This is a genomic window from Acidobacteriota bacterium, from assembly GCA_016208495.1.
Lineage (GTDB): Bacteria > Acidobacteriota > Blastocatellia > Chloracidobacteriales > Chloracidobacteriaceae > JACQXX01.
In genome coordinates this window covers 1-57,671 of sequence record JACQXX010000040.1, presented here as the reverse complement: position 1 = coordinate 57,671, position 57,671 = coordinate 1, and the positions used below count along the sequence as shown (strand labels likewise).

Below are 57,671 nucleotides of genomic sequence, written 5' to 3'. Positions count from 1 at the left end.
GACCAGCATCCTGGAGCTGGAGATTGCCATTGTCGGTTTCGTCCAAATGCCAGAGCAGCCGGGTAGTGGCGTCAACTTCAAACGGACGATGCTCGACGATGAAGACCGGCACCAGGCTGTCAATTTGCCCGGCCTTGCTCAACACCAGATTGGCCGGTCCCAGGGTGGTATTTGGCGGAATGGACAGCGTGACCTGCGCCTGGTTGTAGGTGGCACTATCAACCGTGGCGGTTCCAATCGAGGTGCTATTTCGCACGATGTCGGCGGTGATGCCATCCAGATTGGTCCCAACCAGGGTTACCTGAGTGCTGGCCGTGGTCTGACCGGTCTTGTCGCGGTTGATTTCACGGGCGGAAATCGTCACGACCCGGAGTGGTGACGTTCCATCAAAGAGTTCCTGAATGCTTTCTGCCGAACGGGCCGTTGATGACACCCGAATGGCATCCAGCGTACCTGGAAACTCAGTTGGGCCGTCATCCAACGGGTCATACACCGAACTTGACACACCCGCCAAAAACTGGCCGGTTTGAAACAGTTGTCCAAACCCAACCGGTTTTGTCGCGGAGGCTCGCACCATACCATCTATATATAAGGAGAGCTGCCCGGTCGTCTGATTGACCGTCATCAGGACCTGATGCCACTGGTTGTCGGTGATGTGATAGACCGACGGCGACACCTGGGCTTTCCAAATCAAACCGACGGAATCGGTCAGTTCTGCCCGGACGGCACCCGACCGCAACACATTGAGCGCATAACCGCTTTGATACTGAGAACTTCCAGCCAGTACAAACCGGCGTCCAACTGGACCGGTTTTCACCCAGCATTCAACCGTGAAATCCGAAGCTGGAAACTGAACTGGCCCGGCGGAACCGGAAGTAATGTCCGCCATTGCCCGGCCCCCTTCAAACCGTCCGGGTTGGGCCGTGGACGCAAACCCACTTTGACCTGTGATGCCAAACGATCCGGCGTCAAGGATGTCAAGCTGTCCGTCGCCGGATTCATCCAGATTCCACAGGAGTGCAGTATCGGATTCAACCAGCGGGCGACTGCGGTTTGGATCAAGCACGAGGAGCGGAACTGTGGAGGTGCCTTGTCCGGAAGTAACTGTCACCTGAGCGGTTCCGAGCGGTGCGCCGGAATCAATTGTGAATTGGAATGTGGCTTCGGTGGCGGAGGTCAGGCTCGATGACACTTGAACGGCCGTTCCGGCTGGATCCAGCACCGTCACCGTGGCCCCAGCCAGGTTGTACCCGATCACCCGCACCGTTGCCAATTCACCCCGAACCACAAACCGGGGCGACACCGAAACCACCTGGAGGCCGAGGGTTCCGGCACTGCCCTGATACAATTGCTCAATCCGGCTGCCCGTGTGCGCGCTTGAAGAAACCCTGATTTCATCCAGAATACCCGGGAATTCACCGGGACTGGTTTCATTGCCGGTATCGTCGGTGGTGTCAGCCACTCCGGCATAGACTGGATAAGATTCAACCAGCCTCAGATTTCCGAATCCTGCCGGTTGATTGGCTGATCCAACCTCGACGCCATCCAGAGAGAGACGCACCATAGTTCCTGCCCGGTCAACCGTCAGCACTGCCTGATGCCACTGGTCATCCGTAGTGACAACTCCGGTGCTTTCCACCTGCCAGAGCGTGTCAGCCGAATCAAAAAGCTGCCCACGCACGCCACCATTGGCCAGAACCTGCAGCGTGTAGGCCGTCAGGCTATCGCTTCCCGACGGGTCTCCCTTGCCGAAAAGCGTGTATGGACGATCAATTGCCCCAACCTTAAACCAGGTTGCCAGGGTGAAACTGGTATTTTCCAGTGCCAGCGACTCGGTTTCACTGTCGCCCGTGATTGGGGCGGTCCGTCCGCTGCCAAAGCGGCCTTCCACCGAACTGGTAAAGGCCGTTGCCGTCAAGAGTCCAGTTGGCCCGGAATCAGCCAGGGTGACCTGCCCGTCTTGCGGTTCATCGAGATGCCAGAGCAGCCGCGTGTCGGCTTCAGTCACAAACGGGGTGCGCGGGTCGGCGGTGTAGGCAAATCCTGGATCGGCTAACCCTGTCCCCCGGTCATTGATGACCTGAAGCGGAGCATTTCCAGGCGAACTGGCTGGAATCACAATCACCACCTGATCGGGAGGGCCTTCAACCGCCGATTTGACAACCGCCGGACGGTTGCCGACCAGAACCACCGGCGGGGTTCCAGTTGAATTCAGAAGCCGTGAACCCTGCAACGTCACGCTGGTGCCGCCGTGCTGGGAACCAGTGGCGGGCGAAACGCTGCCGATGACCGGCTCGGTAACACTCAAGGCAAACGTGATGCTCCGGGTGGTGGTATTGCCCAGTCCGTCAACCAGTGTGGCCACCACGCGATACACCCCTGAAGCAAATGGCGAAGGCGGCTGGTAGCGAAGCTGGTTGAATTCAAAGGTCACTGGAACGGGTTGTGGTGTCTCGCTTTGCAACCCAATCGCCAGCGAAGACTGGCTTTCATTGAGGCTGCCTTCCTCGGTGTAGGCGATAATAAATTCCGGTTGCAGTGTGTTGTTGATTTCAATGCCGTCAAACGCTTCCAGGCCGTCAATCGTGAAGCTCGTGATGTTCGGCGGTGTATTGTCTATCGTAAAGGTGGCCGAGCGAATAGCACTCGTATTTCCAGCCCGGTCTTTGACCTGCACCGTGACCGTATGCGGCCCAACCGTCAGTGGGTCTGGTGGGGTGTAACTCAAGCCATTCCCAAAGATGTTGACCCCAGTTGTGATGGTCACTCCATCGAGCGTCAACACGACCTGATTGGTATCAATGCCTGACAGATTGTCAAAGAACGTAGCACTGATAAACGGTTGTAAGGTGAACTGGATCGTGCCGTCAATGCTCAGCGGGTTAACCACGGGTGGGGTCTGATCCAGCGTCGTAAACCGCGACGTGAACGTCGTGGTCTGGGTATTTCCCGTTCCATCCCGTTGTCCGGTGATTGTAACCACAAACCGGGTACTGTCAGCCAGATCCACTGTAGGTTGAGCGGTAATTGTTCGGCTATCGCCGCTCAGGCTGGCCGTCAATGAAAGAAATTGGGTTGGGGTGTCATCGGGCGCCAGTTTCACAATCTCGGTCAGGGTTTGCCCAGCAGCCAGGGCTTCGTCAAATGTCACGCTGATCGTCGGACGGAGCGCCACATTGACGGCATTATTGGATGGCGAAACCGTCACCACGGCTGGTGCCTGATTATCAATCGTGGTAAAGCTGGCTCTGAAAATCGCATCCAGCGGGCGATTGTCATCATCCTGGACGCCAGTGGTGACCTCGATGGTATACAGCGTCCCTGGATCAAGTTGGGAAACCGGCGACACCGAAACCGTCTGGCGGTCAGGAGACAGTGCGATGACGGTTGAAACTGGGGTGAATTGCTTGAGCAACCTGATGGTGCTGGAATTGACGGTGCTTTGTTTGAGCGGTTGGTTGAACTCAATGATGATGGATGGGGTTCGTGACACACCCGTCGCGCCATCCGCCGGAGTCACGGTCAGAACTTGCGGTCCAAGCAACACAATCGTGAAATTGATGGTCTGGGTCTGCTGGTTGCCGACACTGTCGGTGACCCGGAGTTCAACCGTGTAATTTCCTTCATTCAAAGCCAGGGTTGGGAAATAGGCAACACTGGATCCAGCTCCATTTCGCACCTGAGTCAGCGGGAAGCCTTGTTGTCCCAACCACATCTGGTAACTCACCGGCGAGTTGACATCAGTAAACGATGCTGAAATGGTTGGAAATTCGGTGGTGACCTGCATTCCCTCAACCGCCGGAGCCCCCCCAATGGTGAATAAAGTGATGGTTGGCGGCGTGGTATCAACCGTCAGAAACCGCGAATTTGCGGCCACGGTTTGCACATTTCCGGCCAGATCTCTGGCACCGCTGACCGTCGCTCGATAAAAGGTGCTTTCCGCAAGCAGACTGGCTGGGGTAAACGTCAGAATTTTGCCCGTTCCATCCAACACCACATTTCCAGGCAAAGCCTGTCCGGCATCGGTCGTGAACTGGAGCACGGCAGCCAGATCCTGAGCTGGATCAAGCGCTTCGTTGAACACTGCCTGGATCGTGGTATTGAATGCAATCTGGCGGCTGTTGTTCGCCGGGGTCAGGCTTTGCACCGTCGGTGGAACGTCATCACGGGTGGTAAACGATGACCGGAATTCGTTCTGAAGCGCCAGCCCGACCAGATCCGTCACGCCGGTCGTCACCACGACGGTGTATGTGGTCAAAACTTCAAGCGGCGAGGTTGGTGTGAGCGTGGCTGACAGACCATCACCAGCCAGGGCCACACTGGCTGACACATTCGTTGTGCCTTTCAAGAGCCGCAGGGTTGAACCATTGACCGTGCTGGCCAATGCCGGTTCTGAAAAAGCAATCGTGATGGGGCCTGTTCGCGGAGCATTGACGGTGCCATCGGTTGGAGTGACTGATTGCACCTGAATTGGCGTCACATCCAGGGTCAAGGTCCCAAGATCGAGCGTCTGGTTATTGGTCGCCAGCGATGCGGTCGGCACCACCGCCACCCCCTGCGTCAGGGCATCTTCCACCCTGATTGAGAATGAGCCCAGCGGAATGCCGTCCAACAAGAACGTACCCTGAAAACCTGTGTAGGCAATAAACACCACACCGGGATTGGCCCCACTCGTCATCCGGAGCGTGACTTTGGCATTGGCGGCGTTGGTCACGCCATCGGCCCGTTTCACCCGGCCCAGCACGCTTCCGGCATCGGCCAGTTGTAAATCAATCGGGAGGATACCGCCCGACGTCACGGTTCCCGTCGCCGTTCCAACCCGGATCACATTTGGCACTGACAACCGCAGGGAGAAACTTCCCGCTGGAACCTGTGGGAATTCATAACTTCCATCGGCCTGAACGGTCGCAATCACCACCACCTGTGGCCGATCACTGGTGCTGGTAAAGGTCACGGTTCCAGTGTTTAACGGACTGCCATCGTTCGCGGTCGCCTGTCCGCGAATTGTTCCAATCCCGTCAAGCATCACGTCAGTGGTCACGGTTGAACCTGCCGTGTCCAAAACAGCACTTCCCAGGCCACGATCAATTCCGGTTGGCGCTTCGGCCAGCACCGAAGCGGTTCCAAGTGGCAGCCAGTCGAGCCGATACACCCCGGTTTCATCCGCATTGGTTCCAAACTGTCGGTTATTGACGGTGATCGTGACTTCAGCCCCAGGAACGCGCTCCATTCCGCCCGCCCGATAGACGGTTCCGGTTAACGATGCACTTGGAGTCAACGCAATATCCGCCACGGTTTCGGGGAGCGGCTCCACCCCACCTGGAACCTGACCTGTGGTTGATCCAGCCAGTCCACCGGGACCATTCACCACCCGCACCTGAAATTGTCCGGCGGGAATTCCGGTCAACCGGAAGCGGCCATCGGTATCAGCCGTGGTTTGCAGATTGGAAAATCCGGCATTGCTGGTTGAACTCAGGCTGACCAGGGCCGAACCAACCGGTGTGCCGTTGGCGGTGACCTGCCCGGTGACGGTCCCAAGTGCAATCAACTCCACGTCAACGGTCACCACTTCACCTTGCTGGACAATCCGTCCCGTTGCTCTCCCGGTTCGGCCTGATCGGTTGTCAAAGACATCAAGGGTAAAGTTTCCGGCGGGAACGCCTTCAAACCGGAAGGTGCCAACTTCCCCTTCGGCATCCGACGTAATCACAAACCCAATCACCCGTCCGCCCAGCGCCAGTTTGACATCCGCCAGCCCCACAGGAGTCTGACCACCAGGCAAATAGACCCGGCCTTCAACCGTTCCCGCGTTTTGAAGCTGGACGACCGTCTCAACTGTCTGGGTCCGCACCACCGTTACCGAAGCCCGTCCGGACAGGCCGGTTCGCGAGGCCAGTAGCGTGTAGCTGCCTTCCGGCAGATTGTCGAACTGGACCATTCCGGAACTGTCCGGGATGGTTGTGAACCGGCTGGTATTGGGATAAGCCGTCCCGGTGAGCGTGACGGTTCCGGATGAAACCGGAATTCCAGCACCATCCACCACTGTCACCCGCAGACTTCCGGTTCCAAGCAGTCTCAGATCCGCTGCGGCATCCTGGTTGTACCGCATGGCGACCCGCGTCCGGTTGGAAAAGCCGGTGACTGGATCAAGTGCCGTGAGCACATAATTTCCATCGGTGAAGACTTCGGCAAATTCATAGTGGCCCGTCTCGTCAGTGCGGACCGTCGCATCGGCCAGCCCGCCACCGCCCAGCGTCACTTGAACTCCGGCACCCACCGGCGTCGTGCCATCTGGCTGAAAGATCGTTCCCTGGAGTTTTCCAGCCAGTTGATCAACCAGCGTAAATGTCAAATTGGCACTTTCACCAGGTCTTAAAAAACCATTTCGTGACACCTTGACTGGAAAAAAGACATTTGATGTTGAGGCGGAATATGGCCCTGGGTTGAGCTTGCCGGTTTGAAATTGTCCGGCGCTGTCAGTTTGTAAGGTAAATGACGGGGTCGCGTTTGGGTCAAAAAGACCAAAGGCCGGCCCCGGACGGCTATCAAAACCTGGGGCTTTGAGTTTGACCTGGGCAACGGTTCCGGTGACACCATCCGGTTGAAACACACGCCCCTGAATCTGGACTGGGCGGAACGTAACATCCCGCGTGAGGGTGGCACCCGGCGGCACCTCAACCTTCAGATTGACCGCCAGCCCTTCGTCGCGTTTGACATACCGGACGGTATGGACCACGGTGGTTGGGACATTCGTCATTGAATAAAATCCCTGGGCATTGGTCACCGTCGTCAACGGTTGAAAGTTCCCGTCTTCATCATAACTGCCGGGATTGATGCCGTCATAGGTAACCGTCACCCCACCCAGCGGGCTGGGCGTCCCATTTACCCCGGTCGCCTGATACACATACCCCTGGATCAGTCCCGGCGCCGGTTTTCGCCGCACGACCAGAGTGGCATTGGTCACCGTCGTACCCGGCTGAACCTGAACCGTGACTGAACCAGGGAAAAACTGACTGTTTCCAGGGCTGGTGAGTTGAAGCACTCCGGCTGTTATGCCTTGCAAGACATAGTTCCCCACCGTGTCCGTGACTTCAATTCGTCCAGCACCCAGTACCGTCACGCCTGGAACAGGGATATTTTGGTCATCCACCACCCGTCCGCTGATGGTGCCATACCCCGGCAGGGTCAACACCACGCCAGTGATGGTTGACTGCGACAGCGACAGCGTCACCGGCTGCTGAACCGCCAGCCCGGTTACATAATCCACCACTTCCAGATACACTTTTTGCAAGGGAAGTTTGGTAATCCGGAAATTCCCATCGGCATCCCCATAGGCAAATCCAAGTGGCGACCGGGGTTGGCCGGGACTGTTATACACGACCGCCAGTAATCCAGGAGCTGGGGTTCCATTTGGATTGACCACCCGCCCGCTGATGACACCGTTTAATGGCTGTAAATTGACGTTGACTATCGCCGGTGTGGTGGCGCTTTCAATGTACCCGCTGGCGATGCCGTTGGGCTGGGGCGGCGTACCGAACGCCACCGCCTGAACCGACACGCTTCCGACCGGGATGTCATCCGCAACATAGTTTCCCTGTGAATCCGCCTGAACAACTTTGGTACCGGCCACATCCAGCGCCGGAACAATTTTCAGGAAGGCGCTCGGCGATGGAACTCCAGCCGTCAAAACCCGCCCTTGAATTCTCCCCCGCGCCAAAAAGACAAAATCCAGCCCCAGTTTTTGTCCGTCGTACACAATCGGAGTTGACAGGCGTTTGGTGGAACTGGTCACCGGATGGGTCGCTTCAAAGGTTGAAGGAATCCCACAGGCGCTATTCCGAATGTAGTCAAAAGTATATCGCCCCTGGTCATCGGTGTACTGCACCGCAACCAGTACCATCCGTGATTCAAAACTCTCAGGGCCACAATCCACCGTTGAATAGAGCACTGGGGCATTGGCCACCGGGGTGCCATCGGCACTGAGCACCCGTCCGGTGGCATACCCTCCGGGTGGATTTCCCTGGGGTGAGACCCGCATTTGAATCGGAAGCGTTTGCGGAGACGGACTGACCTCAAACCCTGATGCATCCACCAGGTTTTGAACCGTCAACTCCCGCCGAAGGTATGGCCCAACCGGCGTATCCAGCGCCAGGAGCGCCAATCGGTCGCCGAAATTGATCTGGGCACTGGTCGCTTTGACCTGCCGGCCAACAAGCTGGACCGGGTCTGAACCAGCCAGTTCACCACCGCCGATGGTGTACCGACTCAACGCCACCGTCGCGGCTTTATTCATCGGTTTGGAGAACAACACCCCAATCACCCGACCAAAATCATCGCCTCCGGCCAGGACCTCCGACGTCACCTGAACCACCCCAACCACCCGTGGTGGCGGCTCATTGATTATGCTTGTGACGGCGGTACTGACTGTTTGATAGCTGCCATTGACCAGTTTTTCAAGCACCAGCGTCGTGCTCTGGAACGGCAGAAACCGAACCCGATAGCGGTCACCCGGTGTCACAGCAATATTTTCAAAACTGAACTGGCGATAGGCATTATTCCCGGTCGGAAGCGCCAGCCGCAGGTCTCCGGTTCCGGTTCGCCAGCCTGACAGTTCCAGGTTCCAGGCATCAGGGGTCGGATTGGAAACCAGCAGAAATTGCCCGCGACTGGTGGTTGGATTCCCAAGCCCATCATACTCCGCAAGCTGAAACGCGCTGCCCTGGGGGAAATCGCCAAACCGGTCGGTTTCAGCCGGTCCGAATCCGACCTGGTTGCCTGTGGCATCACTCAATCGAGCCCCGAACACCGGCGGACCTTCCGGCTGTGAAATCAGGGCCGAGATCAATGGCGACCTCGACGATTCTGTTTCAACCAGTGTTTGAAAAAAATCGGCGGGCGTGACGGGTTGTGAACTGGAATTCAGCGTGGCGCGAAACTGTGCCCCAAGCTGGTCGGCCCAGAGATACCCGGCGGGCGTATTCCGCACCGCATCAGCCAAACCAGGATCCGGAATCGTTTGTAACTCTCCAAGCCAGTCTCTGAGTGCCGTAAATAATGAAACCGGCGTTGGTTCGCCAAATTCAACCCGCAACCCGGCAACCCCTAATTCAACCGCCCGATCCACCACGACCTGACGCTCGATTGGAAGCACGCCTTCGGGCAGGATGTAGCGTGGGGTGGTGGCGACGCTCCACGCCTGGCCTAATACGGCCCGGGCGGCATCAACCACATTTTCGGGCAAGAACTTCACCTGTTCGGGCAAAATGAGTGAATCCGGCGACAACGGAACGTTGCGGTCTCCAACTCCGGTCGTGAGCGTCAGGCCGGCGGAAACATCGCTCCCGACTTTGACATAGGAGGCCGTGACCTGCCCGGTCGTATTGGCCCGCAACCGCCATGTCACCGTTCCCGAAGCCCCGCGCCCAATGGTGGTCGGAAAATCCCTGGATCCGGTGTCGTTTCCGATCAGTTCCGCTCCGGAAATGGAGTTTGCGGCAAGTTGGGCAATGGCGCCCTGGATGTCCCGACTGCCCGTGTTGAGCATCGTCATCGCCAGCGTGTATTCCTGGCCGGCCCGCACCACCGCCGGGTGGGTGAACGTCACCGCAAAGCTGGCATCCCGGACCAGAACCGCCCCCGTGACTTCCCCGGCCACGGTGACTTCCCCGATGGGAAGCCCATCAAGTTTGGCTTCCAGGTCAAAGGCAACCGTGTGGAGTCCTTCGCGAACACCTTCCAGCAAAAATGCCGCCTGCCCCGACTGGCTCGGGGCAAACGACAGTGTGTCATCCGCCGTACCGTAGATTTCGTCCGCGCCCAGCCCGTGGAGTTCAAGTTCCGTCACTTCGCCTCCGGTTTGGGTGACGACAATCCGGAGCGGATCATCCGCCGGATCAGTCGGCGTCCCATTATTTGGCAGGCGAACTTTGGCTTTCAGGTTGCGGAGCACCAGCGGACTCCCGTCGGGCGCCCCGTTGGCCACAATCACAATTGCTTCAAAAAACTGGTTCAAAAAACCAACCCGGCCCGGGAACACAATCAGTCCGGGGATTTGAGCGGGAAATTGACCATCCGGGCCCAGACCGTTTTTGAAATCAGGATCGGAATCGCCAGATGGCAGCGGCTTGAGCATCACCGGAAGCACATCCGGCACCGGCACCTGGAGGGTCTGGTTTTGAGGAATCTGGGGTGTTCCGATCAGTGGGCGGGGATCTGCAATCCGGGTATTGGGAAACGCCACCGGAATGCTGATGTCCTGGGCGGTTGAAGTGGTCGCCAGTGCGAGGGTGAAGTTGAAAAATTGATAATTGGTATCCGTGACCTGGATTCCGGCTTTGACAATTTCGTCATAGCTGAGTTCGCGGACTTTGACCTCGGAAACCAGGATTTGCTCAATCACGGTGATGCTGCACGCGTCGGGTGAAACCGGGGCCACGGCTGGCGCACCAGGGAGGCTGGTATCCACCACCCGCAGGTTTTGCACCCGGTGGTCACCGGTTTTGGACATCACGGGAATCAGCAGGGGTTCGCCGATGCGGGCCTCCAGGGGTCGCGGCATGGCAAAGGATGGACCGGACAGGTCACCCCGAATGCGATAATTCGGATTGAGTCCCGCCAGAATTTGCTGGGGGTTGCTCCCAACCGGTACCTGGAGGGTGGTGGTGACCGCCGTGGGGGTATTGACCGGGACGGACTGGGTGATTGGGCCGGAGGCAATGTTTAACCCAACCAGGTCAAACCGGGTGGTGGCAATCGCGGGGCCGACCCCAGTGCCATTTTGAGAAGGCTGGGTTTGCGGAAACAGCGTTTGAGCCGTCACTGCCCGTGGAGCATGTGAACGAGACATCTCACCTGAACCGGTGAATCCAATCGAAGACACCAGGCTTGACAGGATGGAAATTTGAATCAACGCACACAGTCCGATGAGGACGGACCGGCGATTCAGCAACACGGATCCCCTGGCAGTATTCACACACATATCCTTCCTCGTTGTGACCGTACCCCCAACCAGGTCAGGGCTATTGGATCAACAACGGGTTTGTGCTTCACCACGTACCGGGCCTGAACCTTACCTCCACCAATTGCAGTCAATCGGTTTGGTGGTGGAGGGCAAAATCAGGCAAATCAATGTGCAGGTTACTGTTTCTATGTCAAATGGTTACACTTGCAGGTCACCGTAAGCGCCGCAAGTGCCGGATGGTTGCATTTCAGTCAAGCGTGCTCACTGTCCGGTTGGTCGAAAACCTTGGGATCGCCAAACTCATGAGGCGAGGGCAGTGAACTAACCAGATCTGTGGAGCACACTCCAGGAGTGAAGGAATACCTTTCAGCTTGATGAGTCACTCTACACCATCTGGTTATCCCTGGGAAGACTTTATTTTGAAACCTGGATTTCAATTTTCAGCGTTTCCATAGCAGTGTGTCATGGCTCTGGTTGGCGACCTCCTCATGCCAGAGGTGGGTTTTTTCCTGCGGGGAGAGTGAAGCTGAGTGCCTGGAGTCACCCACGAACGGTAAATGCTTTCCGACGTCTTTGCCATTTTGAGTAGTCAGGATTTCACCCGACTCTTTGGTCTTTCCCGTGAAAACGAACAGATAGCTCCAAAAACAGCGATTGATTCTAAAGAACTTACTGGTTTGAATTTTCATCAACCTGCCACGTTCACGGCAAATACCAGGGAGACCTAATGATTTCAATGGGTTAAGAAGTCCCATGACTGTTGACTTTGTGTTAAGCCAGATCGGTGTTGGAAATAAAGGACTTGTCAGTACCACCTGCGTGAGCGGGTGGGGGTGGAAGCAAGCGGACCCACCCACTGACGCGGGTGGTACTGACTCATCGGTTCTTCTGATTTGTCTCCAACACAAAATCCGGTAGAAGCAGTATTATCAACCATAACTGCTTCTGATTTTATTCCTCATGTCGGGGTTATCACAGCATTTGAAAGCTTTGGAAACAGCCAGGGTTAAACTCTTCTAATCCCCCCAGATTTTGTGGACTGGTAAGCCCTATATTGAAAACAAAGGGCTTAGTACAAGTTCCCATAAATGGGGGATGGAATTTCGGTGATTCCGAATTGGCTTTCGCCCGGATGGGCAGTGGAAAGTGGCCGGTGGTTTGCCGCGTTGGGCACACCACCGGAATCCGAGCCAGGAGAGGCTCGCGCCCGGAGGGCGCTGGAGCCGTGGGGAGCGGAACCCAGCAGGAGAAAAGACTGAACGAACTTCCAGCGCCCATCCGGGCGGTAGAGCATCAGATTTTTGAGCTTACTCTACAAAATCCGGGGGATTAGAACAGTGGAAACTTGTAGGACCAGACTAGAATTTTTGCACCAGCTATCGGTCTGTTCAGATTGAATAGTCCCTCCAGTTGAAACCCCTGGAGCTGGATACTCATCACCAGATCGTTTTTCCCACCAAAAAATCCAGGGTTTGCATTTCATCCTTGCGTGAGACTGGTTTATAGTTTTTCGGCATTCCTTTCATCTCAGTCACAGTTTCTATTTTTCCACCGCAGGAGGAATTCCGGAGTTATGTCGGTTTCCCTTCCCCATCAAATCCTGGTCTGGGTTGGCGTGGCAGTTCTGTTTTGGGGGACCGTGCCTGGACTGATGGGAGGATCAGTCCCTTCAGGCCCTAAGCCTCAAAAACAACCGACACCTTCTCCCGCTCAACCGCTTTTACCCGTGGGCACAGCCAGTTCAAATCAACATGAGGAAGCTGCCTTTCCACAGGGTCGCCCCACGTTTCGGTGCTTTGCCAGTCCCGACGGGATTCCTCAAATGACCATCCAGTGTATGGCTTGCGATGTACGGGGGTATCTCTGGGTCGGGACACAGGATGGAGCCGCCTATTACAATGGCCGAACCTGGACCCCGGTTCATATGCCCAACCGGACGTCTTCAAACTATGTGCTTTCGCTGGCAACAACGCGTGATGGCAGTATCTGGTTTGGTACCAATGGTGCCGGCCTCGCTCGACTAAAAAACGGAAAATGGACGGTTTATGACACCCGCACCCAGACTTTGCCCAACGATCAGGTGTTTTTCCTGTTGGAGACCATCACTCCCGCTGGCGAATCCATCCTTTGGGTTGGAACTGATGGTGGTCTGGCTCAATTCGCTCAAGGGAAATGGATCTCGTACACGCCAAAAAATTCAAAAATGTCGGGTGGGCGGATTCGGGCGCTGGCTGAACTCAAGCACCCGGACCACACGACCTCGCTGTGGGTCTCCTTTTATGGAAATGGGTTGGCCTGCCTCAGAAATGGCGAATGGAGCCATTTCACACCCCAAAATTCACCCTTGCCTCAACTTTTTCTCCGCGGATTGTGTGCGGGAACGTCTTTCCGCAAATTGCCGGCACTCTGGATTGGCACCATTGGCGGCGGGTTGGTGTGCCTTGAACTCCAGAACCGTGACGGAAACGAATCCTGGAACTGGACCGTCATCAATAGCCAGAATTCGCCATTACCCAACGATTCGGTCTGGTCAGTCCTGGAAACCACTTCCGCAAGCGGAGTTCCTTCACTCTGGCTGGGCACGATGGGCAGCGGATTGGTCCATATCGAGCCGCAACCGGCCTTTTATTCCACCCCACCCCCTTCATCTTCTTCCTTTGGCACGCCCTGGTTTAAATGGTCAACCTACAACACCCAAACCTCAACCCTGCCGGAAAATCAGGTGATCAGCCTGCTGGAACCCGACGCCGATCAAAAAAGAGTTCTTTGGGTAGGAACAGCCGGGGGCGGACTCGCCCGGTTGGATAAATCACAGTGGAAAGTCCTGGATCCAACCAATTCCCCGCTCCCTGACAAACAGGTGTGGGCCTTTTTGGAAAGTGTTTCTCCGCGCGGGCGCCCGGTGTTTTGGATTGGCACTGGAAATGGACTGGTTCGCTACGAATCCGGGCAATGGACGACCTTTACCACCAGCAATTCGGGGTTACCCAACAATATTATCAGTTCGTTGGCTGAGACCATTTCCAAAAATGGCGAGCGAACCTTGTGGGTCGGAACCTCGGAAGGCGGTCTGGCTACTTTTCTCAATGACCGATGGACGGTCTATACCACGGGCAACTCACCGCTCAAAAGCAACAATATTTTATGTGTCCTGCCGACAGTCCTGGCTTCAGGGGAGACTGTCATTTGGATTGGTTCCAATAGCGGAGGCTTGTCCCGGTTTCAGCAGGGAGTGTGGACCGTCTTTGATACAACCAACTCAAGTCTGCCGCACGATTCGGTCTTTTCATTGCTCGTGACCCGTGGCCTCGATCAAAAACAGATCCTCTGGGTTGGAACCCGAGGCGGAGGCGCTGTCCGAATCGAGATTGATTCGCTAGACAAGCCCTGGAAAATATTCAATACCAGTAATTCAAAGCTTCCGAGTAATTATGTCTTGTGCCTGCTGGAATCAAACACCGGAACCACCTCATCTTTGTGGATTGGGACCGGGAGTGGCGGCGTGTGTCGGCTGAATCCGAATGCTCCCGATGATCCCTGGGTCGTCATGTCTGATGCAACCTCTCCGGCCCTGCCAAACAATATCATTTATCGGATGGCCAAAGACCAAAAGCAGAGGTTGTATTTTTGCACCAACAAAGGCATCACCCGTCTCACACCTAAAACTTTAACTGATCAATCACTGAATAATTTTGATTTGTATACCTTTGACACAAACGATGGCCTTCCCAGTGAAGAGTGCAATACCGGCGCCAGTGTGGTTGATAGCCGGGGCTACATTTGGGTTGGAACCGTGAAGGGCGTCGGGGTATATGATCCCAACCTGGAAATCATCGGACAACTGGCCAGGCCACTGATCATTGAGCGTGCCTGGCTCAATGGAAAAGAAGTCCAGTTACCGGAACTCACATCACTCCAGCATAATGAAAACAACCTTTTGTTTGAATTTGCCCTGCTCACCTTTACCCACGAAGCCACCGTCCGGTATCAGGTACAGCTTGAAGGATTTGACCCGTCAAAATCAGACTGGGCCAGTGTGTATCGCAAGGAATACACCAACTTAGGGGCGGGAGACTACACCTTCAGGGTTTGGGGTCAAGACTATACCGGGCAAGTCACTGGTCCGATGAGTATTTCGTTCAAAATTCGACCAGCACCCTGGAATACCTGGTGGGCCTACCTCATCTATCTTGGACTTTTTGGAAGTGGTATTTATGGGCTGTATTCGTGGCGAATCCATACAGTCCACCAACGCCAGCAAGAAAAAATCGTGTATCTCGGACAGCTCCTCGAAAGTACGCGCCTCATCAATTCCCAGTTGGATTTAATGGCTGTGTTTCGACATTTTGCAGTGGAAGCCGCCCGGCTGGTGAATGGTATTCCAGGGGGGATCGGTCTGGTTCAAGGAAATGAGGTCGTCTTTAAACTGGTGTTCAACCGTGACCAGTGGGAACCGTCAGACCTTCGTTTTCAGGTTGGGAAAGGGATTACGGGCCAGGTTGCCGCCACCGGCAAGTCAATGATCCTCAATGATGTCAATGGTTCACCGCTGGTCACCTATCCGGAACTGATTGAAAAACATGGGGTCTCCGGCTTTATGAATATCCCAATCATCATGCCGGACGGACACGTTGGCGGAGTCATCAGCATTCATCGCTCCGCCAGTCGAAAACCTTTTACCGACGCTGATTGCCGGGTGGTCGAAGCACTCGCCAGTCAGGCCGCCGTGGCGATTGAAAACGCCGCTCTGCACGGTGAAGTGGAAGACAAGAATCTGCAGCTTGAAGAAAAAAACCTGATGATCGTTGAATCAATTCGTGAAATTGAGCGGTTGTATCAAAACGAACAGCAGGTCAACCGCACGCTTCAAGAACTCAATCAGATGAAGACCAACTTTATCATTGTCACTTCGCACGAGATGCGAACGCCGTTGACCGTAATTAAAGGCTATGCGGATGCATTGCTGGCGGAATATTTGGGGCCGCTGACCGAAACTCAAAACCGGGCGATTGCTGCCTGCCAGCGGATGGTTGATCGAATGGTCACCAGTTTTGATGGCATTTTGATGATGCTCAAAATTGATGAGGGCAAAAATGATCTCACCTTATCCAGACTGGATTTGTCCACCCTGTTGAGTGAAGCGGTTGAAGAACTCTCGTCATTTGTCGAAAAACGTGGGCAGAAAATTGTAATTGATGCACCAGATGGAATTGTCTTGCTGGCTGACCGGGAAAAAATCAAACTCGTTTTTTTAAACCTGGTCCAAAATGCCATCAAATTTACCTATGATAAAGGCACCATTCAGATCCGGGTGACGATTGAACGCAGCTTTGTGCATATCCAGATACAGGATTCAGGAATAGGGATTGAACCGACTGAAATTGACCGGATTTTCGAACGGTTTTACACCAGTAAGGATCCTTCGACCCATACTTCCGGAAGGTTTGAATTTACAGCCCGCGGTACTGGTTTGGGACTTTCAGTGGCAAAAAGTTATATCGAATTCCACGGCGGGAAAATTTGGGCCGAGTCTGAGGGTGTGAAGAGAGGAAGTTGTTTCCACATCCAGTTGCCCCTGGCCAGCCCTCTCCCGCCAACACAATCCACCACTGACCAGCCCGAGACATCAACCAATATCATTTCGGGCTGAAAAATCCTCGGGCTCAGGGCTGAAAACGTCGGGCTCAGGGTATTCAACCCGTCTTCTTCCGCCCCGAGCTTGCGAGTCTTCAGCCCCAAGCCCGGAGTCCGTTTTCTTCAGCCCGCTTTCCAATGATTCAATCACCTGCCACTCTTCTTTGGTTACCGGTTGGACTGAGAGTCGCATACCCCGCCGGGTAACCAGCATATTTTCAAGTCCAGGCGTTTGTTTGAGTTTTTCTAATGGAATTACTTCTGGAAAAATGCGCACCAGTTTGAGGTCAACCATAAACCAGGTTGGATTTTCAGGTTTGCTTTTCGGATCGAAATGGTGGTCGTTTGGGTCAAAGGCGGTGTGGTCGGGGTAGCCTTCGCGAACGACTTCAGCAATTCCGGCAATCCCAGGCGGTTCGGCATTGCTGTGGTAAAAAAACACCTGATCCCCGAGCTTGAAGTCATCCCGCAAGAAGTTTCGCGCCTGATAGTTGCGAACACCATCCCAACATGCCGTTTGTTCTGGACATTTGTTTAAATGCTGAATCGAAAACACTTCGGGTTCCGATTTTACCAGCCAGTACCGACGCTCCCGCTCAGTTAAAGGAGGCTGAATTGATGGAATCTCCACCGGTGCAGGTGCTGGAGGAGTGGATGTCGTGCGTTTTGAACTCCTGGCCATGAAAAGTCCCTTTCAATGAAATATCGGTTGATACCTCGCTATCTTTCCATTGAGTTTCTCAACTGGCAACCGGTGTGTGCAACCTGACACAAGCGGCAAAATTCTTTCTGACAAAGTTCGCTTTTGGGAACTGGCTGTATCGTTTGCGAACAATTTTCTCACTTAAATTCCTTATCAGTTGAACTGTGACTGAACACATTTCCGCCCTGCCTGGGAAAAGCTGGTATCTGGCACAGGGTTTGTCTATGAACCAGGCGATAAAGCTACCTTCCAGCCCGTCCCCCCTCACTCCCAATTTTTCACCCGAAGCAAAGAGGCTTACAGTATGAATTCCATCTGGCAGGATATTCGGTTTGAATTTCGCACAATCTACAACACACCAACGATTTCATTGATTGCATTACTCACCCTGGCACTTGGGATTGGCGCCACCACCATCATCTTCAGCTTGATTCACACGGTTTTAATCCAACCGCTTCCGTACCCAAATGCCGACCGGCTTGTGATGCTCTGGGAAAAAGAAAAGACCGGTGAACCAAGCAACACTTCGTTTTCCACCGTAATGGATTGGACCGCCCGATCACAAACCCTGGAAGCCATCGCCGCCATGACGTCCTGGCAACCAACCGCCAATGGCCAGGGAGATCCCGAGCGCCTGAGCGGAATTCGGGTTTCAGCTTCGTTTTTCCATATTCTGGGCATTAAACCCGTTCTAGGACGTGATTTTCGACCGGAAGACGATCACCCTGATACCCGCCGGGTGGTAATTATGAGCCACGGCCTGTGGCAGCGCCGCTTTGGGTCAGATCCAAATATCATTGGGAAAACAATAAGCCTGAGTGAAACCCCGTTTACAGTGATCGGTGTTTTGCCGTCTGATTTTGACCCAATGGCAACAACCCAATTCTATGAAAAGGCTGAGATCTGGTCGCCGCTTGGATATGACCTGGCCTTACCTCAAGCTTGCCGTACCTGTCGCCATATCACCGCCATGGGGTTGATCAATTCTGGCATATCATTTGATCAGGCAAAGCGCGAGTTGACCGGGATCGGTCAGGCACTGTTTCGAGAATATCCCACCGACTATCCTGATCCAGGGATTGTGCTGAACCCACTGCAAACTGAGATAACCAGAAAAACACGCCCAATTCTCTTTGCTTTATTCGGTGCCGTGAGCGTGGTGCTGCTGATTGCCTGCTCCAATATAGCCAATCTGCTGCTGGCTTTTATCTGGCAACGTCAAAAAGAACTTGCTATTCGTGCTTCGGTGGGAGCTTCCCGGTGGCGACTCATTCAACAACTGTTGACTGAAGGTCTCGTTTTGGGTGGCTTGAGTGGTCTGATCGGAGTGATGGTTGCCATTTGGGGGACACCGCTGTTGGAGCAGGTACTTCGCGAGCAGGTTCCTACCCTGAGTAAAGTATCCATCAGCATCCCGGTGCTGGTGTTTTCATTGGGGATCACCCTTTTAGCCAGCCTGCTCTTTAGCCTGGCTCCAGTTATTCAAATCATTGGGCTTGACGTTCAAAAAGCGCTGAAAGCGCAAATTTTTGGGCCAGGTTCGGGCAGCGCCAATCGAATGCAGTCTGGACTGGTCGTGACCCAGGTCGCTTTTGCGCTCATGCTTTTAATTATTTCGGGGCTTTTGCTCAAAAGCTTTGTTCAGGTCTACCGGATTTCTCCTGGGTTTGAGACCGAACATGTTTTAACACTTTCATTGACCACGACGGGGCCCAAATACACCCAGGAAACAACGATTCTCCAGTTTTACGACCAGATTTTGTCGCGAATCCAGACATTACCAGGGGTTGAGTCCGCCGGAATCGTGAGTAACCTGCCCTTTGGTGGAAATATGGATTCGTGGGGCGTGCAAATCCAGGATCGTCCCCTAACCAACCAGGCACTGGCACCCTCAGCCGAACGATATGGAATTACACCTGGATATCTTACCGCCATGCGTATTCCAGTGCTGGCTGGACGCAATTTTTCCGCTGAGGACCATTCCCAGGGACAACTCGTGGCCCTGGTCAATGAAACAATGGCTCAACAAACCTGGCCCGGAGAAAATCCCCTTGGAAAACAAATTAAGGTTGGCGGCGACTCTCCGTGGCGGACAGTCATCGGTGTAGTGGGTGATGTCCGACACTATCGGCTGGAATCCAAACCAACCATGCAGGTTTATGTTCCTGAATCACAAGGAGTTGACGCGTTTGTCCAACTGGTTGTGAAAGGAAAAATTGACCCGGCATCGCTGACGACTTCAATTCAATCTGAAATCTGGGCGGTGGATCCCAATCGCCCGGTCTATAAAATTGCCCCAATGAAACAACTTGTCTCAGCAACCATAGCTCAACGACAATTATTGCTCTGGCTGGTTGGGAGCTTCTCGGGAGTAGCTCTGATTCTGGCAGTCATTGGCATTTATGGTGTGCTTTCGTATTCCGCCTATCGCCGCACCAAAGAAATTGGAATTCGCATGGCCCTTGGGGCACTGAAACGAGACATTCTCCGGCTTATTGTCGGCCAGGGTTTCAACCTGGCCATGGTTGGGATCGGAGCAGGGCTTTTCTTTGGGATGGTGGTGTCCCATCTGCTGGCGGGCTTCTTGTTTGAAGTCAGTCCGGTTGATGGCCTAACACTGGCTGGAGTGTCCTTCCTGGTATTAGCGATTACCATTCTGGCCAGTTACCTGCCGGCTCGCCGGGCAGTCCGGGTAAATCCGATGGTTGCCCTTCGAAATGAGTAAGGCTCTGGTCGGAGCAGCAATTCTTTGTTTGATTCTTGGGCCCAGGCACTCGCTCATTTTACAACGCCTTGCAGGGCGTGGGTCTCTTCCTGGCCGGGCCCGTGGGCTTCGCACCACAGCCATTTTACAACGCTCCTACGGAGCTAAATCACTGATTTTGCTTATCATCATCCAAACTAAGGGAGCCTTAAAAAATAAGTTCCTGGGGCGTGTTCTGCCACGTCCAGGTTTTGGTTTTGCACCGCGAAGCGCTGCCGTTCGGGATGCTCAATCCAATTGCTGGTGTTCCAAATGAAAACGGGAAGTTGCTTTTTAACGCTCCCTAAGAATTGCTGCGGTCGGAGGCTGTCAATCATCAAACTGGTACACATTTTGGGCGACAATCAGAATCGCAGCCGCAAATTGCCTGGCGGCGACAGCCAGCAAGGTTTCCTTTTGCACCTCGGGAGTAAAGGTCAATATTTTCTTTAATGTGGCTGGGTCTGAGCGATGCAGGAACGATTTCGCCGACTGACACCAGTAGGCTTGTTCGGTTTCAGACATCATTCTCAAGCACTGAAAGGCTTTCTCTTTTTCGCTGTGAATGGTTGTCTGATCCGTTGTGGGCTCTGATTCCAGGGTCTTTTTATCCGGGCTCTCCAGGTCTGCATCTGCCATTGGTGGTCGGTTGATAAACTGGTCGAAATACTGCTCCAGCCCGCCTAGATTTTGAATTTTGAAGTTGGTTTTCCGGGCTTCCGTTTCAGCAAATCCAATAAATTCCTCAAATGTTTGTAACGAATTTTGGAATACTTCGATCCAGTGCTTTGCCCTCTCAAATTCTTTCAGTGTCGGTCGTTTTCTCACGACCTTGAATTTGCTCCGAAATAGTTCAAAAGCTTTAATTTCCAGTCCAGATTGGATTTTATTTCCAGTCGAAGCATCTTCAATTATAATACTTCTTTCAATTTCGATTTGTGTGACTTCGGCGGTGGATTCAATCGTGTTTTCGAGGATTTGTTCAGCTTGATTTTTGGTTTTAATGGCAACGAGTTTGTAATCATCATCTTTGCTGGGTTCGAGATAGACCGAGAGCACGCCATTCTGGATTTTGAGTCCCTGAAGTTCGCGAATCGCGCGGCTAAGCGCATCCACCCGATTCGAAAGCTTGTGGTACCGGGCGGATTGAATGGCCAGGTCTTTCAGCAGATCCCTGGTTCGCCGTTCAAATCGGGTGGCGGAGTACAATCGAGGCTCGATGTACTTGTAAACCAGTTGAGCCAGAGGATTTTTGATTCCAATCAACACGTGATACTTCGTGGGAATCGAATGGTAGCTTTTGAGGTTTGAGTGAATGAGTTCGTGGAAGGTAACGGTGATTTCGTCTTCGACGGAATCTTCGGATTCTTCAGACGTCAGCGACAAAAACGAAATGATGTTGAACATTGCCAGTTGCTTGATGGTTTTGTTCTGGGTTTTGTCAAAGAATGAATTTTCCCACGTGATATCAACCGCCTTGAGTCGCTTGAGTGAGTTGATGATTCCTTCACGGGCAATTTTGCCGTACTGGCGGTCAAGGGCTTTCAAAATTCCCCGGATGGTGAAATGAATTTTGTCAGGCCGGCCCTTTTTTTCCCAAATCGAAAGCAGTGCATAGAGGGTTTTCTGGTCCTCGGTGTTGAGTGTCCCAAATTGCAGGTCCGGCACAATGGTTACTTTGGCCAGAATTTCTTTGTTGTTGAGCCTGATTTTTCGCTCGATGGTTCTGATTTCATTAAATTCGGTGGTTTTGTTGGCGGCTTGCCAGATTCCGGGCCACCGTTCCAGGTTGAGTTCCGAACGAATCAGATATTCGTTTTTGAGCAAGTCTTGTGCTTTTTGGGGTTCTAGTTCGTCTATTTCGTCGGGATACAGGGGAAGTTCATCAGCCATACACGTTGCTCAAAACCAGGTTTCGATCAAAAAAACAAAAAAAGTGAAAAACACACACTCGCGCGCACGCGCGCATGTATTGTGTCTTAAATAAGTCTTAAATAAGTCTTAATACATGTTAGAGAAAAATTTAGGGTATGTAAAGCCTTTTTTTTCTGTAGTTTGTGGGAATGGCGGGTCCGGGTCCTACCCCACCTGGGTCCGGGTCCTACCCCACTTGGGTCCGGGTCCTACCCCACTTGGGTCCGGGTCCTACCCCACCCATGGGGCGTTTGGTCCAGAGATTCCTGGATTTTCGACTAATTTTCGATGCTCGGGTCCGGGTCCTACCCCACATGGGTCCGGGTCCTACCCCACATGGGTCCGGGTCCTACCCCACATGGGTCCGGGTCCTACCCCACCCACATGAATTGTCTGGACCGTTTTGGGTCCGGGTCCTACCCCACCTTGACCCCCTTTTTGACCCTTTGGGTCCGGGTCCTACCCCACCCCAAGACCTCAATTTTTTCGATTTGGGTCCGGGTCCTACCCCACCCCGGTTTCGTTGACGCTGGAATCGAATTTCAGTGAGCCCAGCCCTGGAAAACAGGCGTATCCAAAACTTTTACCGAAAGGAATAAAATCACAGGTAAGAGTAGTAAAATCATATAGTTACATGGTTTTCCCAAAAGAATGCCAGGTTTTGGCCTTGAGTGGCTTGGGTCCGGGTCCTACCCCACCCATGAGCCACCTTTCTGGTCTGGCGGTCCGGGTCCTACCCCACCCTAAATCGCGTAAAAGATACTTTAGAAAATACTGAATTTTGATTTTAAATTGTTGATTTTATTTTAGTTAGATGTATTTAGATAGATTGTTTCTTGGGTAGGCGGTCGGTACAAGTTGCTTTGGTTTCACCAGTCACATTGTGGTAAACCCAGTCCCCGTGAAGCTGAAAAACCGCTTTTGCACGTGGGTTCAATGGTCAAACGAGGGCTGATTCCCTGCTGGAATGGCATGCTAGAAAGAGTATAAGTCTGTGTATATAGGTTAGTTATAATATCTTCTGGAAGAGCTGGTCCGGGTCCTACCCCACCCCTGAGGTCGCCGTTTTTCGGCCCGGTCCGGGTCCTACCCCACCCTCAAACAGGGCCAGGGGCTGAGGGTTGAGGGTTGAGGGCTGGGGGCGGCATAATCAATCTCTCGAAAAACCCCAAGCCCTGAGCCCGTTTTCTTCAGCCCCTGGCCCTAACCCGATATGAAACTTCATCTGGTGGATCTCAATGCCCAACTTGTGACCGAATGGCGGCGAGCCTTTGCTCCCTTTCCCGAGGTGGAAATTGTTTGTGCCGATTTGATCGCGGTTGCCCACTCGTGTGTGGTGTCACCGGCCAACAGCTACGGGTTTATGGATGGCGGCATTGACCGCGAATATTTCGAGTTGTTTGGCCAGCGAGTCCAAAACCGGGTTCAAGACCTCATTGCCCAGCGACCCGAAGGAAAATTACCGGTCGGCGCCAGTTTGGTGATTCGAACTCATCACGAACAGGTGCCATTTTTGATTTTAGCGCCGACAATGGAGTTTCCCGGCCCATGTAGTCATGTGAACGCTTATCACGCAATGGTGGCCGTTTTACGCGCAGCAAACAGCATTTCTGGATTGGTCTCAGATGTGTTTTGTCCTGGTTTGTGTACCGGCACCGGTCGCGTTGCCGAATCGGACGCCGCTGACGAGATGGCCGCCGCGTATCGTGATTGGAAACGCAAGGGTGACAGGGTGACAGGGTGACAGGGTGACAGGGTGACAGGGTGACAGGGTGGTGACAGGGTGACAGGGTGACAGGGTGACAGGGGGACAAGGTGACAGGGGGACAAGGTGACAGGTAATAGGTGAATGAAGGAATGTGCTATAATTATATTACTTTGATGTGTTTATAATGTTCTTGTGCAGAGTCTGTAGGTGTTTTTGATGAGGGTAAATGCTTTCATTTTAGAAAGTTAGCTGTTTTGGGTGTCACGAGTGCGGCTTTGTGGAAAAGCTGAATTTAAGAAATCCAATCAGGCATTACTTTTATTACTTTGATTGGTAAAATCAAAGCCGGCGGCAATCCTGAACTGCCGCCGGTGTTACCTCACTCAATGAATGATCTGGACTGGATTACGGTTCGTAGCGCACAAACGCTTCTGAACCAGTGGTTTGCGGGACTTTCCCGACAACTGTATATCCAGTTGCAGCCAGATTGAGCGAATTGGCCTGGCCAGGCAAGGACTCCGACTCGGTATGAAGCGTCAACGACGTATCCACCCGCCCAACATAGCCCTGAGCGCCAACTGGACCGCAAAACCAGACCTGGCCATCGTCTGCTACACGTAAATCAGTAACTGGGTGCGGGGTTGGGATAAAGACTACATCTTCAATGTTGGTGGCGAAATCAGGTTGATCCAAAATGGTGCCAAACACTGGTTTTGAGATAGGTGGTCGGCCCAGTTGTCCCAAGCTACCGTCTTCGCCGTCTAGCGGTTGAAAGTGCGAGGAAGGGCGATTTGATAAATTGAGATGGCTTCCACCAACCCAAATTTTGCCATTGCCTCCAACCTTGACTGTCTGGCCAATCATGGGCAGGTCAAGTGCGGAGGTGATTTCGAGGGTGGTCGGATTGACACCCTTGATAAACCCAAGACCGGTATCATAGCCACCCACGACAATCAGGTTCCCGTTGGTGTTTTGGGCAATTCCAAACGCAGGTCCATCCAGTTCAAGCACGAGCCGGCTTCCTGTTTCCCCAATTGGAGGTTGCACAGCCACAAACCCGGTGGTGACACCATTGCTGGTATGCTCTCCGACAAGAGCCACTCGACCGTCAGAAAGTTGAATCAGGTTGTGGCCAATCTCAATGCTGGTACTTGAAAGAATTGATGAATAGACCAGCGATTGGGTATCCAGATTGATCGCGGCCACAAAGGCACCTGACGGACCCTCAAGAGTTGAACCGTCGGTGACTGGAAAGTCGGATGACTCGGTAACTCCAGTCAGGATGAGCACATTTGACGAGGTAACCACCGCACTGCGAATGGCATCAGGCTGGCTTCCACCAAGAAAAGTTGACCAGACAATGGTGCCGGCAGTGCTATAAACCACGATATATCCATCGGATGCCCCACCATTTGTACTTTGCGGCTGACCACTGTTGGGGAGCGTCGTTTGTACTGTTTGACCGGCGGCAATGATGGAATTATTGATAGTTAGGGTGATATGGGCCTCTTCACCCAGTCCCTGATTGGTAAAGCCAGCTCCGGCCTGGCGGGGTGATTGTGAAAAGACCGGGCTACACACCAGTGCCAGCACCGGTAAAATTGTCGCCAAAACACACGTTACCCTGCGCAGGCTGCGGACACAGCCCATCAACTGTGATATCTTCATATTTGCTTATCCTCAACTTATTTGGTGTATGAACCCTTTGATCTCAGTTCAACCCTGGTCCACCTTGTTGGCCAGTAAGGTGCATCTCGTGGTTTTACTGAGAGCCTACGCCTGATGTGGAATTTTTTAGATTCCTCTTCAGATGGCTCATTTTTGTTGTCTGATAGTTATTTGCACGAGAGGCCCAAAATGATTCACCTCTTCTCGCTTTTTTTGAAAAATTTTTCCAGATGGCTTTGGATCATTCCCTTGTGTTTGGTTTCCCAGCCGATGCAGGCTCAGGTTCCAGCCCACAAGCTAACCCTGAATCAGGAACAAAAGCTGATCTGGTCACCCGGCCAGCAAATCGTTTTTGAACTGATGCTCTCTCAACCGGCAACCATGAAAGTCAGGGTTGAACAGCGCGGGTTGGATCTGAGTTGCAGCGTGATTGAACCTGGTGGAACCGAAGTGTTCCAGGTTGATACCCCAACCGGGCTGTGGGGATTTGAAGAAGGGTATTGGAAGGCGAACCAGGTGGGGATTTACAAAATTGTGGTGAAGGCATCATTGACGAGCCATACAGTACCCAAAGAGTGTTCAATCGTGGTTTCAGAATGCTCTTCAGGTGAATTTGCATCTCGGAGTGTGCTCCAGGCAGCCTTTAACACTGCGAAAAATACCCGAACATCTGAAGGTTTCCTTGAGGTTGCTACACTTGCCCGGCAACAAGGTGACCAACGAATGGAAGGTTTTGCTCTCAAAAAAGCCGCTGATGCCCTCTCACGCCAGGGGAACTTTGATCAGGCCGAAGACCTGTACCAGCAGGCAGAAGTCAAATTAGCTGCAACAGGTGAAAGGGGTGGGCGATTAATAGCTGTCTCTGCCCTGGCACAACAAAATGAAAAACGAGGTCGGTTTCGGGCAGCCAGCCAGGGGTTTGAACGTGTTCGCCAATTTTATCTGGAATTGGGGGACCATCTTCATTGGGCGAAACGTGCCCTTGATGTTTCCAGGAATGAGTATTGTTTAGGAAATAGTGTCGCGATTATACCAGTAATCGAAGAGGCCCTGGTGGTTTTGAAAACATTTCATTTACGTGAGGCTGAAGCCTTAATGTTGAGTGGATTGGCTGTTGATTACGATGCCGGTGGATTTTTTGATGCCGCCGAAACTGCCCACACCAAAGCTGCCAGTTTGTTGGTGGAATCTGATCCACCGGAAACCAAACTACAGGTTTGGTGTAATCAGGCAGCACACTATATTTTTATAGGTCGGTGGGATGATGCGTTTGATTTATTGCGGGATAAAGCCCTGCCACTGGCAAAAAGCAACCAGCTCACAAGCCAGACGGCAACCGCCACGTATTTAATTGGATGGGCCTGGTATCGTCGGGGAAACCTTGAAACGGCCTCCACCTTTTGTCGGTCAGCACTCGAACTGTTGCCTCAAATGAATGATCTTCATTTGCAGGCCATCCTCTATCACAACGTGGCGACCATGCTCCAAAAATTAGGGAAACACCAGGAAGCCATTGAGTTGTTAGAGCACAAAGCGATTCCAAAACTTCGAGAGCTCCAATCCAATCGCGACCTTGCGGCGGCATTAAACGTTGCCGGGCGGGTTGAAGCTGATCGCCAAAACTATAAACAGGCATCGCTGTATCTGGCTGAATCCAGGGAACTGCTTCAGTCAGTTTCGTCTCCAGACTGGCTCTCCAACACGCTTTACTGGCAGGCCCGGATTGGCATTCTGACCAATCAACTTGATCAAGCTGAGGCTGATTTGCGGGAAGCGATCAGGTTAACCGAGACGCTCAAACAAAATACACCGGGTTTGGCCCAGATTGACTACTTTGCGACCACCCAAACCATGTATGACGCCTTGATCGAAATTCTCTTTCGCAAACACAAAGCTTCGCCCGCCAAAGGGTATGACCAGGAAGCCTTTTTGTGGAATGAGCGTCGGCTGGCCCGAGGTATGGTCGAGAAAATGGCAACCACTGAGTTAACTCAATCCGAAGCCGATAGCTTACCCGTGGAGTGGAAACAGCTTTCTGAAGTCAAAGTTGAAATAAACCGTCTGGCGGCACAACGGGCCGCACTGTTGATAACCGATCAGCCACAAGCCTCTGACCTTGAAAAAGTGGAACGGCAACTGGCGCCGCTCCTGCGGACAAAAGACCGGCTAGCTGCCACCTTGACTTCACCCATCAAGCCCGCCGGATTAACCAACCCTGATTTGACGAGCCTTCAAAAAATGGTAGATGCCAGCACGGCACTGGTTGAATTTCACGTCGGTGAATTTGCCTCCTATGCCTGGATTATGACCGAGGGCGGATTCCGAAGTGTGACGCTCCCATCCAAAGCCGAACTGCAACCGCTCATCAACGAGTTACAGGCCAGTGTTCCCCGTTCCCAGGCCAATTTTAAAGTAGCTTCCACCCCCACCTCGGGACTCAAGCCCACGCTCGCCAAACTTTCAACCCAACTGTTGCGCCCGCTGGCCTTACCGCCCAGTATCAGCCGCCTGATTATGGTGCGGTCTGATGTGCTCAACTGGGTGCCGCTGGCGGCGTTGCCACTTCCAGAAAAACCAGTACTTCCACTTCTTGCTCAGTGTGAAATCAGTTATAGCCCATCAGCGACCTTTGCCAGTCAACTTCTGCAACGCCAATCAAAACCCACTCAAGAGGCAGGATCAATCCTGGTGATGGCGGATCCGGTATTTACCCTGGCGGATTCCAGATTGCCACAGGTTGCCCGCTTGAGCGGAACGAAATCAGAGCGGGTCGAAATCGCTGAACCCTCGAATACGTTTCGAGGGCTACGGTTTTCACGCCTCCCGGCTTCAAGTGCCGAAGCCGCTTTAATTGAGCGGTTGTGTAAAGGAAAAGTCGTCAAGAAACTGGGATTTGATGCCAGTCGGAGCCTTTTGTCCGAAGGAAAGGCAAATCAGTTTCAGATGATCCATATTGCGACCCATAGCGTGATTCGCGAAAAAGACCCATCCCTTTCGGGGCTGTTGTTCTCGCTGCTTGATTCCCAGGGCAAGGCCCAGGATGGGTTTTTAACCCTGATGGATATTGCCGGTTTGCCTTTAAAAACTGATTTGGTGGTGATCAGTGCCTGTCAGACCGCGGATGGAAAATTGATCGAGGGCGAAGGACCGCTCTCGTTTTCACGGGCCTTTTTGCTGGCCGGCGCCCGCACGGTGGTCGGCACCCAATGGGCCGTGGATGACAAAGTCACCTCAGAATTGATGAAACTCTTTTACGAACAATTATTTACCTATCATCTTCCACCAACCCAGGCCCTGCGAAAAGCCCAGCTCCACATGCTCAAAAACCCTGCCTACCAGTCACCCGAACACTGGGCGGCGTTTGAGTGTTACGGAGACTGGCGGTGAGCGGCATCGAGCGAAGCGTAGAGTCGAACTGAAAATCCGGTGGCTTCAGCCGACGTGGCTGGAATGGTGGAGACCCACAGTTGATATTGCCCTGACCCGCTGACAACTGGTTCAGAACATTGAATTTCTATCGTCTGGCCATTGACCTCAAACCAGAACTGGTTTCCGACCACCCAGCCATTGGGTTTGAAGGTATCGTTTTTTGGAGCCAGCATTAAAATATAATCGCCGTTCCCACCCAAAGAGACTCGAATGGCGCTTCCAGCCGCTGGTGCCTTGGTTTGGGTGATCTCAACCCCGTCAACCGAGAGCGTGAGTTGCCCGGCAAAAAATTTCACATCCGCCGGTGAGGCCGTCGCCAGTGGTGCTGTGTTCCCTTCTGACCGGTAGTTTGGGGATTCGGGTTTGGGGAGGGCCACCGGGTTCCCCGCCGAATGAGCTTTGGGGAAGGCTCCAGAACCTGCTGGTTTGGTTGCCGGTGCTGGTGTGGGAACACTCATTGGATCAGGCAATACCGTGGATGGGCGTGGAAATTCAACCATCACGATCTGTGCCGGCAGGCTGGCATTCCACCACAGAAGTGATCCGGCCAGAGTCAGAGCGCCGATTCCAAACCCAAAAGCATATGGCGCCACACGCAACCACGATGAGGGTTGGACTGTCATCCAGGGGGTAGCTGTTTTCCAAACTTCAGCTTCGCTGTCGTCATCAAATGCCTCAAGGCTTGATTCGACGGGGTTTTGCTCAAAATGGGCTTCAAAGGCATGTAACACGCGATCCCGGAGCGCGGCTGGTGGTTCAGCAAAAGCTTCTGACTTCAGGAATGAGGAAACGACTGGATCCGGTGCCAGCGCGTCATCATCTGTGGGTGATGGGACTGAATGAGAGGTTGGAATGGACATAAAATTAAGGCTCTCCTGGGCTTGTTTCGCTTTAAATCAAGAGTTTTCGGACATTTTCACGGGCGCGTAAAAGTCTTGATTTAACGGCTGCAACCGAAATGCCAATGATAAAACTAATTTCTTTGACCTGATGATCTTCCATGTCAGCCAGGACGAGAACTTCACGTTGTTCAAGCGAAAGGTTTGAAAGGGCGCGCCGAACATCAATCCGGGCAATCGCCACCGTTTCAAACGCAGTGCGATTTGAACTCAACGAGGTCATCAGAACCGATTCCGGTACCGGCTCACCCCTGGAAGTTTCACGATCTGTTTTTCGACAATGCATAAGATACAGGTTCCGAGCAATGGCACAGAGCCAGGTTTCCATCGTGGCACCTCGGGTGGGGTCAAACCGATCTGGATATTTGAGCACTTCCAAAAACACTTCCTGCGTCATGTCTGAGGTCAATGTGTGGTCATGGCTCATTTTCAAGAGAAATCCCCAGACGGACCGGTGATGTCGGTCATACAACTCGGCAAACGCGGCTTTGTCACCTTTTGAGGCTCTGACTAATAACTGATGGTCAGTTGGCCGGGTAATCATCCAATAAACTCCTCTGATTATCCAAAATTATGACTCAGCACAGGGGACAAACAGGTCAAATAGCCCGGTGAAGCCACCGGGCAAATCAGGGTCATTGTGTCACTTGTAAAGTGTACTCACTCGAAAAAAGAAAAATAATGCCGTTGGCAGAATGAAGTGTAGCTCAGTGAAAAATCCAGGGAAAGGCAAAGAGAGTACAGAAACCGGGATTCTTCCGAGAATTTACCGGAAAATTTCAAAATTTTTTTTCAAAGCCTGAATCATTTTTGCCTTCTCGTGCAAATAACCTAATAACACTGAAATCTTCCAGTTCATAGTTCGCGCATCACTCTCCCCGGGTGAAAGTTGCGGGGTGGCCACCAAAAATTATGAAGGGGATTTCAGTGGGTCTTTTGGGGATCGAAAACGATGTGCTCCTGCTGGTCTGGAATAGTTTCTGCCCCTCCTTGGAAAGGAGTTTCCTCCAGACTGTGGTTCAGTCCAACCGGTGTTTGGGACAACCTGAACAGGTTTGACCCAACCGCCCGGTGTCATTACCGGTTTGAAATCTTGTCCCTGGTTTTGGCGCTCATCTGAAACCAGGAGCAAGTGATCCAAACAGAAAGGAATCTTCGGTGCACCTTAGGGGGTGCATTCATGTTGACTTCCATCCAGCGGCTCTCTTTCCACAACAGTGGTGCCGACTGGTCCAGGGAAACACTTTCGGCTGTGCTTCAAGCCCACAACAGCCTGTGGGTGATTTCTGGAATGAGGAATCGTCTGGATTGTTTTGCCCCAGCCGGAGGTTTGCATTTCAAAGCTATGAAATCATTTGACTTAGATCATTTTCTCGCTGATTCGGCCACCACCAAATCAACGCCTGGGACTGCCTTCGATATTGAAATCGAAAGTGCTGCTTTTGACGGACGTGCGCTCTGGGTGGTGGGTTCTCACAGCCTGAGCCGGGCTCTGGCCGACCCGTTCAAACCGGATTGCAAAAACATTCTTCAACTACAATCCCTGGTCAAAAGGAAACACCGTTTTGTGTTGGCCCGGATTCCAGTTGTGCTCCACCACGAAGCGGAAAACCGGCCAACCGTTGAATTGCTGGAGGGGGCCAACCCCGAAACCGTGTCACGACTGGCGGGAACGGTTGATGGGAACGAACTCACTGAAGCCATTGCCGAAGATGAACATCTGCAACCATTTCTGGCAATTCCTGGAAATGAAAATGGGCTGGCCGTGGGTGGGATTGCCGTTTACGGAAAAAAAGTATTTCTCGGGTTGCGGGGACCAGTGCTGCATGGGTGGGGGATTATCCTGGAGCTGGAAATCGAGGACAGTGCCGACCATCTGCTGCACCTCAAACCGATTGGGCCAGGTGGACAGCGGTACAAAAAGCACTTTCTTCAACTTGACGGCCTGGGAATTCGCGATTTGTGCCTTGATGGACAGGATTTGTTGCTCCTGGCCAGGCCCAGTCAGGATTTTGATTGGCCAGTTATGGTGTATCGCTGGTATCAAGGGGTGAATCAGATTGCGGAACGGGTGGTTTGGAGTCGTCCAGGGAGTGAACTCACCCAGGTTATTCAGGGGCCGCGCACAGCCGTCGGCTCCGGGTATGATCGGCCAAACAGTCTATCCCTGGTTTCAAATGATGAGTTTCCATATTCGGTACTGGTCGGATACGAATTTCCTTCACCGTATCGGTTACCTCAACCAGCACAGCTTGATTTGGATCTCTTTCGCTTGACTCAATAACGGGTTTCGGACAAGGTGACAAGGTGACAGGGTGACAGGGTGACAAGGTGACAGAATGACAAGGTGACAAGGTGACAGGGTGACAAGTTGGTTTTTTTCATCCCTCATCCCTCATCCCTCATCCCTTGGTTTTATCCCTTATCCCTCATCCCTCATCCCTCATCCCTTAAAGAACCCGGAACCCTCTACCCCATGCCTTCTGACCACCTTCTTGTTGGCATTGCCCAGATGTCCCCGATCTGGCTCAATCGTCGGGCGACGAGCGAAAAAATGCTCACCTTCCTCGATCAAGCGGCCAAACATGGCTGTAAGGTGGTCGTTTTTGGTGAAGCCCTCCTGCCTGGATATCCATTTTGGATCGAGCGAACTGACGGCGCCCGATTTGATTCCCCGATTCAAAAAGAAATTCACGCCCACTATCTTGACCAGGCGGTGCAAATCGAATCAGGTCATCTGGATGCTTTTTGCCACGCCGCCAGACGTCATTCCCTGGCAGTGGTGCTTGGGTGTGTTGAACGCCCTCTGGATCGGGGCGGACATAGCCTGTATTGCTCGCTCGTGTTCATTGATCCAGAAGGAAAGATTGGCTCAGTCCATCGAAAGTTAATGCCAACGTATGAGGAACGCCTCACCTGGGCACCTGGCGATGGTCACGGTCTGCAAGTGCATCAACTTGGAGCCTTTACCCTGGGTGGGCTCAATTGCTGGGAAAACTGGATGCCCCTGGCACGCGCCGCACTTTACGGCCTTGGAGAAGATCTCCACGTCGCCATCTGGCCCGGAAGCATCCGCAACACCGAAACCATCACCCGATTTATTGCCCTTGAGTCCCGGTCATTTGTGATTTCAGCCTCGGGATTGATGCGCCCCACCGATTTTCCTCCTGAAACTCCTCATCGTGACTTGATTGTCCAGAATTGCGAGCCCTTTCTGGCCAATGGTGGCTCCTGTATTGCCGCCCCGGACGGAACCTGGCTGTTATCGCCAGTCATTGAAGATGAAACACTCCTGGTAGCCACCCTCGACCACACACTGGTTCGACAGGCACGGCAAAACTTTGACCCGGCTGGGCATTATTCCCGCCCCGATGTCACCCACCTCACCGTCAATCGGAAGCGGCAATCCACCGTTTCATTCACAGATTAAATTCGGAAAAATTTTGAAACGGGCTGTCGATTTGAGAAGAATTGATTCGTCATTGGATCAAACACGCCTTCTCGATACACTTCGGCTGGCGAAATTTTGTCAATGACAGGAGCAAAGATTGCTATGCCTCAGTTTATGTTGATTTCAATGTATGACATGTCCGAAGCGTCGGATGTCGAACTCAGCCCGGAAATGATCCAATCCATCATCCAAAAATATTTTGACTGGAACACAAAGCTTCAGGAATCGGGAAAGCTGGTTGGCGTCAATAAACTGGTTGACGGCGCCGGTAAACGATTGAAAGGATTTGGGGAAAAACAGGTTGTCACGGATGGGCCGTTTATCGAAACCAAAGAAGTTGTTGGCGGATACTGGATTATAGAGGCGGCTGATTATGATGCTGCGGTTGCCATGGCTCAGGATTGTCCAACGCTTGAATTCGGAGGCTTTCTCGAAATCCGGGAAATTCAGGACATGTCGCAAATGGGCAACTGATTTGAATGCAGAATAAAGAAAGTGGTTAGTGGCTAGTGGTTAGTGGCTAGTGGCTAGTGGCTAGTTCTTGATGATTGGTGCCTGGTACTTCTTCGAAAGTATTGATTTCTAACCACTAACCACTAACCACTAACCACTAATCACTAACCACTAACCACTAACCACTAACCACTAACCACTAAAAGAGTTCTTCATTCTTCATTTCTGAATGTTTATGCCCACCAGTTCGGTTCCGGGAATTGTTGAACACCTGTTTCGTCATCAGGCCGGGCAACTGGTGTCTACCTTGACGTGCGTGTTTGGCCCGCAACACCTTGAACTGGCTGAAGAAGTGGTTCAAGAAGCCCTGATCAAAGCCCTGCAAGTCTGGCCATATCGCGGCATTCCTGAAAACCCAACGGCCTGGCTGGTGCGGGTGGCGAAAAACAGTGCACTTGATGTGCTCCGGCGCGAAAGCTCACTGGCTGAAAAAGCTGGTGTACTACAGCAGGCATTTGCCGTTCGGGAAGCCCTGGCGATTCGTCAGCCAATGACCGAGACGAGTTTGGAATTGATTGATGACGAATTGCGCATGATGTTTATGGCCTGCCATCCGGCGATTTCGCGCGAGTCCCGTATTGCATTGACGCTCAAAACAGTAGGTGGTTTTGGGGTCAGCGAAATCAGCCGGGCGTTTTTGTCCAGGGAAGCTACCATCGCCCAACGATTAGTCCGCGCCAAGCGCCAAATTAAAGAAGACGGAATCACCTTTGAACTACCGGATTCCAATGAGCTTTCTTCCCGGCTTGATTCAGTGCTTGAAGTTCTCTATCTGCTGTTCAATGAAGGATATACCGCCCATCAGGGAGAAAACCTGATTCGGGCCGAATTGTGCTCCGAGGCGGTGCGCTTTGCCCGGATGCTCCTTCACCATCCGGCCACGAATCTGCCGAAATGCCATGCCTTGCTGGCGCTGATGGTGTTGCTGGCGGCTCGGCTTCCGGCGCGAGTTGATGATAATGGGGAGTTGTTTTTACTGCGTGATCAGGATCGGTCGCTGTGGGACAAAAGATTGATTTATCAGGGGTTACGCCATTTGGAACAATCGGCGGCTGGCGATGAATTAACCGAATATCACTTGCAAGCCGGAATTGCCTCAGCCCACGCTGTCGCCCTCAGTTTTGAAGCCACCAATTGGGAACAGATTGTCGGGTTGTATGACCAGTTACTTGAACTCAACCCTTCACCGGTCATTGTGCTCAACCGCGCAGTGGCGATGGCTCACCTCCAGGGCCCCGAAGCCGGAATTTCAGCCCTTGAAGCCATTTGCCACCACCCGGCACTTCATCAGTATTACTTATTGCCTGCGACACTCGGTGAATTATGGCGTGAACTCGGAGACTCACATCAAGCCGCACACTGGTATCGGACCGCGCTTAAGTGCCCTTGTTCAGAGCCCGAACAACGCTTTCTGCGCCAGCAATTAAGCGTGTTGCCTGTTTCAACCAGCTTTCAATAACCGGTTTGTGGCTCACCTCATGATCTACGCTCCCAAAAGGCGGAGTTTGGTTGCCGGATGAAAAAAATGTGGGGGGAAAAAAGGTTCGTGGTATGCTCCGTTCCTCAGCCAACATTTCTTTCAGCTTGATGAGGAGCAAACCCATGACCACCTATTTGAAAAAACTGATATCTGAAAAAATTCCCGGAGTTATGCTCGTTACATCTGGGCTCTGTCCACTCTTCATTAATCCCCACACCGAAGGGAAACAAGCCGACCGATCAATGGTTGGGTGGGTACAGACCGAACATCACGTTCCCTCATTGATTGTATCGCATCGTGATGCGATCCTGTTTCCACCGATTATTCTGACCAGCCCCCAATCGTTTAGCGTGGATTTTCCAAACAAGGTCTCCAGCCGGTTGTTGCCATTGTTGCCACCTCCCCCAACTGAACCCTACCTGCCCAATTTTGATGAACTGTATAAATCCCATTCCCAAAAAAACTTTCGAAAAAACCTGAGTCAACTCATCGGCCAGATTTACTTCCCCAAAGAAGGTTCAGTACTGGTTCCTTTCAACACGCTCGGATGGGAAACTCCGATTCCAGTGACTATTTGTTCCCAGGATGGGTCAATCATTTATAAAGAGAATGTCTATGTGGCTGAACGAATCGGTATTTTTTTTCCGCTTGAGATTGGCGACCAGGTAACCATCCGGAGTGAAGCAGGTGAGGTGAAATTTACTTTTTACATCAGGTCTGAACGGCCCTACCTGATTCATCTGGACAACCGATGTGCCGATCAGGAATCCTGGCCGAAAGATAACGATATTGACCGTCTGTATGGTAAGGATTTTCACGGTGGGTTGATTGAACTTGATCGAATTGGGGATGCGATTATTTTTAAGGAAAAGCGAACCTCAAACTGGCCTGCGGAAATTCTGGCCTATTGCGCGCCGATCATTCTTCAGAGTGGTGGAAAGTGAAGCCTGGCATCTGATTGAGGTTGCGGTAAAAATTTCCATCATTGCCAATCACCGACCAGACTGTTTCAGGTGGTATTTGCTGCCACCAGTGGCCGGAGGTCTGTTTTGGGCTGGTATTGTGTGGATGAATAAGAGCCACATATTCAGTTTGAGTTTGGAGTGAAACCACTTTTTTGTTCGGAGTACTCCATATGAATTGGGCATCTTCACCGATATTGCGGTTTTGAAACGGGTGTTTTCGCCAGTAGTCTTTCCAATAACACAACGTACCGCCATAAACCCACTCCTGGCTATGAGATGGATAGCGATACACCCAGGCTTGATTCGTGGCTGGTTCCAGGAAAAGAATATCCTTGAGACCGACAATATCCGCTTGCTGGTTTGTCAAAGTCGAAACCAGCGAGGCAATCCACTCCGGCGAAGTCCAATCATCATCGTCCCAGTGAACGATAATTTCCCCGCGTGTTTCCTGGCAGGCAAGGTTTCGTTTTGCCCCAACCGACTGTCTGGGCGTCAACCTGTGGTATGTGATTCGGGCATCTGCCGGAACCAGGTCACGGATGGGATCAGTGCCGTCATCCACAATGATAAGCTCGCGGTTTGGATAGGTTTGTCTCAGAAAATATTGGATTGACTGGCTGATAAACCCACGCCGATTGGCAGTTGGCAGAATACAACTCACCAGAGGCAATGAGGCTTCTGAACCTGACTTCGCTCCTTTTCTGAGACCGGCGGCGGATTGTGATTGATAAAAGGCCCGATCAACAGTGAAACAGGCTGGTTCCTCAATCTGAAACCAGGCCGTTGGATCAACAAATCGGCCCAACCCAAATTTCCAGGTGTTGGTGCCGTGCCGCACATAAAGAAATGAATGTTCACCTGAAACCCGGCTCAACCGCGCCCCACGCCGGAGGGCCTGTTTGAGCAAAAAGGCATCTTCGGCCAGCGATTGATTTGGGTAGCGGGTCAGCTTTTCCCAAATGCGCCGATGATAGACCAGCGTACCGCTCGGAACGTCTTCCACAAACATATGTCGGTGCAGGGTTGGATTGCATTTCCAGAATTCCCACCGTTCCAAATCAAAAAAAATCGTGTCGTGAAAGCCGGTGATGTCGGCTGTTTGGCGAATGATTGGTTCAACCTGAACTTTCAAGCGGTCAGTGCCATACCAGTCATCGTCGTCCCACTGGGCAAAAATCACACCTCTGGCGACTTCGCATCCACGGTTTCGTTTCGCCCCGATGGTGGTTCCAACTGGAACGGTCAAATACTGAATACCTGAGTCGGCAGGTAGCTTCTCGCGCAGATGACCGGGCTCATCGTCAATAATGATCAATTCCCGGTTTGGATAAGTTTGCTTTAAAAAATAGTGAATTGCCTGAAGCGCCAGCACCGGGCGATTGGCTGTGGGCATGATGCAACTCACCAGTGGATCGGAAGTTGAGGTCGGTTCAAGCTGGTTCACTCTCGGAGATTGAATTGGAATCGGGTCTGACAACGGAACTTGAAGGTGGTTGTTTGGCCTGATTCCTCTCCGCCCAAGATGTGCCAGTGCCCGGACAAGTGCTTCTTTTTCAGTGGAATGCATTGCCAGTCCTCCAGGAGCAAAGCTGGTTTGGGGCAACCTCGCCAGGGTGACGGTGCCGTTATATCATTTGGGGCTAAGGGTATCGGGCTAAGGGCTGAGGGAAATACAGTTTTTTCAATGATTTAGCCTTACCCTAATACTACCCCAGGGTGCAATCCTGAGACCAACGGCCCAACCTCCCTCCCGCCCCACCGGCAACCGCCGTAGGCGGTTGCCGGTGGGGCGGGAGAAATTGGGAATGACCGTCAACCCAGGGTTTCGAAGACTCCACCCTGGGCTACGAGCCTTCCACCCGCTTCGCAGGTTACAACCGAAACCTCGCTGTAGTGTTAGACAGACAGTCAAATAATTCAATCAAATAAACTTAACGAACTACTGACTACTGACTACTGACTACAAACTGATCTTACAGATCGTCATTCATCAGCGGAATCACGCCCAGAATGGCCGAAAAATTCGGATTGGGCGCCATCGTTGATTTGATGAGGTAATTGACATACACATTTTTTGGCCGGGTCTCAGTGTCACTGACCTTGACGGTACCAGGTGGAGACAAACTGTTGGTTGGGCCGTTTTCTGTCAAAACGGGTTGAGTGGCAATCAATGGTGCCTCTGCCGCCCCGCCTTGAACTGGGAGTGGCGCCGTATTTTTTTGATAAATATGGTCGTGTTTTTGGAGTGCATCTTCCTGGATTGAACCAACTTTATCTGGTGCCATGACTCCTGAAGGTTGTGGTTTTCGGTTCGAAGCATCTGGATCATGCCCGGTGCCTCCATCCACGCCTCGGAAAAAGTACCCTCGATAGTCAGGAAGGCAAAATTCATCATCCTGATTGCCTTTACCATATACTTTTCCAATCACCAGATATAATTCTGGATACTGGGCAATCCTAATTGATTTGCCATCACACACGAGCCATCCTTGTGATTCCAGGAGTGTTGCCAGATCTGGTGACTGCTGATTTGATGATGAGCCGCTTTGACTATCGGTAAGTGCTCCGGCAAAGGCCACAACAACCCCAACCGGAACTTGAAAGCCCATTGCCGGGATGGTTAACCCTGGAACTGGTTGTGGAAGTGGTGGAAATGGAATTGGAAAAATCATAGGCAGGTTAGTCTGGTTCAGGGTTCAGGGTTCTCGAAATTTATGTCGTTTTCGTCGTTTTGGTCCTTTTTGTCTTTTGACCTCGGAAGTACAGAAGCACCGAACCCGAAACCATTTTATTTCCGTTGGAAATTAGGTAACTCCGAAGTGTCCTGAAGCATGACCATTGAGGTGGGAATGATAATTTCCCACGGTTTGCTGGCTGGCGGGTCAGGATGTTTATGGTCAAACAGAGTTTTGTACTCATTCACAATTGAGACAACCTGTTCAAAACAAGGCGTTAAAGCTGGTTGCCCCACCCAAATCAACCCAGAAGAAAGATAATACAACAGCGGCAGGGTGCATTCTGGGCGAACTGGAACCAGGATGCGCGCGCTTTTGGCCTGCAGGAACATCGTAAAAAGCTGATCCGCCTCCGGAATCAGATTCAATATCATTTGGGCCGCCGGGAGCAGCGACGGCTGACCAGCAAGGCTGGAATAAAACGAATAGGCCATTTCATTCCATTCAAACACCTGCTCAAAAAATTGAAGATAGCGGGGTTCATTCACTTCGGCTGGGGTTGGTTCGTCTGGGTCGGAGGTGCCCCCAACGAGCTTTTGAAATTGATCCAACAAGAGTTTGAAACAATTTCGTCGGAGTTCATTTTTCTCGATTTCCCGCAATGCCAGCGGGTTACGGAGCTTGTCTTTTGGGACGCCCACGCCTTCCTGTTGATAGTATGCCGCTCGCTGGCGGGTGTATCCCTGCATCATTTCGGCATAGGTTTTGAGTTGCCAGTCCTCAAAGCATTCCGCCGTGGGTCGGCATTCAATTTCGATATTGACCAGATAGGCGCTTTCAATCATTTGTGGCGGTGAGGTCAATTCGACGTGGCAGGTGGCCGCCGCCGGAACATTTTTTCGTTCCTGGTTCAGTGGAAACGACTTGATTCCAGAAGGTTGGGTTGCGTCACATTCAAAAGAGTTTCTTCCAACCAGTCCGACGAGTTTGAGGCTGGCCTCATCTTTCGGAAGCACATAGATGACATAGGCGGTTTCAGCTTCATATCCGTCTGGGATGGCAATTTCCCGCGCCGTAACCGGCTCTCCGTCCGAAAAAGTAGTTGCTGAAATCAACAGTGACGGTGGCGGCGGAGTCAGGTTTTTCACCTCAAATTGAGCCGCCAGCATGGCGTAATTGTCACGAGTGATGGATTGAAAGGTAAATCCTTCAGGTAACACCGGTTCCACCAGCGAGACGCCTTGAGTGTGCAATTTGCTTTGGATGAAGAATTTAGCTGGATTCTGAATCGAAAATTCAATCAGGAGCCGATGGCCATAATTGACCACAAACGCCGAGTACACTTTGTTGACCCAGCGGTAAATTCCACGGACATTCTGACTTCCCTGCCGGTTATCAAACCGATGGACCGAAATATCTTCAGTTTCATCAAAGGAAAGGGTGGTCCGGGTGTGGCTCACCTGACGGGCAATTCGGTGAGCGGTTTGGGTGGTGATTTCGCGAGCATACTGGGCGGTCGTCTCCAGATTGGTATGCGGACCAGTCTCAACCGTCCAACTGCCCTTGACCGTGGCGGTAATTGGTGGGCCGTAGGTGGTTTGCAGGCCATTATCACCGAAATTGGTGGTTACCGTGTTTTGCGCCAGGGTTTTCTGAACTTCATTGATCAGGTCGGTTCGGGTTCCCCGCACCTGGCCTTCAAGATCAGTGGTTTGCGTGGAGGCGTTGGAAATCGTTTCTTTCACCCGGTTGAGTTTGCGGCGGGTGGTTTTCTTTTGTTCACCTTTGAGAATGTTTTCAATATAGGCCACTTCCCCAAGCTGATATTTCACAATCCGCTGGCGAACCATCTGCAAATCCGCAATTGCATAGGGTTCAATCCAGTTTTGAGTCTTCGCACCCGGAAGCCCGTATTTTCCAGACAGCGAAACCGGCGGCGATTGAGGATAGGCCGGCAATGGAAACACCGCCTCTGGGAGCAGAATCGTCGCCTTGAGCCATTCGCGGATTTGATGCGACGTGATGCCTTCAGTGACTGGGCTCAGGGCGAGATTTTCAATCAAATTGCACACTACGAGGATGCGAATCAGGTCATCGAGCAATTCCGGGCGATACCCCGACACGATCAACAACGCAAACACGTTTTGCCAGACGCGGTCTTGTTCAGCCAGATAGTCTTGATTTTCAAGAACATAAGTGGTGACTTCACTCCAGGTTGAGAATCCAAACTGGCTCTCGATTTCACATTTGAGGGTTTCAAAATCGAGCGGCTCCATCTGACATAACCGGGCATAAAACGCTGGGAAATGGTTGAGCGGAGTTTGTATCTGGCTCACATGCCGGATGTATTGGCCACGGTCAAAGGGCGGAGCGCCTTCAATAAAAGCCACAGCTTCCTGCTCCATCGCCTCGCGATTCTGCAAATTCTTAAAATACACGAGGATACCGTACAATGTGTCAAATGGTGGGCTTTGGAGTGGGCCCGCATATTGAATAAATCTCTGTTGGAGCGTCTCTGGGCTTATCGTCGGCCAGGTTCTCAAATATAAATAAGGAAACAGGTCAGAATGCGGTTCTGAATCAACCAGCACTTCCGCTGGGAGCAATTCACCTGAGTCAATATCTGATGGCCGGTCATCGGGTGTGTCGGGTTCGTCTGGCTCTGATGGCACCAGCGTGCACTTTTTCAGGTAGCCTTCCGGGTATTTAAAATCAAGCAGGGTGAGGGTTGGTCCCGGCTGGTACTGAATGACGCCGCTGATGGCAATCAGAAAATCAGCGTCTGTACTGCGGATGCTAAATGGAAGCACGCTCTGCTCGCTGGACACGATGGTTTCAACAAACGTGACGCCTTTCCATCCAATTTGAACCTGAAACCCGTCCCTGGAATAAATCAAGCGCCAGCGAACCACCACACCATTAAAGCTTTTTGAAGACCAGTCTTTGGCTTTCATATGGATATGCCTTGTCGCTTATACCAGTTTGTAGTCAGTAGTCAGTAGTCAGTAGTTCACGAAGTTTAGTTGGTTGAATCACGTGACTATTTTCGAAGAGGGGGATTTCATTCCAAATTGCTATGGGCTGATACAGATTAGGATTTCCCACGTTTTTTCGGGAGCAATCCAATCGTTGGCGCTGTCGGTGCCGGATCTGGTGAAGCCGTCGCCCCGGTTGCCTGGGGCGGCGAGGATGGTTGGTCTCCTGGTGATGCCGCAGGTGGCGGTGTTACTGGCGAGGGCACGGGCACCGGCTGTGGTGGATTCGGGTTCTCTGGTTGAACTGGAGTTGTGCTTGCTGGCGGGCTGCTTTCGGCTGGTTGAGCTGGTGTCGTCGGCTGAGATGAGGGCGCCACGGGTTGAGGTGTCACGGCTCCTGGCTGGGGTGGAGTTGTCGCCGGCGGGGGCGGCGGGGTGACGGGCTGGGATACTCCGGTTATCTGGTTTGGAGGCGTTACCGGTTGCGGCGGCGTTTTCGGCTTTCCCGCAGAGGCCGTTTGGTCAGTCGGGTATAACTGATACCAGTATTCCTGTGAACTGCCCGGCCAGTTGAGGGCAATATACAGGTACGGAGGAGCTGGTAACTCACCCGTGGTAGTACTCGACGTGGAAGGCGAGGTCGTCGGTTGCGGCTGGATGACCACCAGTTTTCCTTTATAAGTGGTGCTCCCATCTTCGGTTTTGATGCTGAACCGAAGCGTGCTTTGTTTGCCGTTGATGATCGTTTCCAGGAATTCAAACCCTTCCAGGAACACCTCGACTTTAAACGCCTCGTTTGAGCTTCGCAGCCGCCAGTTGACCGTCAATAAATCAAAATCCAGTGAATACCAGTCCGTAGCCATAAGCGACCCTTTCTCCTGTCCGGGCACACCACAGGTGATGATGGCCGGAGATCTGCCAATCGTGAGAAAGTATGGCAAGCAACTCGCTGGAGTCACCACAGCTCGATTCCAGTTCGTTGCTTGCAATCATACGTGGGTTGAAGGCGATCAAACCGCCAGGTAGAAGTTTTAGCGAATGGAATATCCATCAAACTGTGAACCGGTCACCGTCACAGTGCTCCCAATCAATACTGCCACCGGAGTCATGCTGATTTCTTCCTGGACAATGCGGTCTCCCTGCGAAATGAACAAATCAACCACCGCCAGGAAGAGCGGGGTACGCAAATCTTCGAGCAGCACGCGACCTGGCGAAATCACCCGTGGCGGGTAAACATCGTCTCCATCCATGGTGATGTGTCCCCACACCCCAAACCCGGCCTGGTTCTCGATGCGCATTTCATTGAGCACCAGTTCGGTGTAGGACTGTTCGATGGAAGCCACCATGTCTTGACCGTCGTTGGTTCGGGAAGAATTGACAATGAACCGGCCAGTGGTTGAATCAATCGGCAGTTTGGTCGTCTGATTCCCGCCGCTTGGGTCGTTTCGTTCGTTGGCAATGAACGAATAGTTGACAAAAACCTCATAATTCGTAGGAACGGGAACTCGGGTCAACCCGCCCTGCGGAGGGGCGACGATCCGCCACGCAATCGTATTGAACGTCGCTTGTTTGTACGGTTTCTTGAATACGGCAATGCGGACATTTTCATTGGTACCATTGATGATGGTGATGGAACTCATGACTTTCTCCTTTGTATAGGTAGCTGATTGAGACAGTTTTTGGCCCAGGTGAATACAACATTCACAAACAGGTCAGGGTTTTCAGGCTTGAGTCAGGAATGAAATGGCATCCGGGTTCAATCTTCCTGAAGTTTTCAGGCGGCCTTTTGTAAACAGGGGTTAACAATCATGCTTTGTACAGGCTGTTTTGGCATATACATACTGTTTACAATCGGCATATCGTTTATCCGGATTGGTGTCGAGTCGCTTGTTTAAGAGGTTGATGGCCTTCGTTTGAGCCTGGCTGCAGGCACCCTCCGAACAACCTTCCGAGGTGTCGGAAGAGGTCCAATCTCTTGGACAAGGGGAAGGTGCGCTTTTGCCGATGTAGGCCGTGGCTTCGGTGTATCCAGAGGGCCGAATGCCAGTTGCCGTGTCTCCTATAAATGCTGTTCCTGGAACAAATTGCCGATTGACGGGCTTTGACTGGATAGGTAAATGCATACTGAAATTCCTCCAAGGGTTAAGGTGATTTTATCACCAGCTTGCTGGGCACAATTGAAAGAGAATCCGTCCGGTGTGGAAAGGTCGTTTTTCGCCCGGATGGGCGCCGGAGCGTAGCCGGAGATTGGATTTGGTAAATGCTTGATTCTTTCCGTGTTTTCCGTGGTTAAAATGTCTGGAAATTTCCTGTAAGGTTTTTACTGACTACTGATGCCAGTGAAGAGTTGAAAAAATGAGCGGATTTGAACCCGCGAAGCGGGTGGAAGGCTTGTAGCCCAGGGTGCAACCCTGGGAAAAGTTGCCTCATCGCCCCGCCCGACCATCCGCGGCCTACGGCGGCGGATGGTCGGGCGGGGAAAAGATGGGGGAGGGCCGGATTCCATACACGCCAGGATAAGAAACCCCGTGTCCTTTCCGTTGGCATTGAACGACGCCCTTGCCGGTATTGGGTTTCGTCCTGGCCGTGACCGTGGGCTTCGCACCACGGCTATTAAACAACGACCCTGCGGGCCTAAAATCCTTATCCTGGCGCTTATGGGGCCGGATTCCCAGGGCTCGAAGACTCGCCCTGGGCTACGAGCCGGCGCCCACTTCGTGGGCTGAGAACCAAAACGGCTTCAACTCTTAACTGGCATTACTGACTACAGACTGGCATTAGTTATTCACGGGAGGCGGCAACCCGTGATAAAGAGGGCGAACGTATCGGTCAACCGTGACTCCGATGGTTTGACGCAGGTTCAACAGGACAGGTCTGGGGACCAGGGATCTATCCACCAGTGCCACTGACTGAGCACGGCAAAAAGGGCATCTGGTCGTATGGGTTCCTGGCACATCATGATTCTCTCCATCTCGAAGAGGTGTGTTGTACAACTGGTTGTTGCAGGAAACACAGAGAAGATGCAACCCTTGCCCGCAATTCAGGCGGACCAGATCTTTGTTTGTATCGCAGAGCCCGCAATTCATACTTAAAAAACCTCGTACAAAAAGAATTCATCTCTCGTTCGTAGCAATGTCGGCACTACACCGTCAAATGGGTTGTTGTAGGTCGAGAACAGAAACGCCGCGTCCGGTACTCCTCCCGGAGGCATCCGGTTCAAAACTGTGAGGTAATCAGGACTGTCTTTATCAATCCAGTAGACATCCCCGATGATTCTTGTCCCTCCGACCCCTGATGCCGGACCGGCGAATGTATCGTGATATACATTTCCAGACAAAAGAATTAACTCACGGTCGAGAGGGTTCACCCCATAGACCTTATAGTCCTGAATGACCCAGGCTTCCCAATAGACCGTGGCTGTGCTGGTCACATTTTGAAACGACTGGAGTTGCCTGTCATTTCGGGTGACTTTCTGAACCAGCAACCCGTTCCGATGGGGACCATCCAGAACCCACTGAATATCGAGTTCAAAACGTGAACTTCCGATTTCCCGCTTCTTTTCAACAATTGAGAGTCCCATAACGCCCTCTGTCTTCGGTTCAGGTTGCCAGGACAAATGGAGAAGGGGCAGATTGTTTTAGTTGGAAGGAATTGGCTGGCAATACGGGACACCATAACCGTTTCTTGTACAATAATATTTTTTGACGTCACAGCAGGTATGTTCATCTCGAAACTGGCCTGTCCCGTTACAACATAAAAGACCAGTTCCAACACCACAAGGATTAGTTGCACAGTCTGCAGAAAGTGTGACGCCTGTTTCAGTTGAAAAATGATGGTGGCTCACGGTTTGGGTTTTCCGGGAAACGGGTTTTGCTTGAACTGGAAGGAACATATTGAAATCTCCTGTAAATGAAATGATATGGAAGTCACCTTTAGGGACATGGAAGAAAATAAGATCCCAATGAAATCGGGTTCAGGGTTTGAGGCGATGAAGTGATTTGATCCCACTCAAGATGAGGACTGGGGAACCAGCAGATACCGCTCAAGCTGGATTATCTTGCGCTAAACCCTGAACACCTGAACCGCATAAACGCCAGGATAAGGATTTCAGGCCCGCAGGGTCGTTTTGTTCAATAGCCGTGGTGCGAAGCCCACGGTCACGGCCAGGACGCGCCCCAAGCCCGACAAGAGCGTCATTCAATACCAACAGAAAGGACACAAGGTTTCTTATCCTGGCGCGTATGGCCCAACAGGTTTAATACACCGACCATGACCGGACTGGCCCAACCGTGACCGGGACCAGGTCACTGACGTCAACCGTAAACCGGAACACTCGACGGGCTCGCTGGTGCTGTTTTTCCGGATCGAAAAATTGCAGTTTGACATCCCAGCAATCCGAATCAGGCCGGCAAATCTGGCTTTTTTCGACGCTGATGGTGTCGAGTTCCAGGTCATCGTTTAATGCCCGCTCAAAAACCCGTTCGATCTGGAAGGCATTGGTGGCGGCAAAATTGATGGCCCGTTCGCCCGGACTCACCCCCAGGTTGCGCAACTCAAAATAGATGCGTTCCAGGAAGTTCCTGAGACTGCGAAGTTTGCGATTAAACTCTTCGAGTTCTTCATCCACGTCCGGTGCTTCACCAAGGACCGCCAGCACCAGAGCCGCAGTTGTCCAGCTAAACATGCCACGGATTTCAGGCACAATCACCGGCACCATCTGACCTGAGAGCAATCGCACACTGCCAGAAAGCGTACCGGGCACTGAAATTCGCTCAACGCCCTGATGTACCTGATGGCTCAAAAACGAGCGCAGTCGTTCATAGGCGACACCCGCAAACGGGCCATTTGGCTGAATCGCATAAATCGGCGTGGCATCTAGGTTCAGTGTCCAGATCAAGGAAGACGCTTCCCAGGGGTGTTTATCAAGGAAGTGCAAGAGTTGGTTGGGGTTATGCGGTGTATCCTCACCGGGCATGGCCTGAGTCAGTGAATCCTTGCGGGCTTCAGATCCAAGGTCGTAGCCAAGCGACCCCAGGGCGTAGACCAGCGATCCTCGGGCCTGGCATCCGCAGGCACCGGACAGAGACAGGCTTCCGGCTGAAGTGGTGATGGCTGGTGGTTGATGGAACGTGGAGATTGGTTGTGGCTCTGACCGACTCAGTTCAGCCGGACTGTCCCCACGAAATTGAATGGCATCATCTGGTGTCTGGTGTTCTGACACGATGGTTGTTCCTCCTTTGTGAATGGTGGCGAGTGCGCTTCGAATGTTGAGGCTTCCGGCGAGAAACCGGCGGCAATCAGGTGTGGTTGATGGTTGGCAAGGGGTGGCGCTGGTAAGAAGTGCCTGACGAACTGCTTTTGCATCAGGCCGGCGTCCGAGACGATGTTGAAGGCTGAGCAACAAGGCTGCCACGCCTGACACAATGGCCGTGGCAAAACTGGTTCCGCTTTTGAGCGTTGTTTCCCCGCCAGGAACCGCGCCTAAAATATTTTCTCCCGGCGCCAGAATGCCTTGTGTTTGATAGGTTTTGCCCCAGTTGGTCATCTCAAGCGGCTGACCCAGGGAGTTTTCAGCGCCAACGGCCAGCACGGAGGGCAGGGCTGCTGGAATGTGCAAACATTCACATCCATCGTTTCCAGCCGCAGCCACAATGAGGCTTCCATTTTCTGAAGCAAATTGAACAGCTTTGGTCAAAATAGGATCCGCTTTACCCGAAGGCGTAAGCTGACCGCCGCTGATATTGATGATCTGTGCACCAAGTTCAACCGCCCGGTAAATCGCTCGGGCAAGGTCAATTTGACTGCAGGTTGGAAGACCAGTCGCGGCGGTTTGAAAAACTGGAAGAATGAACCCTTTGCACTGTGGTGCCACTCCTCGGACCGGGCTTCCAGGTTGACCAAAGAGAATACTGGCGATGTGCGTGCCGTGATGGGCAACCCAATGATGGCCAGTCGCCAGGGTTTCCACTTTGGTCAGGTTTGCCCCGACAAAACAGGGATGGGTGTCATCCACTGGCCCATCCAGGATAGCAATTCCCACCTGCGGATCACCCGTTGAGTGGCGCCACAGGGCATCCACATCAGCAAAGAAGTTCATTGAGACCACCTGATACCTAGTATTCCCAAAATACAGACCATTGTCAGTATCACCTACATCAGCAGGTGGGTTCAGTGCGTTCCAGGCCACTCACCTGAACGGTACTAATTGACCTACCCAACCAGCGCCTGATTGAAGCTTTCTTGTCTGAGATTTCCTACTCCACAACTTGGGTTAAGTAAGAGAATCAAGTGGTACATTGCTGGTTTCAATGGTTTTTTTCACCCCGTAAGCTCCACGGAAGACCCCTTCGATAGCAGCAAGGCACGATGTAGGATCAGGATCAGGGGCTTCGTCATCAACAATCTTTCCGTCAAACCCTTGATCCCGCAGCAATTTTATAATCTGGTTTCTATTGAGGGTTACCTTACCGGATGTACCCTGAACCCGAACTTTCAATGTGAAAGGAACATCCACATTATCATCCCAATCTGTGTAAACGTGAATTTTCACTCCAGTATTGGCTGGGATTATGAATGTCTCGGAGAAAGAATACTCTTTGGTCTCAGTTACGGTGTAACTTTGATTTTTTTCAAGCGTGAGGCTCGCAGTAACCTCGGCATTAACACCCCCAAAACCTGGAGCTTCCGCACTGAAGCCAACGGTGGTGCCAATAGCTAAAGTTTGGGTCAATGACCATTGGAAGGTGCATTGTTTTGACAAGCTAGCTGTTTGGATTGACTGTATTTCAACTTGTGTTGGGTTTTTAATAACGTTTGTAGCGATGATGTCAAGAGGTGTGGCACCATCCTGTTTCGGATCAGGGTTGTTTGCATAGACTATGTCAGTAAAGGTAAAGCTCAGTTTCTCTTGAAGTGTTGGGACAAAGAAACACCATGGTTTTTCAGGACTATCCTTTGTGGCATACAAGTCGTCTACACCAATAACGGATACATATTTCCCTACTACCACAGATTTCAGAGCGATGCTGCCGTTTTCACCGTTTTCAGGTGTAAAGTAGCACCATTTGTCGATTTCATTTAAAAGACTTGTTAGTTTCCAATCATCCACTGCTGGTGATACGTAGTGGCCCAGTGCACAATCCTGAAGCACAATGGTGTTAGAATCAATGATCCAAAGTTGGAACAAGCAACTGTTTTCATCAATGGTGTTCGCACCACTTTTGAGAACCCGCTTGTCGTCGGGTCCCACCACTCGAACATACCCATTGTCACACGCATTGAGTACAATAATGCTGCCGTTTAAAAACTCAACATCTCCAAGCATAATTGTTTGGGGGGGGTGATTCATTTTGTCTCCTTATTCAATTTGTGACTTGAGGCAAGACACAGATGTTTTGCAAGAAATTTTGCGAAACTGCCCTACAATCATTGAACTGGTTACGAGTTTTGAAGTCAGAGCAAAGCCTATGTTGTCAATTAGTTAAAGCCAATTGAAAATATTTGTCCAAGACTGAAGAGGTGACCTTCTCGTCGAGACGCATCACAAGAATTCAGCTTCAGGGAGTTGATTTTTTCTCGATTGGGCGGAGAAGAAAGCTCGCAACCAGTTCTCTAAAAAACTTACAGGTTCAATTTTTGATCAGAAGGCCACTTTCAAGGCAGATACCAAACCCCCAAATCATAAATAGTATTACCCAACCAGTGCCTGATTGAGGATTTGTTCCAGCTTGATGGCATATCCGGCAATCAACTGGTACTGATCCAGGCCGTTGATGATGCGTCGGGCATTGTTGTAGTCACACTTGGAGCCGGAAATGTAGTCACTGAGTTTATGGCCGGTAAAAAAGCCGTTTCGCATCCCGACTGACATCACCTGATAGGCAATTCCTGGGTCGAGGGCTTTATCCGGGGTGTCAATCAGAGTTGTTCCCAAATTCAATTCCTCATCCATTTTGGCGTAGTTGGCCCGGCCAGTGAGTTGCACATACCCCCGACCACGGTAATTGTATCCGTCTCCCGGCTGGGTGTTTCCCAACTGGCGGCCAAGCTCTGTCCCGGCATCATATTTGTCAAAATAGGAGACCGAGCCATATTCCGTGATGGGCTGCCAGCGGTCGGCGCATTCGTGTTTGACAGTTGCCAGCATATAAGCCGCCCACCGGATATCACTGATGGCGGCATCACCTTCAATCGCCGTCAGGAGACTTTCCAACCCGTCAACCTGTTCCTGGGTTAACCTGCCATACTCATCGCGATATCCATTAAAAAAAGTAGTGTGGTCAAATTTGAGTTGTGCCATAGTGGTGGGTGCGCTCCTTGAGTGGGATTTAAGGTTCGAAAACTGATTTCAAAAACACTTGCAGACCATGCGTTTCCGTATTATAAGTCAGTTGTACCTTTTTTTACCATTCAATCCTTTATCTCCACTTTGCCTTACCTTCCTCCCTGAAATGCTGTTCTGAAAGCATTTTGCTGGAGAGAAGTGTTGGTTAAGTTGAAAAGCCCAAACTGCGCCACGGTGGATGAAACTTGAAAAATGTGATTTGGTTGGTGTGATATGTATTGTAGTTGCTGGCAATTGTCACAATCTGGCTTCTTGCGAAATTCATTTTTTAACCGTTGGTATAAAAAGAAAGAAATTTTTTTCAATCCAGATGGTTTTCCACAATCTGGCTGTGGATAAGCGAATTGGGGGTTGATGACACAAACTGAGATGAGTGTCTGAAATTCTGGCTTTCACTAAGTCATGCGCAAACCAGGTACAAAACCTGCAAACCTTCACAAAAAATTTTTTCAGTCTGGACACTTTTTGATCGGAGGAAATGAGTGGAATCTTCACCCGGAGGAATAACCCAGTTGCTCATTGCCTGGAGCAATGGTGATGAAGCTGCCCGAGATCGCTTGATGCCGCTGGTGTATGATGAATTGCGCCGGTTAGCCAGCCACCAGCTCAAGCGGGAACGGTCTGATCATTTATTGCAAACCACGGCTCTGGTTCACGAAGCTTACCTTCGAATGGTGGATTTTCAAGGGGTGGATTGGAAAAACCGGGCTCATTTTTTTGGACTGGCCGCCCATTTGATGCGCCAGATTTTAGTGGATTACGCCCGCGCCCGCGATGCATCCAAACGTGGGAGCGGTACCATTCAAATTTCGGTTGCCGAGACACCTGAAATCCTTGATTTAAAGAACTTTGAATTGCTTGCGCTCAATGATGCACTGGAAAGTCTGGCCCAGCTTTCACCGCGACAAAGCCAGATTGTGGAGTTGCGGTTTTTTGGCGGTCTGAATACCGATGAAATTAGTGAAGTCCTCGGTGTCAGCCCGCGCACGGTTCACGGTGATTGGAGCGTGGCTCGTGCCTGGCTGGCGAATGAAATCCGAAGGACCTTACCATAGGGTTCCGGGTTCCGGGTCCTTTAAGGGATGAGGGATGAAGGATGAGGGATGAAAAAATCATCTTGTCACCTTGTCACTTGTCACCCTGTCATCTTGTCCGGGTTCCGGGTCTTCGAATTTATGTCCTTTTCGTCCTTTGTGTCTTTTTCCCTGAACCCTGAACCCTGAACCCTAAACCCTGAACCCCCAGATTCAAGGTTGTTATGGATGCCGCACAACATCAACGACTGAGCGAATTGTTTCTGGCAGCCCTCGAAGTTGACACTGCCAATCGAGCAACCTGGGTTCTCAACGCCTGCGACGATGACCGTGAAGTACAGGACCAATTGGGGCAGTTACTTGCCGCGCATGTTCGCTCCGCCGGGTTGCTCGATCACACACCGGTGTTTGACGTCGGCCTGGATTTGATCGCCCGAGAACCCACGGCTCACCCCTTCATTTACCCAGGTGGACACCGGGTTGGAAAATACCGATTGCTTCGTGAAATTGGTCAAGGCGGAATGGGCGTGGTGTTTGAAGCCTGTCACGAAGAGGTTCCCGGCGGCAAATCCGTGGCGGTGAAAATTCTCAAACGTGGAATGGATACCGAGGCCATTGTGTGCCGGTTTCAGACCGAATACCGGATCCTGGCCAGCCTGGAACATCCATATATTGCCCGATTTTATGACGGAGGCACCACCAGCGACGGATTACCTTACTTTGTGATGGAGCTGGTGTCGGGACTGCCGATTGATGAATTTTGCCGGCAAAACAAGGTAAGTATTTCAGACCAGCTTCGGTTGTTTCAAAAAGTGTGTGACGCGGTTCAGTATGCCCACCGGCATCTGGTGGTGCATCGGGACATTAAGCCCTCCAATATTTTGGTACTGGCTGACGGCACACCCAAATTGCTTGATTTCGGGATTGCCAGAGTCTTACAGGCTGAAGATCAATCAAGCGCCATTACCTTGCCGCCGCCTGGGTTAACCCGAACCAATCAGCGGTTCCTGACACCGCTCTATGCCAGCCCGGAACAGATTCGAGGTGAAGCTGTCACGACGGCTTCGGATGTGTATGCCCTCGGGGTGTTGCTGTTTCAGCTTTTGACAGGTCAGTTTCCTTATCCCATTCAAAAAGCAAGCGTCGTGGAAATCCAGCGGCTGGTATGTGACAGTGAACCGCTCAAACCCAGTCAGGCCCTCCCCGTGACATTGTCTGAGTACAGGCAGCGTAAACGCCGACTGATGGGTGATCTGGACAATATCGTGATGCTGGCATTGAGCAAAGAACCTGCCGCGCGATACAGCTCAGTCGAACAGTTTTCAGAGGATATCGCTCGATTTCTGCACGGTCGGCCCGTCCGGGCCCGGTATCCATCACTGGGATATCGCGCCGGAAAGTTTTTCAAGCGGTATGCCGTGCAGATTGTGGCCACCACCTGTATTAGTCTGTCGCTGGTCAGCGGGACTGGAATCGCCTTCTGGCAGGCACGACAGGCAGAGATCCAGCGTCAAGTTTCGCTGGCTCGAACCCAGGATACCCGAGCCCTGGCCAGTAAGCTGGTGTTTCATTTCCACGATGAAATCGAGAAACTACCGGGGTCAACACCTGCCCGGCGTGAACTGGTCCAGGAAGCCGTTACCTACCTCGACCGCCTTTCCAGGGAATCTCAGGATGATGTGTCCTTAAAAACTGAACTGGCACTGGCGTACCGCAAAATCGGCGATGTCCAGGGCCGGCCTTTTGTCGCCAACCTCGGAGACACCACCGGCGCGTTGCAAAACTATCAAAAATCATTTGTCTTATTGACCCAACTTGCCACGGCACAACCGGTCAATGTTTCAATCCAGCTTGAACTGGCGACCTCATATGAGCGCCTGGGGGAAATCCTGGCTTTGCAGGGAGAATCAGCAATTGCCCGGCAGTGCCTTCAACAGTCGCAAACCATCCTTGAACGCCTCGTCAACCAGTCTCCGTCACCGGTGAATGCCCAACGGTTGCTGGCAAATTCGTATGCCCGGAGCGGTCAGGAATTACGCGCTCAACAAGATTGGGTCACTGCCTTCAACTATTTTCAAAAAGCGCTGGCACTGCGAAAACAACTGGCAGCCCAAAACCCAGCCGATCCTCAACTCCGACGAGGGTTGGCTAATAGTTATATGGGGTTGTCACTGACGTTTGAAGCCATTGGCGACCTGGAATGGAAACGAACCGGCACCGCTACCTGGTCAAAAGAACTGTATCAATCAGCGCTTGAATTCAGCCAGTTCCTGGTTCATCAATCATTTGAAGAGGTTCAATCAGCTCCGCTGGCACAAGGACGGGCGCATCGTGAATATGCTGGATGTTTGCTCCACCAGGGAACACTGCAATTGAAGCGTGGTGATTTGCGCCAGGCGACTGAAACACTTGAGCACGCCCGATCCGGATTTCAAAAGTTACTGGTTGCCGACCCTGAAAATACTGAGTACAAAATTCTTATGGCCTTAACCCTGCGCTGGCTGGGAACGGCTTTTCTAAAGACAAACCAGATCGTGAAAGCTTCGCAATCCCTGACGGATTCACTCAACCTGATCAATATTTTGGTGGCGAAAGATTTCGAAAACCTGCTAATTCGTCAAATTCAGGCGGATGCCAATGAAACCATGGCGCTGGTCGCCCACGACACTGGCCATCTGGATCGTGCTTTCAGCTATGCCCAAGCCGGCTATCAAATTCGAAAGAATTCCAGTGCGATCCACCCGGCCAATCACCAGGTCAGGATGGAACAGCTTCAAAGCCTGGGAATTTTGGCCCAAATGACCACGGACTCAAAACCGATGGATGTAAAAACACAGTTGGATCAACTTCAGGTTCAAGAATCTGAGCTGGCTGAATACGCCTGGATCCTGCTTACGCCCAGACCAGCGGGATTTCAGCGGCCAGAGCAGGCGGTTCAATATGCGCAACGTGCCTGTGAGGTTTCGGGCGGAACCAGTCTTACCGGATGGTATGCGCTCACTGCGGCCAGTCTTGCCAGCGGGAATGAAGCTCAGGCCGAACAAAGCGCCCGTCAGTTTGTGCAACGGTTGCCAGGGATTGGAGAAAGCAAACGGGAATCAGTGATACAGACAGTCCTTGGTCAATTGCGGGTGGCTGTTTCCACGCCACAAAGCCACCCACGACAATCAAGCAAATGAAGCAGGAGACCTTCCGATTCGAAAAAATTGTTTTCCCGATAATTCTTTTATTTTAAATGTGTTACAGGAATGTTGGAATTCCAACATTTTTCTTTCTGTAAATTTTCCCATGATGGATTCGATGAATTGGAAATTCAGGTTCAGCTTGTTCCAAAGAAACCCGTCACGGAAAAATTTACAGAAAAAATTGTTTTCCCTGCAATGCTCTGAATTTGAATGCTTTACGGGAATGTTGGAATTCCAACATTTTCCTTTTTGAGTTGTTCCAGATATTTCTCAAGGGCTTCAATCAGTTCCTCCGGGTTGGCTTCTTTTTTTCGGAAGCGGACCTCAATTTGAAACGCGGCCTTTGATTTGGTTCGGTCTCGAAACTGGAAGAGGTTTTTTCGAGGCTCCTGAGGGGATTCTTTGGAAGGCGTTTCGGAATTTGCCGTTCCCTGAAGTTGGAGCAACCGAACCGCCCCGGCGCGCTTATGCTCGGGAAGGGCCAGTATTTTGCGAAGGGTATGTTTGCTCAGCCCTGGAATTTCGCGGCACTGGTTGAGGAGGTCTTCACCCAATGCCATCAGTCGGACGGTTTCAGCCAGCGTGCTGCGTGGGATTGAGAGCAACTGGGCGGTTTGTTCCTGCGAAGCGTTGAGTTGAACCAGTTCGGCCAGCGCCCGAACTTCGTCAACCGGGTGCAGGTTTTCACGCTGCAGATTCTCAACCAGCGCAATCAACCGCATATCCTGATCGGTCATTGAAGATTTCACCAGAACGGGAACTTCGGTGAGCCCGGCTTTTTCAGCGGCTTTCCAGCGACGGTGGCCGGCAATCACCGTGAAGATCTGCTCGCTTTCCTGACGGGCAATCAGGGGTTGCAAGATCCCCTGGGCTTTGATGCTTTCCGCCAACTGGTCGAGTTCAGCCGTTTCAATCTGGGTTCGAGGTTGATAGGGGTTGGGGCGAAGCCAGCTTGTCGGCACTTCGAGAATGCGGTGAGCATTTTCTCCCTGGGCTTGTGTGCCAATGATTGAAAAAATTTCATTTTGACGCTGGTCAGGAACCACTCGCGAGAACTTTTTAACCATTTACAACCTCCCGCAAGCTGGTTTTCAGTTTCACCTGTCCAGCGATGATGGTGGCAATTTGGGCAATGTCTTCATTCACGCTGCACTTCGGATCATAGAGTTTGAGCGGGACGGCCTTGGTCCCGGCTTCAGCCAGACTGATTAAATCCCGAATTGGCGGAAAGAGGTGATAGCCCAGATGATCACACACCGTTTCCTTGATTTCCTGGAGGTGATGCCGATGGAGGACCCGCTGTGGATTATACAGCGTCGGAACAACGCCTAAGATTTTGAGTTGGGGAAGCTTGAGGTTTTTTCGCCGACGTTGGGCGCGGGCAATTTCTTCCTGGATTTCGCTGACCATCATAACCGACTTGGCCTCAGTTTGAACTGGAATCAACAGGCCATCGGTCGCAAACAGAATTTGAATCGTCAGTTCTGAAATTCGAGGTGGACAATCAATCAAAATAAAGTCATAAATTTCTTTCAGCGGTTCAAGCACGCTCAATAACCGGGCCGGGTCATGTTGCTGCATCAGGAGAATTTCATCCGCCACCAGCGTTTTATTGGCCAGTCCCAAACTGATCCCACATTCGGCCTGAGCAATCGGCGGCTGGCCGGGGTCTTCAGAACCACAAATCCCTGACCAAAACATTTCGGTTTTTGGACAGCCGTGCGGGTAAATTCCAAAGAAAAACCCAAGGGTTCCTTGTGGGTCGGCATCAATGAGCAGAGTTTTGAGCCCACGAGTGTGAAGTTCATACCCCAGATCACGGGTGAGGGTTGATTTTCCGACGCCACCAGACTGGTTAAAAACAGCAACGATCATAGTGTTCCCATCTCCTTGTGAATCAGACCGAACTTTCCCAATGCTGGGCCAAACATGCCTTCAAACACAACGGGATTCGGTTCTTGAGGAAGAAAACCTACCCTATTGCTCGTCACAGAGATTCGTCAAGCGAATTTCCATGGCATTTCAAAAATGAATCTCGGTTCAGAGGAACGTCTTCAGGGGTAAACCGTGACGAGTGAGACGCAAGAAAAGCTCTCTCGTCTGAAGACAAGGCACTGAACCGGTTTTTAAAATCTAAAAATCAAGGGTTGATCAGGCTACCGAAAAAGGTAAGTTCAACCTGGAAGGAGATTGTATCCAATGATGGCAAAATTGAAAAAAGGCTTTGTTTGGCTGGGGTTGGGATTTGTCGTGCTGTTTGCGGCTCGCCTGGGGTACGGATACCTGTCTGGACCCGCCGGGTCGTCATCCTCATTTCCATCTGGTTCCTCGAATCAGGAATTTCAAACCTCCGCCCGGAACTACGCCAGCGAAAAAGTGGACAAGGGGGCTGGTCAACCTGCGGCCACTGATCAAAAATATGAAAAAATTGCTTCTCTCAATTCACTCACCCGTCACTTTGATCAGGATGAACCCAGGGTTCGAACCCTGGTCAAAGACCAGCGTGGCTTGATCCAGTTTGAACAGCGGTTTGGCCTGGCTGGAAACCGCCGGCTGAATCTGGTGATTGGCGTCCCTCCCGAACAGTTTGACACGGCCATTGAAAAGATTCAGGTGATTGGCACAATCACTTCGATTCGGATTGATAAAACCGACAAAACCAACGAATACAAGAGCCTCAACGCTAAAAAAGCTTCGTTGGAAAAGACGATTCAGGGACTGACAGCCCTGAAGGGACGGAGCGGGCAAATTGATGAATTGATCAACTTGGAAAGTAAAATTCTGGAGATCGAAAACGAGATCCAGTCGCTGGGCGTGACGCTGGGTGAATTTGACGAGGAAAACGAATTTTGCACCATCAGATTCAGCCTCCTGGAAGAAACCACTCGGGTGAGTTCGATTTCCCTGGCCCACCGGCTGAAAGTTGCTTTTTATTGGACGGTTCAATATTACGCCATACTGCTGGTTTCGTTATGCAGCGGGTCGCTGCTGATTTTGGCCGTCGTCACGTTAGCTGAAAAACTCAAATGGTTGCCGGCTTTGATTGACAAGATTGATAAGCAGCATTAGGCCCAAATTGAAGGCCAGTCAACGCGCTGTTTTTGAAGAAAAAACACAAATCCGGGATCGGAGGTAAAAAACCAGCAATTCTTTATTCTGAATGGCTTCTCAATTTCAAACCCAAAAAGATGGCGATTTGGAATACTTAGGGAGCGTTAAAAAATAAGTTCCTGGGGCGTGTTCTGCGACATCCAGGTTTTGGTCTTGCACCGCGAAGCGGTGCCGTTCGGATAGCCGGTCGGTTGGCCGCTTTGGGCCTACCACCGGATCCAAAGGCCACCCCTTGTTGCTCCCCCGCTTCGCCCGCGCCCCGCAGGGGCGCGGGCGAAGC

At 51.9% G+C, this 57,671-nt stretch carries 33 protein-coding genes (1 of these 33 running past the window's edge); 14 read left to right on the top strand and 19 right to left on the bottom strand.

Annotated elements, in window-relative coordinates; all coding sequences use genetic code 11:
* Window positions 1-10,978, bottom strand: partial view of an Ig-like domain-containing protein gene (locus tag HY774_06930; protein MBI4748206.1) — the 5' portion only. The gene continues 4,511 nt to the left of window position 1, outside the view; 10,978 of the gene's 15,489 nt are visible here — the first part of the coding sequence; the start codon lies at window positions 10,976-10,978; its stop codon lies beyond the left edge, outside the window.
* A 539-nt stretch (window positions 10,979-11,517) separates the two neighbouring features.
* Between HY774_06930 and HY774_06925 the strand changes: the two genes are divergently transcribed.
* Together HY774_06925 and HY774_06920 are read left to right on the top strand one after the other, a co-directional pair.
* Window positions 11,518-11,688 (top strand): hypothetical protein, encoded by a 171-nt coding sequence (locus HY774_06925; GenBank protein MBI4748205.1) that lies wholly within the window; start codon window positions 11,518-11,520, stop codon window positions 11,686-11,688.
* Between the two features lie 845 nt (window positions 11,689-12,533).
* On the top strand, window positions 12,534-16,610 hold the full coding sequence (locus HY774_06920) for a GAF domain-containing protein (GenBank protein MBI4748204.1): 4,077 nt from the start codon (window positions 12,534-12,536) through the stop codon (window positions 16,608-16,610).
* Here HY774_06920 and HY774_06915 read toward each other — a convergent pair.
* Window positions 16,587-17,276 (bottom strand): EVE domain-containing protein, encoded by a 690-nt coding sequence (locus HY774_06915; protein MBI4748203.1) that lies wholly within the window; start codon window positions 17,274-17,276, stop codon window positions 16,587-16,589. The two genes, HY774_06920 and HY774_06915, sit on opposite strands and share 24 nt — an antisense overlap.
* A 325-nt stretch (window positions 17,277-17,601) precedes the next feature.
* Here HY774_06915 and HY774_06910 point away from each other — a divergent pair, with 325 nt between their 5' ends.
* Window positions 17,602-20,022, top strand: coding sequence for an ABC transporter permease (locus tag HY774_06910; GenBank protein MBI4748202.1), 2,421 nt, complete (start codon window positions 17,602-17,604; stop codon window positions 20,020-20,022).
* Between the two features lie 348 nt (window positions 20,023-20,370).
* Here the strand turns inward: HY774_06910 and HY774_06905 are convergent, their stop codons facing one another.
* Window positions 20,371-21,933, bottom strand: a complete 1,563-nt coding sequence (locus tag HY774_06905; protein MBI4748201.1) for a replication initiator protein A — start codon at window positions 21,931-21,933, stop codon at window positions 20,371-20,373.
* Window positions 21,934-23,167: 1,234 nt separating this feature from the next.
* Here HY774_06905 and HY774_06900 point away from each other — a divergent pair.
* Window positions 23,168-23,698: a macro domain-containing protein gene (locus HY774_06900; GenBank protein MBI4748200.1), complete on the top strand. Its 531-nt coding sequence runs from the start codon at window positions 23,168-23,170 to the stop codon at window positions 23,696-23,698.
* A gap of 369 nt (window positions 23,699-24,067) precedes the next feature.
* Here the strand turns inward: HY774_06900 and HY774_06895 are convergent, their stop codons facing one another.
* A complete protein-coding gene (locus HY774_06895) occupies window positions 24,068-25,330 on the bottom strand; it encodes a hypothetical protein (GenBank protein MBI4748199.1) in 1,263 nt (420 codons plus the stop codon).
* Window positions 25,331-25,519: 189 nt separating this feature from the next.
* On the opposite strand from HY774_06895, the gene HY774_06890 reads away from it, so the two are divergent.
* A complete protein-coding gene (locus HY774_06890) occupies window positions 25,520-28,717 on the top strand; it encodes a CHAT domain-containing protein (protein MBI4748198.1) in 3,198 nt (1,065 codons plus the stop codon).
* On the opposite strand, the gene HY774_06885 is transcribed toward HY774_06890, so the two are convergent.
* Together HY774_06885 and HY774_06880 are read right to left on the bottom strand one after the other, a co-directional pair.
* A complete protein-coding gene (locus HY774_06885) occupies window positions 28,699-29,619 on the bottom strand; it encodes a hypothetical protein (protein MBI4748197.1) in 921 nt (306 codons plus the stop codon). The two genes, HY774_06890 and HY774_06885, sit on opposite strands and share 19 nt — an antisense overlap.
* A gap of 31 nt (window positions 29,620-29,650) precedes the next feature.
* On the bottom strand, window positions 29,651-30,202 hold the full coding sequence (locus HY774_06880) for an RNA polymerase sigma factor (GenBank protein ID MBI4748196.1): 552 nt from the start codon (window positions 30,200-30,202) through the stop codon (window positions 29,651-29,653).
* 636 nt (window positions 30,203-30,838) lie between these two features.
* On the opposite strand from HY774_06880, the gene HY774_06875 reads away from it, so the two are divergent.
* From HY774_06875 to HY774_06855, 5 genes are all read left to right on the top strand, one after another.
* Window positions 30,839-31,942 (top strand): DUF3616 domain-containing protein, encoded by a 1,104-nt coding sequence (locus tag HY774_06875; GenBank protein MBI4748195.1) that lies wholly within the window; start codon window positions 30,839-30,841, stop codon window positions 31,940-31,942.
* Between the two features lie 192 nt (window positions 31,943-32,134).
* Window positions 32,135-33,088, top strand: a complete 954-nt coding sequence (locus tag HY774_06870; GenBank protein ID MBI4748194.1) for a carbon-nitrogen hydrolase family protein — start codon at window positions 32,135-32,137, stop codon at window positions 33,086-33,088.
* A gap of 123 nt (window positions 33,089-33,211) precedes the next feature.
* Entirely contained in the window at window positions 33,212-33,583 is a 372-nt protein-coding gene (locus HY774_06865) for a transcription initiation protein (protein ID MBI4748193.1), read from the top strand.
* A gap of 214 nt (window positions 33,584-33,797) precedes the next feature.
* Window positions 33,798-35,081 (top strand): sigma-70 family RNA polymerase sigma factor, encoded by a 1,284-nt coding sequence (locus HY774_06860; GenBank protein MBI4748192.1) that lies wholly within the window; start codon window positions 33,798-33,800, stop codon window positions 35,079-35,081.
* Between the two features lie 143 nt (window positions 35,082-35,224).
* Entirely contained in the window at window positions 35,225-36,046 is an 822-nt protein-coding gene (locus HY774_06855) for a hypothetical protein (protein ID MBI4748191.1), read from the top strand.
* Here HY774_06855 and HY774_06850 read toward each other — a convergent pair.
* The 6 genes from HY774_06850 to HY774_06825 form a co-directional block, all read right to left on the bottom strand.
* Window positions 36,021-37,634: a glycosyltransferase family 2 protein gene (locus HY774_06850; GenBank protein MBI4748190.1), complete on the bottom strand. Its 1,614-nt coding sequence runs from the start codon at window positions 37,632-37,634 to the stop codon at window positions 36,021-36,023. The two genes, HY774_06855 and HY774_06850, sit on opposite strands and share 26 nt — an antisense overlap.
* Before the next feature lie 406 nt (window positions 37,635-38,040).
* A complete protein-coding gene (locus HY774_06845; protein ID MBI4748189.1) occupies window positions 38,041-38,739 on the bottom strand; it encodes a tail fiber protein in 699 nt (232 codons plus the stop codon).
* A gap of 116 nt (window positions 38,740-38,855) precedes the next feature.
* Window positions 38,856-41,696, bottom strand: coding sequence for a hypothetical protein (locus HY774_06840; GenBank protein MBI4748188.1), 2,841 nt, complete (start codon window positions 41,694-41,696; stop codon window positions 38,856-38,858).
* A 137-nt stretch (window positions 41,697-41,833) separates the two neighbouring features.
* Window positions 41,834-42,580 carry a hypothetical protein gene (locus HY774_06835; protein MBI4748187.1) on the bottom strand — a complete coding sequence of 249 codons (747 nt, stop codon included), beginning with the start codon at window positions 42,578-42,580 and terminating at the stop codon, window positions 41,834-41,836.
* Window positions 42,581-42,748: 168 nt separating this feature from the next.
* Window positions 42,749-43,357: a hypothetical protein gene (locus HY774_06830; GenBank protein MBI4748186.1), complete on the bottom strand. Its 609-nt coding sequence runs from the start codon at window positions 43,355-43,357 to the stop codon at window positions 42,749-42,751.
* Between the two features lie 159 nt (window positions 43,358-43,516).
* Window positions 43,517-43,840, bottom strand: coding sequence for a hypothetical protein (locus HY774_06825; protein ID MBI4748185.1), 324 nt, complete (start codon window positions 43,838-43,840; stop codon window positions 43,517-43,519).
* Between the two features lie 405 nt (window positions 43,841-44,245).
* Between HY774_06825 and HY774_06820 the strand changes: the two genes are divergently transcribed.
* Window positions 44,246-44,443: a hypothetical protein gene (locus tag HY774_06820; GenBank protein ID MBI4748184.1), complete on the top strand. Its 198-nt coding sequence runs from the start codon at window positions 44,246-44,248 to the stop codon at window positions 44,441-44,443.
* Window positions 44,444-44,494: 51 nt separating this feature from the next.
* Here HY774_06820 and HY774_06815 read toward each other — a convergent pair whose 3' ends face one another.
* From HY774_06815 to HY774_06795, 5 genes are all read right to left on the bottom strand, one after another.
* A complete protein-coding gene (locus HY774_06815; GenBank protein ID MBI4748183.1) occupies window positions 44,495-44,803 on the bottom strand; it encodes a hypothetical protein in 309 nt (102 codons plus the stop codon).
* Window positions 44,804-44,805: 2 nt separating this feature from the next.
* Window positions 44,806-45,297: a hypothetical protein gene (locus HY774_06810; GenBank protein MBI4748182.1), complete on the bottom strand. Its 492-nt coding sequence runs from the start codon at window positions 45,295-45,297 to the stop codon at window positions 44,806-44,808.
* A gap of 675 nt (window positions 45,298-45,972) precedes the next feature.
* A complete protein-coding gene (locus HY774_06805; GenBank protein ID MBI4748181.1) occupies window positions 45,973-47,814 on the bottom strand; it encodes a S8 family serine peptidase in 1,842 nt (613 codons plus the stop codon).
* Window positions 47,815-47,988: 174 nt separating this feature from the next.
* Window positions 47,989-49,065, bottom strand: coding sequence for a hypothetical protein (locus HY774_06800; protein MBI4748180.1), 1,077 nt, complete (start codon window positions 49,063-49,065; stop codon window positions 47,989-47,991).
* Window positions 49,066-49,407: 342 nt separating this feature from the next.
* Entirely contained in the window at window positions 49,408-50,016 is a 609-nt protein-coding gene (locus tag HY774_06795; protein MBI4748179.1) for a hypothetical protein, read from the bottom strand.
* Between the two features lie 527 nt (window positions 50,017-50,543).
* Here HY774_06795 and HY774_06790 point away from each other — a divergent pair.
* Together HY774_06790 and HY774_06785 are read left to right on the top strand one after the other, a co-directional pair.
* Complete coding sequence (locus HY774_06790) at window positions 50,544-51,116, top strand: sigma-70 family RNA polymerase sigma factor (GenBank protein MBI4748178.1); 573 nt, start codon at window positions 50,544-50,546, stop codon at window positions 51,114-51,116.
* A 203-nt stretch (window positions 51,117-51,319) separates the two neighbouring features.
* A complete protein-coding gene (locus HY774_06785) occupies window positions 51,320-54,274 on the top strand; it encodes a protein kinase (GenBank protein ID MBI4748177.1) in 2,955 nt (984 codons plus the stop codon).
* Window positions 54,275-54,495: 221 nt separating this feature from the next.
* On the opposite strand, the gene HY774_06780 is transcribed toward HY774_06785, so the two are convergent.
* The gene (locus HY774_06780; protein MBI4748176.1) at window positions 54,496-55,347 is read right to left on the bottom strand and encodes a ParB/RepB/Spo0J family partition protein; all 852 of its coding nucleotides are present in this window, start codon (window positions 55,345-55,347) and stop codon (window positions 54,496-54,498) included.
* A complete protein-coding gene (locus HY774_06775; GenBank protein ID MBI4748175.1) occupies window positions 55,340-56,155 on the bottom strand; it encodes a ParA family protein in 816 nt (271 codons plus the stop codon). Before HY774_06775 ends, HY774_06780 begins: the two co-directional genes overlap by 8 nt.
* Before the next feature lie 324 nt (window positions 56,156-56,479).
* Between HY774_06775 and HY774_06770 the strand changes: the two genes are divergently transcribed.
* The gene (locus HY774_06770) at window positions 56,480-57,349 is read left to right on the top strand and encodes a DUF4349 domain-containing protein (GenBank protein MBI4748174.1); all 870 of its coding nucleotides are present in this window, start codon (window positions 56,480-56,482) and stop codon (window positions 57,347-57,349) included.
* Window positions 57,350-57,671 lie beyond the last annotated feature (322 nt).

What these genes read in the sequence shown, in the direction of transcription:
- HY774_06925 (MBI4748205.1), top strand. Translation starts at nt 11,518, where the DNA reads ATGCTTTCCGACGTCTTTGCCATTTTGAGTAGTCAGGATTTCACCCGA.
- HY774_06920 (MBI4748204.1), top strand. Translation starts at nt 12,534, where the DNA reads ATGTCGGTTTCCCTTCCCCATCAAATCCTGGTCTGGGTTGGCGTGGCA.
- HY774_06915 (MBI4748203.1), bottom strand. Translation starts at nt 17,276, where the DNA reads ATGGCCAGGAGTTCAAAACGCACGACATCCACTCCTCCAGCACCTGCA.
- HY774_06910 (MBI4748202.1), top strand. Translation starts at nt 17,602, where the DNA reads ATGAATTCCATCTGGCAGGATATTCGGTTTGAATTTCGCACAATCTAC.
- HY774_06905 (MBI4748201.1), bottom strand. Translation starts at nt 21,933, where the DNA reads ATGGCTGATGAACTTCCCCTGTATCCCGACGAAATAGACGAACTAGAA.
- HY774_06900 (MBI4748200.1), top strand. Translation starts at nt 23,168, where the DNA reads ATGAAACTTCATCTGGTGGATCTCAATGCCCAACTTGTGACCGAATGG.
- HY774_06895 (MBI4748199.1), bottom strand. Translation starts at nt 25,330, where the DNA reads ATGAAGATATCACAGTTGATGGGCTGTGTCCGCAGCCTGCGCAGGGTA.
- HY774_06890 (MBI4748198.1), top strand. Translation starts at nt 25,520, where the DNA reads ATGATTCACCTCTTCTCGCTTTTTTTGAAAAATTTTTCCAGATGGCTT.
- HY774_06885 (MBI4748197.1), bottom strand. Translation starts at nt 29,619, where the DNA reads ATGTCCATTCCAACCTCTCATTCAGTCCCATCACCCACAGATGATGAC.
- HY774_06880 (MBI4748196.1), bottom strand. Translation starts at nt 30,202, where the DNA reads ATGATTACCCGGCCAACTGACCATCAGTTATTAGTCAGAGCCTCAAAA.
- HY774_06875 (MBI4748195.1), top strand. Translation starts at nt 30,839, where the DNA reads ATGTTGACTTCCATCCAGCGGCTCTCTTTCCACAACAGTGGTGCCGAC.
- HY774_06870 (MBI4748194.1), top strand. Translation starts at nt 32,135, where the DNA reads ATGCCTTCTGACCACCTTCTTGTTGGCATTGCCCAGATGTCCCCGATC.
- HY774_06865 (MBI4748193.1), top strand. Translation starts at nt 33,212, where the DNA reads ATGCCTCAGTTTATGTTGATTTCAATGTATGACATGTCCGAAGCGTCG.
- HY774_06860 (MBI4748192.1), top strand. Translation starts at nt 33,798, where the DNA reads ATGCCCACCAGTTCGGTTCCGGGAATTGTTGAACACCTGTTTCGTCAT.
- HY774_06855 (MBI4748191.1), top strand. Translation starts at nt 35,225, where the DNA reads ATGACCACCTATTTGAAAAAACTGATATCTGAAAAAATTCCCGGAGTT.
- HY774_06850 (MBI4748190.1), bottom strand. Translation starts at nt 37,634, where the DNA reads ATGCATTCCACTGAAAAAGAAGCACTTGTCCGGGCACTGGCACATCTT.
- HY774_06845 (MBI4748189.1), bottom strand. Translation starts at nt 38,739, where the DNA reads ATGATTTTTCCAATTCCATTTCCACCACTTCCACAACCAGTTCCAGGG.
- HY774_06840 (MBI4748188.1), bottom strand. Translation starts at nt 41,696, where the DNA reads ATGAAAGCCAAAGACTGGTCTTCAAAAAGCTTTAATGGTGTGGTGGTT.
- HY774_06835 (MBI4748187.1), bottom strand. Translation starts at nt 42,580, where the DNA reads ATGGCTACGGACTGGTATTCACTGGATTTTGATTTATTGACGGTCAAC.
- HY774_06830 (MBI4748186.1), bottom strand. Translation starts at nt 43,357, where the DNA reads ATGAGTTCCATCACCATCATCAATGGTACCAATGAAAATGTCCGCATT.
- HY774_06825 (MBI4748185.1), bottom strand. Translation starts at nt 43,840, where the DNA reads ATGCATTTACCTATCCAGTCAAAGCCCGTCAATCGGCAATTTGTTCCA.
- HY774_06815 (MBI4748183.1), bottom strand. Translation starts at nt 44,803, where the DNA reads ATGAATTGCGGGCTCTGCGATACAAACAAAGATCTGGTCCGCCTGAAT.
- HY774_06810 (MBI4748182.1), bottom strand. Translation starts at nt 45,297, where the DNA reads ATGGGACTCTCAATTGTTGAAAAGAAGCGGGAAATCGGAAGTTCACGT.
- HY774_06805 (MBI4748181.1), bottom strand. Translation starts at nt 47,814, where the DNA reads ATGAACTTCTTTGCTGATGTGGATGCCCTGTGGCGCCACTCAACGGGT.
- HY774_06800 (MBI4748180.1), bottom strand. Translation starts at nt 49,065, where the DNA reads ATGAATCACCCCCCCCAAACAATTATGCTTGGAGATGTTGAGTTTTTA.
- HY774_06795 (MBI4748179.1), bottom strand. Translation starts at nt 50,016, where the DNA reads ATGGCACAACTCAAATTTGACCACACTACTTTTTTTAATGGATATCGC.
- HY774_06785 (MBI4748177.1), top strand. Translation starts at nt 51,320, where the DNA reads ATGGATGCCGCACAACATCAACGACTGAGCGAATTGTTTCTGGCAGCC.
- HY774_06780 (MBI4748176.1), bottom strand. Translation starts at nt 55,347, where the DNA reads ATGGTTAAAAAGTTCTCGCGAGTGGTTCCTGACCAGCGTCAAAATGAA.
- HY774_06775 (MBI4748175.1), bottom strand. Translation starts at nt 56,155, where the DNA reads ATGATCGTTGCTGTTTTTAACCAGTCTGGTGGCGTCGGAAAATCAACC.
- HY774_06770 (MBI4748174.1), top strand. Translation starts at nt 56,480, where the DNA reads ATGATGGCAAAATTGAAAAAAGGCTTTGTTTGGCTGGGGTTGGGATTT.